The following is a 57671-nucleotide window of genomic DNA, read 5'->3' on the forward strand; positions in this document are numbered from 1 at the left end:
CAGGGTGTGTAAGTGTTGTAAGGCATTGAGCTAACCTGTACTAATGACCCGTGAGGCTTAACCATACAACACCTAAGCGGTGTTGTTGCCAGATTAGGTGCGAAAGTGCCAACAAGAATACTTGTGAACAAAGTAAAAGAGATTTGCTAGAGAACGAAAATAAGCTTTCCAGATTACAATTTATGCTTGGCGGCAATAGCGCTGTGGAACCACCTGAATCCATGCCGAACTCAGAAGTGAAACGCAGCAGCGCCGATGGTAGTGTGGGGTTTCCCCATGTGAGAGTAGGACACCGCCAAGCGCCAAATAAGCTCATAGTGAGCAGTAGAAAGCCCGATTCGAAAGAGTCGGGCTTTTTTACGTCTGCAAAAAATATTTTCCCTTCAATTCATTATGTATTTATTAACTACCGTCCTATCTTTGTACGACCGTCTAGAAAGTGTGTGGTTGGTTCGAGCAATTTATGCCACCTCCTTTATACTCAAGATGTTATTCAGGGAAATTGAGATAATTCTTAAGTCATAAAGATCCGCTAAAATTTAGGGATATTGAGCTTTCTGGATTGTTTTTACTGCGAATTATTAGGTACTCATACAATAGCTTGTTGCCGGTAATACTTGGGAGATGTAGCTTGCAACACTAACAGCTGCTCGACTGGGTTGGCTTAAGCCCTGAGGGCATAAACGTCTTTATTATGTTGAGCTGTAGTTGCATAGAGTGAATAACTGGAACAGAGCTCGTCCTGATAAAAAGGCGTTTAACTTGGGCTAAATTTAGCCACTAAAAACAATAGCCCTTAATTAATGCTTCACACTGACTTTGTTATTTGGATAAGGACGTTAAACTTATGATATTTAGTACTGCAGCTGGTTGGTCTGAAAAACTGGGTGTTACATTAACAGCTGAAGGTGCCAATTTTTGTGTTTATGCCCGATTAGCTTATGAAGTGGAATTGCTTCTTTTCGATCATGAAGATGATGCCGAAGCATCCCACATTTTTCGTCTTTCCAGTGAAGATAACCGTACGGCTTACTATTGGCATATCTTTATCTCTGGAATTAAGCCTGGGCAACTATATGCCTATCGAGTCCATGGTCCATACCGACCATTTGAAGGTACCTCATTCGATAAACAAAAGGTCTTGATCGATCCTTATGGCATCTTAGTCTCGAAAGGAAAAAACTATGATCGCCATCGTGCGGCTAAACCAGGCTGCAATGAAGCACACTGCCTTAAAAGTATTGTTGCAGATGTCAAAGATTATGATTGGGAAGATGATAAGCACCCTAGGCACACCTTTAGCAAAACGGTTATATATGAAATGCATGTGGCTGGTTTTACACGTCACACAAGCTCCGGTGTTGAACCGAATAAAAGAGGAACGTATGCTGGTTTAATCGAGAAAATACCTTATTTAAAAGAGTTAGGCGTCACTGCTGTCGAACTGCTTCCGGTTTATCAATTCGATGAAGACGAACATCACGCGGGTTTATGTAACTACTGGGGTTATAGTCCCATATCATTTTTTGCCCCGCATCGTGGCTATAGCTCCGATAAGTCCATGCTAGGGCCGCTCAATGAATTCCGAGATATGGTTAAAGCGCTACATAAAGCTGATATTGAAGTGATTTTAGACGTGGTATATAACCATACAGCCGAGGGGGGCGTTGGTGGGCCAACCCTTTGTTTTAGAGGGTTTGATAACGATAACTACTATATCCTATCCAATAATAAACAAGATTACATGAACTTCAGTGGGTGTGGTAACACCTTTAACGGTACGCACTCTGTTTGCCGCCGCTTGATCATAGATAGCTTGCACTTTTGGGTAGAGGAAATGCATGTTGATGGGTTTCGTTTCGATTTGGCTTCTATCTTATCTCGAGATGAACAAGGAATGCCAATGGTCAGCCCCCCTACTTTGTACAGTATTGATACCGATCCTGCATTATCGTCAACTAAGCTTATTGCTGAAGCATGGGATGCTGGAGGCTTATACCAAGTTGGCAACTTGGCAGGTCAACGTTGGCGGGAATGGAACGGTCAGTTTCGCGATGATGTAAGAAAGTTCATCCGTGGTGATGAAGGTATGGTCAGTAAATTTGCTGATCGCTTGATCGGTAGCCCTGATATTTATGGTCATCATTTATTAGAGCCAGAAAAAACCATCAACTTTGTGACCTGTCATGACGGTTTTACCCTGTTGGATTTAGTGAGCTATAACGAGAAAAAAAATTGGGCTAATGGTGAAGAAAATCGTGATGGAAGTAATGACAATTATTCATGGAATCATGGTATTGAGGGGGAAACGGATGATATTGAGGTTAATCAGTTACGTATACGTCAGGTAAAGAACATGCTCGCAACTACATTACTTTCATTAGGAACGCCGATGATCCAAATGGGCGATGAAGTTGGCAGAACTCAACATGGTAACAACAACGGTTATTGTCAAAATAATGAAGACTTTTGGTTTGACTGGAGCTTAGTTAAGCAAAATAACAAACTGTTTAATTTTACTAAAGCATTAATACACCAACGTGTAGAGCAAGGGCGCCTTGATTTTGCTGAGACAAAAAGGCTACCACTCAATGAAGTGCTGCAAAAATCGGGTATACGCTGGCATGGTGTGCGCGTTGGCAAGCCAGATTGGAGCTCAAGCTCAAGAACCATAGCTATTGAAACCACACCATACGGCCAAGATTACGGAATGTATGCTATTTTTAATGCATTCTGGGAGCCGTTAGAGTTCGAACTGCCTATTCCAAAGCGTGGTTTTTGGACTCGGTTTATCGACACTTCGCTACCATACCCTGAAGACATTTTAACTATTAACTCCTCTAAAGTGATCGTAAAGAACAAGTATGTCGCTCAACCTCGTAGTGTCGTTATTTTGATTTGTTAGGTTTGTTGATAAGTTTATTCGCTTTCATATTTGAAGAGGGAAAACTTGAATGAAGTTGAAAAGTCGTTTGATTCATTCCTACATGCTCGTTGCATTACTGGCAAGTGCAACAGGGGGGCTGAGTTATTTTTATTTATTACAAGTTAAAATTAACACACAAGCGCTTTTTAATATTGAGCTAGTAGATATTGAACATATTCACTCGATCCGTTTCTTGTTACAGAAAGCGAAATCTAATATTCGAGAAGCCCAAGTCCAACGTAATCGAGATAACCTTCAAGCTGAGAAGTATGCAATAGGAGAAGTGAGATATGCTTTGTCACAATTACATTTTGTTCATCAAGCTTGGTTACAAAATGTAAAGCAAGGCATGATAGAAGGTGGGGTCACTGATGAAGAAATGTCTACTAAGTTGGCTACTTTAGTGCAATTAGGTGAGCCTATTTGGCAATTCATTAATAATTCCTTTTCGTTATTATCTTTGTTAGAAAGTGCCGACCCATATCAAATGGATGCTGTTCAAGAATTTAACGGTGTCTATGCGGGCTGGTTAGAGCAATCTAAAACCCTTCAGCAGCTCCTTGACACTAAAAAAGGAATTGCCGAGCAAAAGGTGAATGCCAGTTTAGATAATTTCTACTCCAGTCTTGATAAAGCACAAGGTATATATTTAGGTGTCCTTTGTAGCTTTCTTGTTGTTTCATTGGCTGTTGCCTATTTTGTTACCCGCAGTATTACTTATCCTCTATCACGCGTGAGCAAATATGCTGAAAAACTAGCAAATAGTGACTTTGGCAGGGGACCCAATTTCAGCAGTAAGGATGAATTTAGCCGGTTAGGCCATACCCTAGAATTGCTAGCTGATGAAGTAAAGCAGCAAAAGTCTTTAATGGTTACTGAAATTGAGCAGCGGAAAATATCGGAGGCAGATGTTCGACATTTATGCGAGTTCAATCAAACGCTATTAAACAGTGTGGCAGATGGTATTTTTGGTATCGGGCCAGATGGGTATGTTCGCTTTATTAATCCTTCAGCTCAATTGTTACTGGAAGATAAATCAAACCAATTGCTTGGTAACCCTTACAATGAACATTTATCTTTTATTGATATGGACGGGCATGCATCTCACCTCAAAGCGAATAGTCTCATTGATGATGTTTTGTATAATAAGTCTACATCATCTAAGCGCTCTATTGCCAAGCTTGATACCCTCTCAGGTCGTGTTATTTATGTTGAATATCAAGCTACTGCACTACAACAAGATAATCATTCGGCGGGTGTAGTCGTTGTTTTACGTGATTACAGCCTAAAATTTGATTATGAGCAAGAGCTTCGTCTTACCGCACAAGTTTTCGATACTTTGTCAGAAGCTATTATAGTGACTGATAGCAAAAATCGATGTATCAAAGTAAATCCTGCTTTTACCATCATTACTGGTTTCACAGAGGGTGATGTAATACTACAGGAGCCTAATTTTATTTTTACAGATCATCATACCCACCTGTTTTATAAAACCTTATGGCATAACCTTTACGCGGAAGGTGAGTGGCAAGGAGAAATTTGGTCGAAACGTGAAAATGGTGAAATGTTTCCAGCTTGGGTAAAGATCAGCGTGATTAAGCATAATGCTGCTATCACCCACCATGTGATCACCTTCTTTGACATTTCTGAACAAAAAGAAGCTCAAAAACAAGTTAAGTTCTTATCTATGAGAGATTTGTTAACTGGGATCCCAAATCGTTCGCTGTTTCAAAGTCGACTTAAAAATAGGATATTAAGTGCTGAAAAGTCCCAGCAGCACGTCGCTCTAATAGTTCTAGATCTAAATAACTTTAAAGAAATCAACAATCAATATGGGCTGGTTGCTGGTGATAGTTTATTAAAAGACATTGCGGCGGCACTTGGGCAGGTTTTATCACCGCAAGATACTTTAGCTCGACTGGGTGGAGATGAGTTTGCTTTAGTTGTCCCCAATATTGATCAAATGAATGCTCTTGAAGACAAAGTCGCCCAAATTTTAGATGTTTTTAAGCAACGCTTAACGTGGGCTGAAGAAGCAGTCAATCTGAGTGCTTCATTAGGAATAGCTGTTTACCCACGTGATGGTGATTCTTTAGAGAGCCTTAACAGCGCAGCACATTTTGCATTGCAGCAGGCCAAGATGTTAGGTGAGCCTGTTAGTTATTTTCATCAAGATATGAACTTGGCTATTGAACATAAAAAACAGCTTACTAAAGCGCTAAATCTAGCAGTGGCGCAAAACCAGCTTAAGTTGTTCTATCAAGCTAAAGTTTTACCTAGCACAGGCAGCATTGTAGGTTTTGAAGCTTTGATTCGTTGGCAACATGAGGAGTTAGGCTTTATTTCACCCGCTGAATTTATCCCTTTAGCTGAAGAGACTGGATTAATAGAGCCTCTTGGAGAGTGGATTATTTTAGAGGCGGCGAGGCAAGTGGGAGAGTGGGTTAAGTTGGGACACACCGAGTTAAAAGTAGCAGTCAATTTATCGCCAAAGCAGTTTATTTCTGCTCGCTTAGCCCAAGTGATAGCCGAAAGTATTGAGAACTCTGGGATCAAGCCTTCAAATTTAGAGCTGGAGATTACAGAAAGTATGCTAATGGAAAATGTCGAATCAGCTATTCAGGTGATGGAGCAATTTAGTCGCCAAGGCATTAGTATTTCATTAGATGACTTTGGTACGGGGTACTCATCATTGAGTTATTTGAAACGATTCCCTATTCACACCTTAAAGATCGATCGTAGTTTTGTTGCTCAGCTATCTTCTGACAACGATGATGCCAAAATTGTCGCTACAATTATTACAATGGCTCATACTCTAGGCTTGGAAGTAGTTGCTGAAGGTGTTGAAACAAAAGAGCAAATGCGTTTCTTACAGGGGCATCAGTGTGACCAACTACAAGGTTACTATTTTTCTCGACCAGTGAGCGCATTAGAAGCAACAGAGTTACTTAATCGCAACTTTTTAACTTTAATATAAATTCTAAAAAAGTGAATAAAAATTCCATTTTGTAACTGAACTCTAGCTAAGCTTCGGTTACAATGTAGTTAGCCGCAATTCATTGGAGTAATTATTTTTGGCACAAGATACGGATGTAATCGTTAGCAGTTTTCGTCAATCAGCCCCATATATAAATGCCCATCGGAATAAGACCTTTGTGTTGATGGTGGGAGGGGAGGCCCTTGAGCATGAGAATTTCCCTGAAATTGTTAGCGATATAGCTTTGCTTAATAGTTTAGGTGTGAAGCTAGTGCTAGTGTTTGGTTTTCGTCCGCAAATTGATGCGGCACTGGAAACGCAGCAAGTGCAGAGTCGTTTTGTTGATAACTTACGCATCACTGATGATGTTGCATTAACAGCCGTGAAACAGGTTGTTGGTAAATTACTTATTGATATTCAGGCCACTTTTTCAATGGGTGTGGTGAATTCACCAATGCAGGGCGCGCGCATTAACGTGATGTCTGGTAACTTTGTTGTCGCTCAGCCAATTGGAGTGAAAGAAGGAATCGATTTTTGCCACACTGGTAATATTCGCCGCGTTGACACTGAAAGTATCCGTTGGCAATTGGGGCAAGGTGCCATAGTGGTAGTCCCCCCGATAGGCTATTCGGTGACTGGTGAAGCATTTAACTTGTCAGCGGAAGAGGTGGCAACACAAGTAGCCATAGGCCTGCAGGCAGATAAAATCATCGGCTTCTGCTCCAATCAAGGCGTATTGGATGATAAAGACAGAGTTATTAATGAAATGTTGCCTTCTGAAGCAGAAGCACGTTTGCAATTATTACAGGCCAACGAAACAGACACGGGAACAGTACGTTATTTAAGGGCTGCGGTAGCTTCTTGTTATGCAGGCGTTAAGCGTAGCCATCTTGTCAGTTATCAAGAAAGTGGTGCCCTATTAAAAGAGTTATTCACTCGTGATGGTGTCGGAACCCAAATAGTCACTGAGAGTTATGAAAAAGTACGCAATGCTAACATTGATGATATTGGTGGCATTCTAGAATTGATTCAGCCTTTAGAAGAACGCGGTATTTTGGTTAAGCGTTCTCGCGAACTGCTTGAATCAGAAATTGAGCGTTTCACAATTGTTGAACGAGATGGCATGGTGATTGGTTGTGCTGCATTGTACCCCTTTGTGGAAGAGTCAATGGCAGAGTTAGCTTGTGTCGTCAGTCACCCTAAATATCGCCGTAGTAGCCGTGGTGATAGCTTAGTTCGCCATATTGAAGCTCAAGCGATAAAGCTGGGGCTCACAAAATTGTTTGTACTCACTACACAGAGTATCCACTGGTTTCGAGAGCGTGGCTTTATGCCTGCGGATGTAAACGACTTACCGAATAAAAAGAAATCTATGTACAATTTTCAGCGTAACTCTAAGATCTTGATTAAACAGATACGAACCTAAATAGAGAAGCTGGAAGTTTGCCTTATCAAATTGGGCCCTTAGATTAATAAGGGCTCGACATTCACCACACATGACGCGTTTGATTGGGGTAAGTTTTGGTTTAGCATATTCTGCAATAAGGCCTCATTGCCAATGCAGACTTGCTCATCAAACACACATAAGTCAGTTGCTGAGTCCCGACAAATGTAATAGGGGGTTTCTAATGTCACTTGTTCTTTACAGCCATCTTGATCGAAATAAGTTACTTTATAGCGTTTATTGCTCATAGATATTCCTCGATGCCCAAGGCGTGGTATTCCAGTATAGGAAAGTTTTGTGAAAATAATGTTAAAAAATATAGATGGACATTTAAAAAAAATCATACTCCTTATCATCATACTGCTAACTTCTTACACTTTTTTTGCTTTAACTAATTTTTATAATGCCTCAAGTGGTGGTGTGTACTCACTAACTTATTCGCGCTTTTACTCTAGTGTTAGCTGTCCTCAGTGGCAAACGTTACCATTAAGCAATATTAGCTTTGCTAGAGAGGCGCTTCCTAGCCGATTTAAATTGATTGTTTGGAATATATACAAATACCAAGCGCCACAATGGCAGGCAACACTTGATAAATTGAGTAAGAATGCGGATTTATTATTGTTGCAAGAGGCGAAAGGGAATAAAGAAATCAATCAATACTGGTTAACCCGAGGGTGGTATGGCGAACTGGCTAATGCGTTCCAAATCGGGGATAGCACATTTGGAGTGCAAACTCTTGCTAAAGTGATGGCTCAGAAGGTATGTGTAAACTTAACTGCTGAGCCTTATATTCGGTTCCCTAAATCGACACTCGCTGTAACATACCCTTGGCAAGGCTCCGATTTGCCTTTGCTAGTAATAAATATCCATGGTATCAACTTCACCTTAGGCACTGAGACATTAAAAGCACAATTATCACCGCTATTACGAGCTGTTGATGCTCATAAAGGCCCCGTGATTGTTGCTGGCGATCTCAATACCTGGAGTCAAGATCGCATCGACCTTGTAGAGCGTTCATTTATAGCGCTTGGACTTAGATCTGTGAATCTTGAACCCGATCATCGTTTACGAGTCATGGGGATGCCTTTGGATCATGTTTATTTTCGAGGGCTCAACGTCGAGCGCGCGTTTAGCTCACTCGACCCTGGATCTGATCACCAACCATTAATAATGATGTTTTCACCACTCTGAGAGGAAGTTAGCCCATTTAGCGAGCATCAGCGACACGGATCTCCAAAGTTTGGCCAGGCTTTAGCCCTCTAGGGTTGTCGATGTTGTTCCAGCGTTGTAAGTCTTCAATACTAACCTTATGTGCTTGCGCTATTTCTCCCAGCGAATCACCGCTTTTTATTGTGTAAAGCATCGGTTTAGCTACCTGAGAAACGACAGAGTTTATTCTTATGGTGTTGGTTGAATAGATTTTTAGTTTCTGGCCAATTTTTAAGGTCGAGCTTTTCGCTAAGCCATTCCATTTAGTTAAGTCTTGTTGTTTTACATTGTATTTTTTTGCAAGGTCCCACAAGGTATCGCCTGATTTCACGATATGGATAGTCGCTGCTTGGTTGGGCTTAATAGCTTGGCCCTTAGCCGGAGCAGCGTTTTTTGCGGTTGCCATTTCAGCAGAAGCGGGGATCAGTAAAAACTTACCAGCTCGAATTTTGTTGTTTTTAATATTATTGGCAGAGCGAATAACAGAAGATTCTGTATTGAACTTTTGCGCGATACCACCAATGGTGTCGCCCTTTTTAATTTGATAGCGTTGCCACTGAACTCGACTTGATTTAGGGACGCCAGACAGGGCTATTTCAAACTGCTCGGCATTTTCTATTGGAAGCAGCAGCTCATGAGGTCCGAGTGGTGATGTCGCCCAGCGATTAAAGCCTGGGTTGAGTTGGGCCAGCTCTTCGGCATTCATACCCGCCAAGCGCGCAGCGTAGGCTAAATCAATTTGTGAACCTGTATTGACCGTTCTTAGTCTTGGTTCATTTTTTAAAGGCGGCAACGGCATATGATACTGTTCGTTATTACGGATGAGTTCAGCTAGCGCCAGTAATTTGGGAACATAAGCGCTGGTTTCTTTGGGTAAATCAAGGTTCCAATAATCAGTCGGCTTACCTGCTTTTCGATTTTTCTTGATTGCTCGTAAAACCCTGCCTTCACCAGCATTATACGATGCGATGGCATGTAACCAATCTCCATCCATCATCTCATTCAAGTAAGTCAGATAGTCAAGGGCTGCATTCGTTGAGGCCACGACGTCTCTGCGTCCGTCATACCACCAGTCTTGCTGTAAACCAAATCGTTTTCCGGTTGCAGACAAAAATTGCCACATGCCAGAAGCGTGTCCATGAGAATAGGCAAAAGGGTCAAAAGCGCTTTCTACCACAGGTAATAACGCCAGCTCTAGCGGCATATTACGTTTATTGATTTCATCAACAATCAGATACAGAAAAGGTTCAGCACGTTTGGAAATACGGCGCATATAATCAGGATGCTTCAGGTACCAATCGCGATAATGTTGCACCCGTTCATTATCAACCTCCTCAAACTGAAAGCCTTGTTCTATCACTTGCCATAAGTCTGATTCGGGCGGGGGGGTTAATTTTACAACACGCTTTGGCTTGGCTGCTGGCTTAGGTAAGACTTGGTAGGTGTCTTCTTGTTTTGCTGACGGCTTAGTGACGGCCAGCTCTGGCGCATCCTGTTGCTCCGTAGTTGTTTGACAACCAACGAGTAATAAGGTGAATGAAAGAGCCAGAGGTAGTTTCATAATAATCCGCTTCGTAAAAAATTGGTCACATGTTAGTGAAGCGGCGCATGCTAATCAAGGAACTAACTCTCATCTTTCCATATTCGCAGCCCACTAAACACGGTTAGGGCATCGTTATTTGGCGTTGCTTGTTGAATTTGAACGGCTTGCTGCACTTCGGGCTGATCCCAACGTAAGAAAGGATTTATTTTTTTTTCACTTTCTAATTGCACCGGAAGAGAAGGGATACCTTGTTGGCGTAATTTGGCAACCTGCTTGATGGCATGTTGGATGTTTTGATTATCAGGCTCGACTTGATAAGCAAAAGCGAGGTTATTTTGGGTATATTCATGGGCAGGATAAAGCCAAGTATCGTTGGGAAGCGAGCGGTAGTGTTTCATCGAATTTAGCATTTGTAACATGGAGCCTTCAAATACACGACCGCACCCAGCGGAAAATAAGCTATCACCACAAAAAACGTGTTGCAGCCCATTAATCTCACACTGATAGTTAATATGCTCTAAGGTGTGTCCTGGTACGTCATGTATGGTGAATGCTAAGTTAATAGTGGGGATATTGATAACAGAGCCCTCTTCAACTTGGATAAAATTATCGATAATAGGGAGTTTGGTAGGGGCTTTTTTTCCTAATGGTGTGTCTTGCCATTCGGGGCCATACACGGGAATTATCTTGTCATGTTGTTGCCGCAAAAAAGCGACGCCGCCCATATGGTCTTGATGATAATGTGTCAGCAATATGGCTGTGATAGTCAGACCTTGAGCTTGTGTTTGTTGCCATGCTGCCTCACCATCACCAGGATCAACCAATACGCAATGATGATTGTCTTGATTCGCTATTAGCCAGATATAGTTATTGCTAAAGGCGGAAATGGGCATAATCTGGATCATGGTTTCTTACTCGTATGTTTACCTATATGCCCAAGCTTATACTGAAACTGAGTGTTAATGCGAGTCATCTAGCACCATTTCATCTGTTTTGGTTGATTGCAGCTAATAAGTGATGTGTTAATCTTAACGTACTCTAATCATATGAGAATTTCATGCGCCCAGCGAAGACAAGTCGAAAGATAAACCACCCACTAAACTGGTCTGAATTGCCAGCAGGTGATTGGTTGTATCAGCAATTACAGCACCGCCTAGACACTTGGTGCCCGCAACTTTTTGGCTATCATCTAATTAAGTTAGGACCTTTGAGTGCCCAGTTAAATACGGGCGCTTGCACGATCAGACATCAGGTGAGCATCACTGCTGGAGAAGGAGTCGTAGGGCTGGTTGCGAAATACCATGCCTTACCGCTGCAAGAGTCTTGTATCGATGTGTGTTTATTAGCTCATGGAATTAACTTTTCTCGTGATCCTCATCAGCTATTACGAGAGGTGGAGCGGGTATTAACAGCAGATGGATTTTTAATCCTGAGTGGCTTTAACCCCATTAGTTGGCATGGCGTTAGTCAATATATTCCCATTAGCCGAAATAATTTAGCAGTTAATAGCCAAATGTTTACACCTGCGCGGATCAAAGACTGGCTAAACTTACTGGGTTTTGAAGTACTACTTGATGACAAGTTTGGCTTTGGTTTTTCTTTTACTCGAGGTCATAGCATGGACTGGTGCGAGAGGATGGGGCAAAAGTGCTTCCCGTTACTTTGCGATAATTATTTTATAGTCGCGAAAAAATGCACTCGGCCAATCACACCAGTGAAAGAAAAATGGCGGCTTAAACGGCCGATATTATCCGCTAGCCCATTTGCGAATTATAAAAGTCCAAGTCACCGCTCCAGCAAACTTAAATAATTTAAAGGGAATCTAGGTAGCCTGTATCTGGCTGCAGATCACTAGATTCAGCCGCTTGTCTCGCTAAATCATCGCAACGTTCATTTTCTGGGTGACCAGAATGGCCTTTAACCCAACGCCAATCAATTTGGTGTTTTTGGCTTGCTAAGTCTAGCTTTTGCCAAAGATCGACATTTTTGACTGGCGTTTTACTGGCTGTTTTCCAGTTACGTTTTTTCCAACCGTGGATCCAAGTTGTGATCCCTTGTCTAACATATTGACTATCGGTGGTTAGTACTACTTGGCAAGGACGGGTTAGTACGTTAAGTCCTTCGATACACGCCAATAGCTCCATTCTATTGTTGGTTGTTAATTCAAATCCTTGCGCTAGCTCTTTTTCATGCCCTTGATATTTAAGTACTACACCGTAGCCCCCTGGACCTGGATTACCAAGGCAAGATCCATCAGTATAAAGTTCAACCTGTTTATTCATTTTTGTTAGACTAAGACTATTAAAATACAAGATGAGACAAATATGAACACAGAGCAGACTCTGAGACAAGTGGTTCTTGATACCGAAACAACCGGTATGAACTTTGATGCGGGCCCACACTACCTGAATCACAGCATCATCGAGATAGGTTGTGTTGAACTTGTTAATCGACGTTTAACGGGTCGCCATTATCATGTTTATATTAAACCTGATCGTAAAATTGATGCTGAAGCGATCGGCGTTCACGGCATAACTGACGCTTTCTTACGTGATAAGCCCAGCTTTAGCCAAATAGCGCCAGAATTCATTGAATTTATTAAGGGCGCAGAAATTATCGCGCACAATGCGCCGTTTGACGTCGGCTTTATGAACTATGAGTTTGATAAACTCAAAACAGGCGTAGGTAAGACTGAGGATTTCTGTAAGGTGACTGATACCTTACAAATGGCAAAAGAAATTTTTCCAGGTAAACGAAATAATCTTGATGTTTTATGTGATAGATACGGTATTGATAACTCACATCGAACCTTACATGGTGCGTTACTTGATGCCGAGATTTTGGCTGATGTTTATCTATTAATGACGGGCGGGCAAACCGCATTGAATTTGTCACAAGAGTCAGACAGCCAGCAACAAAGCAATCAGCAGGGGATTAAACGGCTGGCTGCGAATCGAGCGCCTCTGAAAGTATTATCAGCGGATGCTGATGAATTAGTTGCCCATCAAGAGCGGCTACAGTTGATAGCGAAAAAAGGGACATGCTTATGGCTAGATTGATTGGCTTTGGTTGCCTATTACTGGTGCTAATGAGTGCCATGCCTAATCAGACGTGGGCGGTCAAGTTTTACGAAAAGAATGACAATAGCCTGCTTGATAATCGCTTTCGCATTGATCCTAAAGCTGAAAAGGTCACCTTTGTGATTAAGCGTATGCCGGGCGCTGCTGCAACTATCTTAGTGCAGCCTGATGGCAGTAAACTTTATTCTAGTCGCCATGGTGACAATGTTAAGTGGCATGAAGGCATAGAGTTTGACATGATCACTATTATTAAGCCGATGCCAGGTCCTTGGCAAGCGATAGGCAAATTAAGTCCTGATAATGCTATTCGAATCGTTAGTGATTTACAGCTACACATGGATAAATTACCTAGTACCCTATATTCCCATGAACAGGTTAAGCTAACCACCGCATTACTTAATAATAGTGGCGCGCCAGTTAACGAAGACTATATCCAAGACTTAATTATTACCATGACGTTAACCAGCTTGAATGACGAAGCTGATGACAATTTTGCTTATGGCCATAAAATTCGCTTCCAATTTTTAGATGATGGTAAGGGTTATGATGAATACCCGCGCGATGGCATATTGACAGCGCATCCGAGTATTAATGCACCTGCGGGAAAATATCGAGTTGAGGTATCGACTCGTAATGAAGTGTTTACTCGTGCTTTTCGTCAAGATCTCTTGGTTTATCCAAGGCCGATTGAGCTCACCACCACAGAGTCGTTCGATCAACCAGGGCCGATGCTCCATTACAAAATTGATTTAGACGAAATTTTGCCAGAAACAGTGGTGGTGAAGGGGTTTTATGAAGGGGTACTAGATAAGCCATTGGAATTTATTGGCTACGGGAAAGCTGGCGAAGAGGTCCTCACTATTACCTTGCCGCGTCCCGAGGAGCCAGGCAAGTACACTGTCTCAACTACTGCTTATGCAACGACTAGAACCGGTAGAGAGTTAGTACTTGTACTTGATGATGGGATATTTAGAGTCGTCCCCGAGCCTGTAACACCTGAGCCAACTCCAGAGGTCGTGATTGTTGAAGTAGAGCCGGAGCCAGAAAAAAGCGCATTACCTTTCTACTTAATGATCGCGGGTGGTGTTCTACTTTTACTGGCAGCGGTGATTGTATTTATTATTTGGTGGAAGCGGCGTAGCATTAAACGAATTGCGCAAAAATTGGCAGAGGAAAGTGCAGTAACAGCGGCTCCAACTCAAATAAAAGATGGCGTAGAAGAGCTAAACCTTGAAGAAGAAAGTAAGAAATAGCCAAGTCAGACAGCTTTATTGACCAGCTTACTAACGATTGCATGCTTCATTAGTGCTTTTGTTAGTAGGCTTACAAGCTCGGAAACCATTCCTTTCAATACCTTTGCTGCAATAATCGACAGCTTGTACGCATTTTCAACAAACTTTGTTCGTTATGAAATCAAACAGTCATTTTTCCAATTTTTTTACACATTCTTTGTTGACTCGATAGGGGCATGTACGTATTATCTGCGCCGCACACAACGAAGCGGTAACGCAAAGTTGAATTGCGGAGCGGTAGTTCAGTTGGTTAGAATACCGGCCTGTCACGCCGGGGGTCGCGGGTTCGAGTCCCGTCCGCTCCGCCAATATCTTCTCGATAGCGCCTAATAGCGGAGTGGTAGTTCAGTTGGTTAGAATACCGGCCTGTCACGCCGGGGGTCGCGGGTTCGAGTCCCGTCCACTCCGCCAATAAGCGTAATAGCAACAATCCCCATCTTTTTCAGTCTACGTACTTTTGCTTTATCTCTAAAAATAAGTCTAAATTATCATTAAGTATCTTTACCAAGTTTGGGTCAAAGTGCTTGCCAGATTCGCTATTGATCAATTCCATAATACTATCGATTCCCCAAGGCTCTTTATAACAACGCCTTGATCCAAGTGCATCAAACACATCAGCTAATGCAGTTAGTCGCCCCTCAATCGGAATATCTTCGCCTCTCAAGCCATTAGGGTAACCTGAGCCATCCCATTTTTCGTGATGATACATGGCAATAGCCGCGCCAGTTTGCAGTAAAGGGATGTCCGAATCGTAGAGCATATCGTAGCCCAGCTTGGCATGAGTTTGCATGATTGCCCACTCATCTGAATCGAGTTTAGCTGGCTTGTTGAGGATCGCATCGGGGATCCCTACTTTACCAATATCGTGTAATGGTGATGCTTGTTTCAAGGTTTCTACTTGTTCATTGTCCATGCCCGTTAAACTTGCCAGTAGCGCGGTGTAATTCGCCACTCGTTTAACATGGCTACCTGATTCTTTCGAACGACTTTCTACGACTTCGCCCAAGCGATACATAATTTCTTTTTGATTATCTTCAATCACTTCATTCAAGCGAATATTTTCAAGGGCAACCACTATATTTTCGGTAAACAAATTGAGTAGATGAGTATCTACCTCCGACAGCTGTTGCGTTCCTTCAATATGAAAAATTAAATTGTGACGTGGGTTTTTGCAATAAATAACAACTTCACTTTCTTGATAAATATTGGTTTTATCTTTTATCGCTAGCTGTAAGATGGGGTGTTGCTGCATGTCATCGGCTTGAGTTTTATCTGATGAAGTAGAATGGATCATTTCCAGTTCAGTATTTTTTAGCTCATAGGCATGCTTGATACTGTAAATAGTTGTTTCTTCTAACTCTAATAGAGCTGTTAATTGCTCAAGAGCGCCTTCAACAAAGGTATCGAGGGCCGTTTTTTCGAAAATACCTTTCGACGCTTGAATCACTTTCTCTAGTCCACGTTTATTACGTTGCAGGCTACAGATATCGCGATAAGAACGCAGGCTTGCACGAATTAAGGTGCGTAGTTTCTGTGAGGTTAACTCGGTTTTGTCTTTGTAATCATTAATGTCGTAACTTTCTACAACATCATCTTCAGGCGCCTGACCAGGCTGACCGGTTCGCAGCACTATTCGCACACTGTGGTTGTCTAATTGCTCACGAATATAGCGTACAACTTGCAAGCCTGCATCGTCGGTTTCCATCACCACATCGAGTAAAACCAATGCAATATCAGTTTCTTGCTTCAAAATATCTCGTGCTTCGCTGGCAGAATAAGCATGTAAAAAAGTAATACTTTTACCATCAAAGCGAAACTGGCTTAATGTTACTTTTGTAATGCGATGTACTTCAGATTCATCATCAACGATCAGCACCTTCCAGCTTTGTATTGCGCTATCATGCACTTGCTCATCATCGTCAATAATTAGAATATCATCATCCATGGTTCCAGCCTGAGATAGGAAAAATAGTTATACTTAAGAAATAGACTATCTTATTGAGTTTTCAACTATATGAATGAAAGAGTTGGTGTGTCATCACGGCTTAACTTGGCTTTATATATTTCAGTGCATATAATCGAGCCCTTAAATTTTTTTATAAAATAGATAGGATAGTTTACATGGCTGTAGAAACCACTTTTTCGATTATTAAACCGGATGCTGTCAAGCGTAATTTAATTGGTAGTATATATCAGCGCTTTGAAGCAGCTGGTTTGCATATTGTTGCGGCGAAAATGATCCAACTAGATCAGGAGAAAGCAGCTGGTTTTTATGCTGAGCACCTTGGCCGTCCTTTTTATGAGCCGCTGATTGATTTTATGACTTCTGGCCCTATCGTGGTACAGGTTTTACAAGGTGAAAACGCGATAGCCAAAAACCGTGAAATTATGGGTAAGACTAATTTTGAGGAAGCAGATCCTGGAACCATCCGTGCTGATTTTGCTACTTCGGTGCGAGAAAATTGTGTTCATGGCTCAGACAGTACTGAATCTGCCCAGCGTGAAATAGCTTACTTTTTCAATTCTGATGAAATATTCGCCGACAAATCATAACGATAACAAAAAGCATTGGGCTAACCAGTGCTTTTATCTCAATCTGCGCTAGTAACCTCCTCGTAAACTTTGTACAATTCGCGACCGATTTTTCGCTGTATTCCACCGCTGTGAGAGCTTATGACTGACCAAAAAATTAACTTACTTGATTTAAACCGTGAAGGCTTACGTCAATTTTTCGCTGAAATGGATGAAAAGCCGTTTCGGGCAGATCAAGTCATGAAGTGGATTTATCATTATTGTGTTGATGATTTTGATGAAATGACCAACATTAATAAAAAACTACGTGAAAAACTGAAGCAAACGGCAGAAATTAAAGCGCCAGAAGTGTCAGTTGAGCAACGCAGTGCTGATGGGACCATCAAGTGGGCAATGAAGGTTGGTAATCAAGATGTTGAAACTGTCTACATTCCTGAAGGTGATCGCGCGACTTTGTGTGTTTCATCTCAAGTTGGCTGTGCCCTTGAATGTAAGTTTTGCTCAACCGCTCAGCAAGGCTTTAACCGCAATTTGTCGGTATCTGAAATTATCGGTCAAGTATGGCGCGCCGCTCAAATTATCGGTCCTGTGAAGGCAAATGGCACCGGACAGCGCCCGATCACCAATGTTGTGATGATGGGAATGGGCGAGCCTTTACTCAACATGAAGAACTTAGTACCGGCATTAGAATTAATGCTCGATGATCTTGGTTTTGCTTTATCCAAGCGCCGTGTAACCGTATCGACATCGGGTGTGGTGCCAGCATTAGATATCTTAGGTGATAAAATAGATGTGGCGTTAGCTATCTCACTTCATGCGCCAAATGATGAACTTCGTTCAGACATGATGCCGATTAATGATAAGTACAATATTCAAAACTTTTTGGATGGCGTACGACGCTATATTGCTAAGTCCAAAGCGAATCGTGGTAAAGTTACCATCGAGTATGTGTTACTCGACCATTACAATGATTCAACGGATTTGGCTCACGAGCTTGCCCATCTTGTTAAAGATTTACCATGTAAAATTAACTTGATCCCTTTCAATCCATTCCCTAATTCCGGCTATGCTAAGCCAAGTAATAGTCGTGTTGATCGCTTTAATAAAGTGTTGCAAGAATACGGCTATACCGTAACCGTTCGTAAGACTCGTGGCGACGATATTGATGCCGCATGTGGACAATTAGTTGGTGATGTTATTGATAGAACTAAGCGAACTGCTAAAAAACGGATGCAAGGCGAGTCGATTTCCGTCACAATGACAGAATAATTTGTTAGATACTTGTGGTGTATGAAAAAACTTATCCTAGGTGCGAGTGTTTTATTGAGTCTACTCGGCTGTGTCAGTGAAACTACGGTGGCAGGAAAAAGTGTTAGCCAAAACATGGATAGCAATGGTGCGGCTAAAGCAAGAATGCAGTTAGGTATTCAGTACTTACAGCAAGGTAATACTGAGCAAGCAAAATTTAATCTTGAAAGAGCGCTCGCCTACAACTCAAAAGATCCAGAAATTCATCGTGCCCTGGCTTATTACTACGAAGTAGTCAATGAGCCAAGGCAGGCTGAAAAGGCCTATCGTCAAGCGTTATCAATAAACCGCAATGATGCGGATACCATGAATAATTACGGCACTTTTCTCTGCCGAGAAAAAAAGTATGCGGAAGCTGAAGAGCAATTTCTTCGTGCGGTAAAAGAAACCACTTATGTTCGAGTGGGTGATACTTACGAAAATGCTGGCTTATGCGCCAGAGAATCAGGACAGTTGGATAAGGCTCTAGAGTATTTTGATAGCGCACTTTCTCATAGCCCTCGCAGGCCTTTATCCTTACTTGAAATGGCCGGCATACATGTTACTCAAGAAAATTATGATGTAGCGCGTAACTACCTACTACAATATCAAAAAGTAGCCAGTGATACGCCACAGAGCTTATGGACTTGGATCCGTCTTGAGTCTGCACAAAATCGCGAAACGGCGGTCAAGTCTTTTGGTCGTCGTTTAGTCAATAAATTTCCTCAGTCTACTGAGTCTCAACATTATTTAAAAAATGAATACTGAAAATAATTCCCCAGAAGAAATTACGACTGAAGTCGCTCCTCAGGGGCCGGGTCTCCTGCTACGAAATGAGCGAGAGAAGCAAGGCTTAAGTGTTGAAGAGATAGCGGCACGTTTAAATTTACGCGCACATAATATTAATGATATCGAAAATGAGACTTTTGACCCTAAAGTGTCGACCACTTTTATTAAAGGTTATCTAAAGGCTTACGCTCGAATATTGGGTATTACCGAAGAGCAAATATTGAGTGCTTATTATCGATTGGGCATTGCTGAATCTAAATATGCACAAATGCAAAGTTTTTCTCAGCGCACTCAGCAAGAAGCACACAACAACCGTCTTACTTGGATCAGCTATGCCATTGGTGCTGGTTTAGTTGGGATGTTGGTATGGTGGTGGTTACAAAAAGCCAGCTTGGAGCCTGCCACATCAGAACAATTGGTCAACGAAAGTGTTATCGTATCGGATGAGGCAGAGGTTCCGACTCGCTCATTGCCAATAGCTGAGCAGGTGTCAGAAGATAGCGAAGCAGTGCTCCCTGAGGAAGTCCCAGCACAAGAGCCAGAGAGCGTTGAAGGCGAAACAGAGCTCAACAGTGATGAAGCTCTCGAGACAGAAACAACAGCAACGCCAGTGGCAACAACGCCTGAACCCAGCAACGAAGCTGATCCCAGCGCACTTGAAGTCGGTTTCACATTTAGTAACGATTGTTGGATCAAAGTAACCGATGCTGACGATAAAACCTTGGCAATTGGTGTTAAAGAAAAAGGGTCTACTTTGTCTTTAACGGGTAAGGCGCCTTTTAAACTCACCATCGGTGCACCAAAAGCAGTTGAGATAACTTATAACAATCGAACCTTTGATATGACTCAATTCAAAGCGGGTAAAATAGCGCGTTTTGAATTACCGGAAAAAGAATAAGAATCATGCATCAAACTTCTCCTATTATTCGCCGTAACAGCACTCAAATAATGGTTGGTAATGTGCCTGTGGGGGGAGATGCCCCTATTGCTGTGCAATCGATGACTAACACTCGTACCACAGACGTCGATGCCACAGTGAAGCAGATTAAAGCCCTTGAAGATGTCGGGGCTGACATTGTCCGTGTATCTGTTCCCACAATGGATGCTGCAGAAGCGTTCAAGCTCATTAAACAACAAGTGAATGTACCGCTGGTGGCGGATATCCATTTTGATTACCGCATCGCGCTTAAGGTTGCCGAGTATGGCGTTGATTGTTTGCGGATCAATCCTGGTAATATTGGTCGCGAAGACAGAATTCGTGCGGTAGTTGATTGTGCCCGAGACAAAAATATCCCTATCCGCATTGGTGTGAATGGCGGCTCTTTAGAACGAGATATTCAAGAAAAATACGGTGAGCCTACGGCTGAAGCGTTGCTTGAATCAGCCATGCGCCATGTTGATATACTGGATCGCCTTAACTTTGACCAATTTAAAGTCAGTGTAAAGGCATCGGATGTTTTTTTAGCGGTCGGCGCATACCGTTTACTGGCTAAGCAAATTGTACAGCCGTTACATCTAGGCATTACCGAAGCGGGTGGACTGCGTAGTGGCTCGGTTAAGTCTGCCGTAGGTCTTGGTATGTTACTGGCTGAAGGTATTGGTGATACGCTGCGCGTTTCATTAGCTGCCGACCCTATCGAAGAAATAAAAGTGGCTTACGACATTCTAAAGTCTTTGCGCATTCGTAGTCGCGGCATTAACTTTATTGCTTGCCCTAGCTGCTCTCGTCAAGAATTTGATGTTATTAATACCGTTAATGCACTTGAGCAGCGTTTAGAAGATGTTTCTACCGCGCTAGATGTGTCAATCATAGGCTGTGTGGTCAACGGCCCAGGTGAAGCATTAATCTCTGATTTAGGGATCACAGGCAGTAGCAACCGCAGTGGTTATTATGAAGATGGCGTAAGACAAAAAGAACGCTTTGATAACGATAATCTAGTGGATTTGTTAGAAGCAAAAATCCGTGCACGTATTTCAACGATGGATCCGAGTAAAAAAATCGATATTCTTAACCGCTAAACTGCGATTCTGGCAAAGCCAGGTTTTACCTGGCTTTCAAAAATCCCTATAATGCCCTTAATTTCAAGCCCATCATCATTTAATAACGGATTCTCTAGTGGCCAAATCGATCCAAGCTATTCGCGGGATGAACGATTGTTTACCCGAACAAACGCCAGTATGGCAAAAAGTAGAAAATACGCTTAAGCAAGTTGTCAGCAGCTATGGTTATTCTGAAATTAGAATGCCGATTGTTGAAAGTACGCATTTATTCAAGCGTTCAATCGGTGAAGTAACTGACATTGTTGAAAAAGAGATGTACACCTTTGATGATCGCAATGGTGACAGCTTAACACTACGACCAGAGGGCACCGCCTCTTGTGTTCGTGCTGGTAATGAACATGGCTTGTTATATAACCAAGAGCGTCGCTTATGGTATATCGGTCCAATGTTCCGCCATGAACGGCCACAAAAAGGTCGCTATCGTCAGTTTCACCAGTTTGGTGTTGAAGTATTTGGCATGGCCAGTGCCGATATCGATGCTGAAGTGATTCTAATGACTGCGCAGTTTTGGCAAAAACTGGGTTTAACGGAGCATGTTGAACTGCAACTAAACTCGTTAGGCTCAAACGAAGCTCGCGCGGTTTATCGTGATGCACTGGTGGCGTTTTTAACCGAACATGAAGCGGTGCTAGATGAAGACAGCAAACGTCGCATGCATACTAATCCATTACGTGTGTTAGATTCTAAAAATCCTGATGTTCAAAGGATTTTAGTTGATGCGCCTAAGCTATCTGAGTACCTCGACCAAGAGTCCAAAGAACACTTTGCCAAGTTGTGCCAAATTCTTGATGCTGCAGGCGTCAAATACGTGGTGAATGAGAAGATAGTGCGAGGTTTAGATTACTACAATCGCACGGTTTTTGAATGGGTAACAGAAAGCCTTGGCTCACAAGGCACGGTTTGTGCGGGCGGTCGTTATGATGGTCTAGTTGAACAAATTGGTGGTAAAGCCACACCTGCTGTTGGTTTTGCTATGGGCCTTGAACGTTTAGTGTTAATGCTAGATACATTAGATTTAAACCAAGATATAGCCCCTGAAGTGGATGTTTATTCCGTATTAGTGGGCGAGGGCACAGATATTCAAGGTATGCTGCTCACTCAGCAATTGCGCCAAACGTTGCCAAGTATTAAAGTGATGAACCATTGCGGCGGCGGAAATTTTAAAAAGCAGATGAAGCGCGCTGACAAATCCGGTGCCCGTATTGCACTGATCTTGGGTGAATCTGAAATGGAAACCAATCAGGTCACTGTAAAAGATCTTACAGGGAAGAACGAACAACAAACCGTTGCACAATCAGCATTGGCTGATGTCGTTGCAACGATGCTTGAGAATTAAGGGGTATTAAAGTGGTAGGTTACGAAACCGAAGAACAACAAGTTGACGCGATCAAAAACTGGTGGAAAGAAAACGGCACCGCCGTTATTTTTGGCACCGTGATTGGCTTAGGTTCGCTATGGGGTTGGCGTTTTTATAACGAGCAAAAAATTGCCAGCCAAGAACAAGCGTCGCAAGCTTATACTCAAGCGATCACTACCCTAGAAACAGGCTCGGAAGATGCTATCAGCAGTACGCAAGCATTTATTGACAGTAATGCTGATAATAACTACGGCACATTAGCTGCGCTGATGTTGGCTAAAGTGGCTGTTGATAAAGGTGACTTTGAACTAGCCTTATCACAATTAGAGTGGGCTAAGAAAAATAAAGTTAGTGAAGTATTACTCCCAACAGTCAACTTACGCTTAGCAAGAGTGCAAACCGAGTTAAAGCAATTTGATGCTGCGCTGGCCACATTAGCTGAAGTCAAAGATGATGCCTTCAAAGCGAAAGCAGAGGAAGCTAAGGGTGATATTTTATTACTTCAAGGCCAAGCGCAAAAAGCGCGAGCGGCATACCAATCGGCAGTGCTAGCGGGTGGCAATACAGGTAATCCAGCGCTGCAAATCAAACTTGACGACTTAGCTGAAGCAACGCTAACGGATGAGGTTGTTAATGGATAATTGGTTGAAAAAGATCACTTTTGGTTGCGCCGCAGTGGCGTTATTACAAGGGTGTTCTTTGTTCGATTCAGAAGAAGATACAGTGGTAATGGCAGAGCTGCCAGTGATCACACAATCTTATGAACCACAACAGCAGTGGCAAACCTCAGTCGGTGATGGGGTTGAGCATTATTATTCTCAACTTAGACCCGCTTTCATCGACAGCAGCGTTTATGTGGCTGATCGTGAAGGTATCGTCAAGGCGCTAGATATCAATACCGGTCAGCAACTTTGGCAGATTGACCTGAGTGAGCATGAAGCCAACGCGTTGAAAAGAGGCGCGCGCATATCAGGGGCCATTAGTGCGAGTTATGACGCGATTTACTTAGGCACTGAGAATGCTCAATTGTTTGCGATTGATGCCGAAACCGGAGAAGTACGTTGGGTTGCCAACACCGGAGGCGAAGTGATTGCTAAACCACTATTAGAAGGTGGTAAAGTTATTGTTCATAATAGTCGTGGCGATCTCTATGCTTTCCAAGAATATAATGGCGAAAAGCTGTGGCAGTTAACATTAGATCAGCCTGCTTTAACTTTACGTAGTTCATCTGAGCCTATCGAGGCCGGTGGTGCAGTGCTTTATGGCCGGGCAGATGGTAAATTTGCTGCTGTTTTTACCGAAAATGGCATGCCTATTTGGGAGCGTAGAGTCGCAGTGCCAAAAGGCGCAACCGAGTTAGACCGGATTGTTGATGTGGATGCCAAGCCATTAGTGGTTGGTACTACCGCGTACGTGATAGCTTACAATGGTGAACTACTTGCCATTGACTTACAAAGCGGTGAAACGTTATGGAAACGTAGCTATTCCGCTTACAACTCAATGGATATTTCTGGATTTACCCTTTATTTAACCGATGATAAAGGCCACATTTATGCCGTTGACCGTCGTAATGGCGCGCAAATATGGAGTAACACTCAGTTAGAGTACCGTAATCTTACTGCACCTTTGGTTGCTGGTGAGTATATTTTAGTGGGCGACGCTGAAGGTTATTTACATTGGCTAGACAGTGACGGAAGGTTTGTTGCGCAGCAAGAATTAGATAGCGATGGTTTATACACAGTACCAGTGCTTTATCAAGATAAAGTAATAGTGCAAACACGCAGCGGTAAAGTTATTGCGTTAAGTAAACCGTAAAAACTAAAGCGTTATCATATTGTTAAATGGCTCCTTACTGTAAGGGGCCTTTGTTATTTATAGGATTATATAGATGTTACCTGTGCTCGCACTTGTAGGACGCCCTAATGTAGGCAAATCCACCTTGTTCAACCGATTAACCCGTACTCGAGATGCGTTAGTAGCTGATTTTCCAGGCTTAACTCGAGATCGCAAATATGGCCAGGCTAACGTTGCAGACCACCAGTTTATTGTTGTCGATACCGGCGGTATCACTGGTGATGAAGAGGGCATTGATGCCTTGATGGCAGGCCAATCCTTACAAGCAATCGAAGAAGCCGATGCAGTATTTTTCTTAGTTGACGCTCGCGCAGGCCTCACCGTAGCGGATGAAGCGATTGCAATGCACTTACGTAAGCAAGATAAAAAGGTATTTTTGGTTGCCAATAAAACGGATGGCATCGATGCGGACTCAGCTGTGGGTGAGTTTTACAAAATGGCCCTTGGTGAAGTTTACCAAATTGCTGCAGCCCACGGTAAAGGGGTGCGCTCTTTAATTGAAAAGGCGTTCGATGACTTTGACATTGTTCAACCTGAGCCCGAACCAGAAGAGCATGATTTTAGTGAATTGGATCTCGCGCAACTTGATGCCATTGAAGAAGCTGAAATTGCCGAGCAAGAGCAAGCCTTTGCTGACATGCCGATTAAACTGGCTATTATTGGCCGTCCTAATGTGGGTAAATCAACACTAACCAACCGCATTTTAGGCGAAGAGCGCGTGATTGTTTACGATGCGCCAGGTACCACTCGTGACAGTATCTACATTCCTATGCAACGTGATGATCAAGAATATGTATTGATTGATACTGCGGGTGTGCGCCGTCGTAAAAAGGTCTATGAAACAGTAGAAAAATTTTCGGTGATCAAAACCTTAAAAGCGATCGAAGATGCCAACGTAGTGATGCTGATCATTGATGCGCGTGAGAATATCTCTGACCAAGATTTAAGCTTATTAGGTTATACCCTAAATGCTGGCCGCTCGCTGATTGTGGTGGTGAATAAATGGGACGGCATTGACTCTGAAGTGAAAGACCGGGTTAAAAGTGAACTTGATCGCCGTCTAGGCTTTATTGACTTTGCTCGAGTACACTTTATCTCTGCGCTACACGGCACTGGTGTGGGTCACTTATTTGAATCGGTACAAGAAGCTTATACGTCTGCGACTAAGCGTGTTTCAACGTCGATGTTGACGCGAATTATGCAAATGGCAGCGGAAGACCATCAGCCGCCAATGGTGAAAGGCAGACGCGTTAAACTACGTTACGCTCATGCGGGTGGCTACAATCCACCACGATTAATAGTGCATGGTAACCAAGTATCGGCATTACCTGACTCATACAAACGTTACCTAATGAACTACTTTAGGAAGTCACTGAATTTAATGGGAACCCCAATCCGCGTTGAATTTAAAGAAGGTGAAAACCCATTTGCAGGCAAAGTGAATAAATTGACCGCTTCACAAGAGCGCAAGCGTAAACGTATGATGAAGTTTCATAAGAAATAGTAAGGTTTTGTTATGAAAGAATTAAATTGTCCCCAATGTAATCAAGTGATGACTTACTTAGGTAAATTTGTCTACCAATGTCAAACTTGTGAGCAAGACTATCAAGCGCAAGCTCATTGTGCTGCTTGTGGTGTGCGCCTTGAAATACTTAAGGCATGTGGGGCGGTGGACTTTTTTTGTAATAGCTGTAACGAAATGAAATCGAAATCGAGCGCGGACTATCGTCTCAATAAAATAATATAGCTGACTGTTATCCCCAAAGATGCACTTGCCTGGCGGGGCAAGTGCACTTTATCCCTACAAATCTCTTTCTAGGTCAATAATAGCTTGTTCATGTAGTGCGCTTTCCAATTCATGCTCAGCTTCATGCAGCATGTGCTCAGCTTGATGAATATGCTCTTCAGCAAGGTGGATTTTTCGCTCTACTTTCTCTTCTTCAGTCAGATAACTTGCGGTTTTAGTGTTCATTTAATACCTCCAATTTTAGAGAATGGAGGAGAACATAGCCCCTCATGCTCTCCACTCTTTAATATTAGTGGATTTATCAAACTTTTCGCATTGTTTTATATCTAGCTGAGCAGTATTTATTGTTGTGATGAGAAATACATTATTGATATTGAGCTTGCTATTTCACAACAGACTGAATCACCCCGTTAGCAACACGTGTACTTAAGAGTTCACCGCTTTTTACCTGTTCAATTTGCTGTATGACATCGCCAGCTTGATTACTGGTAATCGAGTACCCCCGCGCCAAAGTGGCTAATGGGCTAACTGCTTGCAGTTGTCCCACCACACTTTGCTGCTGTTGCTGATGTTTATCCAATAGTGTGCGCATACCACGAGATAGCCTAGCTGCTAATTGTTGCTGCTGTTGTTGCAGCTGCGTTACTTGAAATCCAGGTTGAAACTGAAATAGCTGCTGGCTTAACCGTTCAGAGTGATACTTTTGTTGGGTTAAACGGCCTTGCATAGCCCTTCTTAGGCGAGCGTCAAGCTCATCTAATCGCTGTGCCTGAAGTTGCAGCTTTTTTCTTGGCTCATGATATTGCAATTGTTGATGCAATAGTTGAAAACGATTTTGTTGTTGGCGTAATTGTTGATTGATCGCGCGAACCAAACGCGCATTGAGTTGTTGCAACTGATGCTGCCAATGCTCACTGTTGCCACTGAGTAACTCGGCGGCGGCTGAAGGGGTCGCTGCGCGCAAATCAGCGACAAAGTCACAAATAGTGACATCTACTTCATGGCCAACTGCGCTGATCACCGGAATAGTGGAGTCAAATACCGCGCGAGCCAACGCTTCTTCATTAAAACACCACAAGTCTTCTAACGAGCCACCACCACGACCCAATACAATCACATCAACCTCATTGCGTTGATTGGCCGTTTGCAGCGCCTTAACTAATTGCGCCGTCGCCGCTTTACCTTGAACCGCACTGGGGTAAACAATGATCTGGAGCAGTGGATTACGGCGCTTAAGTACCGATAATAAATCGTGAATAGCCGCGCCAGTGGCGGAAGTGATTAAGCCGACCTTAGTAGGTGTGGTTGGCAGCGGTTGCTTATGCTGGCTGGCGAACAGTCCCTCTGCAGCCAGTTTAAATTTGAGCGCATCAAAGGCTTGTTGCAGTAGGCCTTCGCCTTCCGGTGCCATCGACTCTAATATCAGCTGGTAATCACCTCTTGGTTCATACAAGCTTAATTTGGCACGCACCAACACTTGCATACCGTTTTTAGGCTGTAGCCTTACTCTGCTATTGCTCCCTTTAAACATGGCGCATTTAACTTGCGCACTGTGATCTTTGAGGGTGAGATACCAGTGCCCAGAAGCGGCAATTGTAAGGTTCGATATCTCGCCACTGAGCCACACGGTACCTAAGCCTGATTCTAACAATTTTTTAACTTCACCATTGAGGCGGCTAACCGTGTAAATGGATTGCAAACTTCAGTTCCAGGTTAATAAATGTGTTGGAGAGAGGGATTTTAGCAGTAAAAGGTTTGCCGTGGCGACAGCCGTATAAAAAGATGAAAATTTGTTGAAATTGTATTTGTTAAAAGTGTGACAAAGCCCTATAATCCGAACGCAATATTCTACTCCCAACCGCTGTTGAGATATTGCAATGCTAAGAATCGCAAAAGAAGCTTTAACCTTTGATGACGTACTCCTTGTACCAGGTCATTCTACTGTTTTACCTAATACAGCTAGTCTAAAAACTCGCCTAACACGTAAAATTTCACTTAATATTCCAGTTGTATCGGCTGCGATGGATACCGTCACTGAAGCACGTCTCGCTATTTCTTTAGCGCAAGAAGGCGGCATTGGTTTTATCCATAAAAACATGTCGATTGAAGCGCAAGCAGAGCAAGTTCGCTTAGTAAAAATCTACGAAAGTGGTGTGGTTTCTTCACCTGTAACGGTTACGCCGCAAATGACCCTTCGTGAAATTAAAGCGTTAACTGAACTACACGGTTTTGCGGGCTACCCAGTTGTTGAAAATGGCGATGAAGTGGTCGGCATTGTCACAGGTCGTGACGTGGTATTTGAAGAAGACTTGGCCAAGCCAGTTTCTGCGGTAATGACGACTAAAGAACGGTTAGTGACGGTTAAACCGGATGCAACACGCGAAGAAGTTATCAAAGTGATGCATGAAAACCGTATCGAAAAAGTTATCTTAGTGGATGATGCTTTCAAGCTTAAAGGCTTGATCACAGTAAAAGACTTTAAGAAAGCTGAGCGTAAACCTAATGCTTGTAAAGATGAGCTAGGTCGCTTACGCGTTGGTGCTGCAGTAGGCTCTGGCGAAGGTAACGAAGAGCGTATTAAAGCCTTAGTTGATGCAGGCGTTGACGTACTGCTTATTGACTCTTCACATGGTCATTCTCAAGGCGTACTTGATCGCATTAAAGCGACACGTGCCGCATACCCTAATTTACAAATTATCGGCGGTAACGTCGCAACAGCTGAAGGTGCTAAAGCCTTGGTTGCTGCGGGTGTTGACGCGGTTAAAGTGGGGATTGGCCCAGGCTCAATTTGTACTACACGTATCGTAACGGGTTGTGGTGTACCACAAATTACTGCCATTTCTGACGCTGTAGAAGCGTTAGCGGGTACTGATGTTCCAGTTATTGCTGATGGCGGCATTCGCTTCTCGGGTGATATTGCCAAAGCTATTGTTGCTGGCGCATCGTGTGTAATGATGGGCAGCATGTTTGCTGGTACTGAAGAATCGCCAGGTGAAGTGGTCTTATTCCAAGGTCGTTCATTCAAACTATACCGCGGTATGGGCTCACTGGGTGCAATGTCTAAAGGCTCTTCTGATCGTTATTTCCAATCGGATAACGCAGCAGACAAGTTAGTACCAGAAGGCATTGAAGGACGCGTTCCTTACAAAGGCCGCCTAAAAGAAATCATTCATCAACAAATGGGTGGTCTACGCTCATCAATGGGTCTGACTGGCTCAGCGACCATTGATGAAATGCGTACTAAACCGCAGTTTGTTAAAATTACCAGCGCAGGTATGGGTGAAAGCCACGTTCATGATGTGACCATCACGAAAGAAGCGCCAAACTATCGTTTAGGGTAATCGCTAAAACAGTTTTATGTTAAATAAGACGGCTTTTCGGCCGTCTTTGTTATTTTTGCCTGGAGCAATTGCAAATTATGAGCAAAAACATTCACGAACATCGCATTTTAATCTTAGATTTTGGATCTCAATACACGCAACTGATTGCACGTCGTATTCGTGAAATTGGGGTCTACTGTGAGCTTTGGAGCTGGGATGTTAGCGAAGAAGACATCAAAGAATTTAATCCAAATGGTATCGTGCTTGCTGGTGGCCCAGAAAGTGTTACCGCACCTAATTCGCCTCGTGCCCCTGAATACGTATTTACCGCAGGTGTACCGGTATTAGGTATTTGTTATGGCATGCAAACCATGTCTAAGCAATTGGGTGGCGAAGTCATCAAGGGTGAAGGCGAGGGTGAATTTGGTTATGCACAAATTGAAGTGCAAAACCCATCAGAGTTGTTTAAATCGATCGAAGATGCGGTTTCTGCTGATGGTAAAGCGCTACTTGATGTGTGGATGAGCCATGGCGATAAAGTGTCTCAAATTCCAGAAGGCTTTGTTACAGTTGCTAAGACCGCAACCTGTCAATTTGCGGCAATGGCGAACGAAGAAAAGAAATTTTACGGCGTGCAGTTCCATCCTGAAGTGACACACACTCGTCAAGGCGAGCGTATGTTATCGCACTTTGTAAAAGACATTTGTGGCTGTGATTCATTATGGACTCCGGCTTCAATTATTGAAGATGCGGTTGCGCGTATTAAAGAGCAAGTGGGTGATGATGAAGTTATCCTTGGTCTTTCTGGCGGGGTTGACTCATCAGTGGTAGCCATGCTTATTCAACGAGCTATAGGTGACAAGCTGACCTGTGTATTCGTTGATAACGGTCTACTGCGCTTAAATGAAGGCCAACAAGTAATGGAAATGTTTGGTGACCATTTTGGTCTCAACATTATTCATGTGGATGCTGAAAATCGCTTCTTGGATGCCATGGCAGGCCAAAGCGACCCAGAGCAAAAACGTAAAACCATTGGTCATGTGTTTGTTGATATCTTTGATGAAGAGTCAAAGAAACTAACCAATGCAAAATGGCTAGCTCAAGGTACTATCTACCCAGACGTAATTGAATCGGCAGCGTCTAAAACAGGCAAAGCTCACGTTATTAAATCGCACCATAATGTGGGCGGTTTACCAGATGATATGGAAATGGGCTTAGTTGAGCCATTGCGTGAACTGTTTAAAGATGAAGTACGTAAAATTGGCCTAGAGCTAGGCTTGCCTTACGACATGCTTTATCGCCACCCATTCCCAGGGCCAGGCCTAGGTGTGCGCGTATTAGGTGAAGTGAAAAAAGAATACTGTGACCTGCTGCGCCGTGCAGACGCTATCTTTATCGAAGAGCTGCGCAAAGCCGACTTATACCACAAAGTAAGCCAAGCATTTGTGGTGTTCCTGCCTGTTCGCTCCGTTGGAGTAATGGGTGACTGTCGTAAGTATGATTGGGTTGTTTCACTTCGCTGTGTTGAAACCATCGACTTCATGACCGCACGTTGGTCGCATTTACCTTATGAACTCATTGGTCATGTGTCTAACCGCATTATCAATGAAATTGACGGCATCTCACGTGTAGTATATGACGTATCAGGCAAGCCGCCAGCAACCATTGAGTGGGAATAATCCTCCGTCTAGCAAGTACTGGCACTAACAAGCAATAAACTAGACTTAAGTCCGCGTAACTGCGGACTTTTTTTGTTTTTAACTTAGGCAAATCTAGCACTGCCTAGCAACACCAAGCACGGTTTGACAGGGGTATTTCGCGGGGTATTATCAAACTCAATACCATTAAAGAATACCCGATACCATGTAATAAGCCGTTTAACTAACATGGTATCGAAAATGATTAAGTGATTGTATTTAAATGCGATTCATATTAATTCATGGTCAGTTTTCAGCATGGTATTAAATCCGAACTAAAACACGACAATGGCTTACGCCGATGGAGCGCGCCCATGCTTACCGATACCAAACTACGCAGCCTCAAACCCCGCGATAAACTTTACAAAGTTAACGACCGTGACGGCCTTTATGTGGCCGTGACCAAAGCAGGCACCGCCTCGTTTCGGTACAACTATTCCATCAGCGGCAGACAAGAAACCATCACCTTTGGTCGCTATCCTACAATAACGCTAGCAGAAGCCAGAGAGCGATTAATCGAAGCAAAGAAGGTGATTGCATTGGGCAAGTCACCAGCCAAAGAAAAAGCCCGCAGTAAATCGCGGATAAAGGATACTGAGACGTTTGCAGCCTGGGCTGACAAATGGCTTAGGGGTTATCAAATGGCCGACTCAACGCGCGATATGCGCCGCTCTGTGTATGAGCGAGAGCTAAAATCTAAGTTTGGTAATCACAAGCTGACGGAAATCACCCATGAAGACCTAAGGGCACTCACCGATACCATAGTAGAGCGCGGCGCACCGGCCACTGCCGTTCATGCCCGTGATATTGTGTTACAAGTATTTCGCTGGGCCATCGAGCGTGGCCAAAAAGTTGAAAATCCCGCTGATCGGGTTCGCCCTGCTAGTATCGCCAAATTTGAGCCAAGGGATCGCACCTTAACCCCGCGTGAAATCGGCCTAATGTATCGTTACCTTGAGCAAGTAGGCACCACGCCGACTATCCGAGTAGCGGTAAAACTGCTATTGCTCACTATGGTTCGAAAAAGTGAGCTAACCAATGCCACTTGGGACGAGATTAATTTCAGTGAAGCCCTTTGGACTATCCCAAAAGAGCGGATGAAACGGCGCAACCCGCACTTGGTGTTTCTGTCTCGCCAAGTCATCGATTTTCTAATCGCCCTTAAAACCTTTTCCGGCGGTTCAGATTACATCCTGCCATCACGCTATGACTCCGATGCCCCGATGAGCAGTGCAACTCTCAACAAAGTGCTAACGCTGACTTATAAAGCGGCGCAAAAAGATGGCCAAGACTTAGCCAAGTTTGGCCCCCATGATCTACGCCGTACCGCCAGCACCTTACTGCATGAGGCAGGTTACAACAGCGACTGGATTGAAAAATGCCTCGCCCATGAACAAAAGGGCGTTAGGGCTGTATATAACAAGGCCGAATACCGCGAGCAGCGCACCGCCATGCTACAAGACTGGGCGGATATGATTGATGAGTGGGCGGGATATCAATAAGTAGCTCTTACCTTGCAGAGAGCCTTCGGTTTTCAGGATTGCATAACTGATTTTGGGTAAAAATAAGCTACATGTTGTACCAAACGCAGATTAGTAGATAAGCTATTTATAGTCTCGCATATTTCTACTAATCATTGCACTTCGGTTACAAGAAAGCCTTAAAATTCATTTTTTTATAGTTGCTCAGATGCTGTAATCCAGTCCTCAAGATAATGAAGAGGTACTGGGTATCGGTAGCTTCGACAAGCCGTCAGTATCAAAGGCGCCTTACCTGTCGTAACAGCTGACATATTCCTGAATGAATCAGCATTGCCACATTCTTGTTTTATGTGCTCTAGAGTTGCGCTTCTATCCATTGGAAAGTCGGTTGATGCAGAACCATGCGTCTCTGAGTTAGAGTACATATATTGTTCACTGCTTTGGTTTGGATACCAGTATTGTAACGTGCTATGTGCTAGTTTATCAGTGGCAAACCTTTCCAAATCTTGGCTTACTGAATCTAGTTTATAAAGAGAGCAAAATACCGCTAATAGCGGGTATAAGATACTCGCTTCTGTAACTTTATTTTTGTAGTTACTATTGGCTTTATCTTTATTTCTATGATCAAGCAACTTCTCATAAGAATTATGAACAATTGGATACATGCCATTACTCTCGAAAGAGAAAATGCAAATATTGACCATTTCCGTTAGCCAGCTCTGCACAAACTCATCAAGCTCTGAGTTATTTGAAAGCAAGGTTAAAGTTAAACCAAGATCAATTGCTTGTGAGTCTTTGTATGGAGACAATAATATTGGATTGTTCACAACCAAGAGGTTAATTGACTTTGTAATATCTCTGAGGCGTAAGCGGATTTTTTCCTGCTCTTCACTTTCTTCGTCTGCGGGTGGACTATCGGTACAACTTTTTGAGAGTAAGTCCAAAATCCAATGGCCTTTGACCGCCAAACGTCCCAGAACATCGAATAATTTGAGGTTTACATCAATAGAGCATGGCGAAAGGACAGCATGAGAAAGTGCATATTTATATTTAACATACGGTATTAGGCATTGGTCTACATAACAATCAGTAATTTGTTGATAAGTATCTAAAATGCGGTCGAATGATTTTGAAGGCTTGTTCCTTCCTGTGTAATGGACTTTGACTTTGTCCCAAGCTAGCAGTAATGCACGCTCCGAAGAAAGATATGCTGCTTCCAAATTTCCACCGTCTCGACACCATGAAAATAGTACCCACAAACAAACGTTAATCCGGGTTATGGACGATGCAGCAGAATCTGCATCGGTAACATTTGATAAAATTTCGTCAATCAAAAACGAAAAGTGTTTGCTTGAACTCTCGGGCTCTTCAAGTAAGGCTAAGGATTTTCTTAACAAGGCCTGACTGGAGCTGGGCAGTAGCTCCTCCTTCAATAAGTATTGCTGAATAAACTCAGCAAGTTTATCCCCATTCCACTCTTCAAAAGAAATATTGCCTCTTGTATTCCGCTGCTCATAGCCTGAGACCTCCTGCCTAATCCCTGAGTTAACATCCCCCCCAAAGCATAAGCAGATGACTATTTTTTTATCCCCATGTTCAGGCGGTAGGCGACTAAGGATAAATGAGTCTTGAATCTCATCTAATGAGGGTCTCAGAGCTTGGTCTGCACTACCATTCCAAGTCTCACGAGTAAGGTTTCCAGACTTAACAGAGAACAAATAAACTTTTTCTTCCTGACCATTTACTTGCCCAACAGCCGCTATATCAACACCGTATTCTTTAACCCCACGAGTAGGTGAAATGAACACATTCATCCCCATACTGCTTAATAGATCAGGTAATACCGCATCCAACTCCTGACGCTCTCTCAACGAGGCTAAATACTGCTTAAGAATTAGCTTCATTTTTCATTCTCTCACAACGGTAAACTCGTAAAATGTAATCTAGTGACTCTGGATCTAAGACATTTAACCTTGGCATTTCAGTCGAATGGGAAAAAGAATGCATTTGCATCTCTTGTCGTATGTGCTCTCCATCTCCCCTATGTACGTAGTAAATTGAGCTATTGCCATACAATAGTGTCTGCTTGGTTGTTATTAGGTCAAAAAGCGCTCCTCTTGAGTTATCTTCGTAAGCAGCCTGCATATCTTTGTTAAATTTTTTCCAATAAGCGCTTACATTTTCTCTGGGAGCCATCAACTCTTTAAGTTCCGAGACTTTACCAATATCAGAATGATAAGCTTGAAGCTTAGCAAGCAACCGCTTACATGGGGGAGCTTGAAAGCCTTTATCAATGCACGATTGGAAGAATCGCTTTAGTTCCCCTGGATAACTTAAAAGCAAGGGTTCATACAAAACCTGTTCAAGCTCTTTACGAGTAGTTTCCGAAGCTGTTTCGTAAATCGATAGAATGAAGCTTGCCGCTGTAACAGGCTGCATAAACAGCCAGCCGACCGCTTTGTGGCTAACAAACACTTGTGTTGCTTCATCACCTAGCAATCCCATCTCCGCCTCTAGCTCGACATCTCTGACCGTAACGTCATAAAGTAAATCTGAAACACCATGATAAAGTGAGGAATTACCAGACAAAAACCACTTTGTGACAATATGATTAAGTAGCTCGCGATGCTTGCTCAGTAGTTCTCTAGAAAAGTAATCCAGTTGGGGGAACTTCACACCCACAGTCAAAATCGATTCCAATAACCTCAAGGCAAGGGAGGAGGCCCCCTTCTCGACTAGATTGACCAATAAGTAATCAATATTGTCTATGATGTCTTTGTGCTCAGGAGAGATATTGGCGAACTGCTTTAGAAGAATATTTAGAACACTATCCGGCAAATCAACTCTTTGAAAGGCGACAATATCTGATATTTCATAGATAACCTTTGGAGTTGGTGTCTCAACAAATGTAGGTAGAAATTCCGCAATCTGCGACCAGTAGGATGGATACGTATTCCCAAAGTGAAGTGATGCCCGTAGTATTGAAGTGCGACAACTATCTTCTCGTTCGCTACTGGCACTACCGCGAAGTAATTCCCAAATGAGATTGGCCTGAGTTTTACCCACATCAAGCTTCCCCAAGCTAAAATAGGCTTGGTTTCTTACCATCTCATTTTTGTTACTGAGCAGTTTTTGGGTCGTTTGTATAGCATCGGTCATATGGTCTGAGTCGTATGCGAGAATTGAGCTGGAGAGAAAATTAGCATATGCACCAAGCTCATTTTGTTTCAGAATGAATAAGATGCTATTTCTGGAGCGCTCTGCTTCAACACTACAGAAATGCTCAAATGCTCGATAGAGTCCACCGATGGCTGAATTTCTACCAGCTTGTTTACTAAGGTGAACTAGGCAGTCTAGAACATCTTCAACATTTGCATTTAGTGAAGGTAGCACGTTCTCAAAAGCATGTAGAACTGTAAATAAATCGTGCTCGCGGGAGCTTTTATCAATTCCTCTAATTATCTTGATAAGGTCAATTTTTCCAGCGTTATGAAGCTCAGATAGTGAATCATTTAATACCTTCTCTTCCGATCTTATTTCCTCTACATACAACTTATTAACCTGAGCAAGAAATTCCTCAGCCCTTTTACTAGCAGCTAGTATCCTAGTTTTTGTTTCTTTTAATGACACTCTACCCCCTGATTCGGCAGCCCATGTTCCCCCGAAACACTTTGCTTGATAAGGGAAACTAGGTCAAATAAAAGGTATTTGAATTGAAGGTTGGAGAGTATTTAAAGAGTATTAGAGAGAGCACAAGCTATCCTGAGCAACAGGAAAATTTTTGCTTGTCTCTTCGTCCAAACGAAGCGCTTTACTTACCGCAGCTAAGGATCGCGAAACGCCTTGGTGAGTGGAGTTTTTGCCAAATATCACCGTTAGTTTTTCGGCTATTTCTCGCTGGGTTAGCCCTCGTTTACGCAGCACTAGCATTCTTTTTGTAGTCTGTTGGCGGGGGTCAACCATGTCACGGGCTGGTGTGGCTAGTTCACTAACAAAACTGCCATGAGTGGCTCAAAAATTTTAGCCGCTAAAATTTTTTGCTCTTCCTAACATCCAACCGAAACGCTTTGCTTACCGCTGCTAAGGATCGCGAAACGCCTTGGTGAGTGTAGTTTTTGCCAAAAATCATCGTTAGTTTTTCGGCTATTTCTCGCTGGGTTAGCCCTCGTTTACAAAGCACTAGCATTTTTTGGTCGTCTGTTAGGCGTTGGCCAAGCATGTTGCTGGCTAGGTTGGCTAGTTCACTAACAAAACTGTCTTTCGCGACTCAAAAATTTTAGCGGCTAAAATTTTAGCTCGCCCTAGTCGTCCAACCGAAACGCTTTACTTACCGCAGCCAAGGATCGCGAAACGCCTTGGTGAGTGTAGTTTTTGCTAAATATCACCGTTAGTTTCTCGGCTATTTCTCGCTGAGTTAGCCCTCGTTTACGCAGCACTAGCATTTTTTTTTTGTCGTCTGTTAGGCGTTGGTCAACCATGTCTCGGGCTAGGTTGCGTAGCTCACGAATGTTAGTTGGCCCTAGCGCCGTGTCTGCATCAGTCATTTCATCAATGATGGCGTCAATACGTTCACTGGTTGCGTTATCTGCAATAATCGGATTGGCAAAGAGCTGTCGGAGGTAGTTAAAACATGCGGTTGCTTTTTCTGGCGGGATAGCTTTGTTCTTCAGGTAGTAATAGAAGTATTCATCGATGAGCACATCACCAGAGCGTGCATTGTATTTGTCGGGGTGTGCTATTTGTCGGCGCAACCTAAGTAATTCAATTTCAAATTGCTCGGCTGTGCGTTTGGCTTTTTTGTATTGCGGGTTCCACGTGCCATCATGAAACTTTGCTTTATGTTCGTGGCAGTACTTGTGACTAAGATCAGGCCGCTTTTTTTTATTGCGTAGTGTATCTCGTTGATCATTCGTTAAATCATCTTCAAGATATGGATTTTGTTTCCACTCGGCCATAAATGCCGCAAATTCGGTTTGATTACCACAAAACTTACAATGCTTGATTGGCCTTTGGGTGTTGATGGCGGCATCTGGTGTTAAGCGGGGTCTATGTGGCCTTTTATCTTCGCAATAGCCGAAAAAGGTAATCAGCGCCTCTTGTGTGGCAATAAAACATTGTTTCTCTTGCTCGGTATAGTGATGCAGCTCCATGAACCAGCAAAGCCAATTTTTTATTGAGTCAACGGTTTCGCGAAATCCGACTGATTTAACAAGATCACTGTAGTTTACGCTGGGTGGGCGAACTGGCATGTAATTTATGTAGCCTTCAGGGTGTTTGGCCAAAAAATTAACAATGGCGGGGTCAATAGTCTCTTTAATCAGTCTGATTAAGTTGTTTGATTTTGATGCTAATGAATAGGTTCGCCATCTTTCTCTAAACGCAGCTATTGCATCCGCTACAGTAGTATCACAATCGGGCCATATCGGTATGTAAAAATCACCCAATCGCTCTTCTACTTGTTCCTCTGTCTCAATGTTTTTCATATTCTCGAATTTTGTCCAACTACTAAGACTAATGTACAGGCAATTGCTGGCATTATCAAGCATATACCTATGATGAGGAGGCGCTATGAAATCAGTCATTTCAAGCAAAACATTGATTAACAGAAGAACATTGCTCGCTATGATCCCTTTGTCTGATCGAACCATCTACAACCTAGAGCTGCGCGGTGAGTTTCCTCGCCGTATTGTGCTGACCTGCCGAAATGTGGCTTGGGATTTAGCCGAAGTAGAGCAGTGGATTGAAAAGCGAAAATCAGCCTCAATCCAAGCGATCCGCCCAGGCAATATGATTTCTGGGAAGTGGTAATTATGGCCCTTGATTTGTTGATGGCGTTTCAGCAACGGCCGCCTGAGATTGATTATGTGTTGCCAAATATGGTGGCGGGTACGGTGGGGGCAATTGTGTCGCCAGGTGGCGCGGGTAAGTCTATGTTTGCATTGCAACTTGCTGCGCAAATTGCCGGAGGGCCAGATCTGCTTGGTTTGGGGGAGCTAACCAAGGGGCCTACGGTTTTTCTGCCCGCTGAAGACCCGCCCGTTGCCATTTATCATCGCTTGCATGCGCTTGGTGCCATGCTTACTCGCGATCAACATCATAGGGTTGCCGCAGGGTTATTGATTGAGCCTTTGATTGGTCGGTGCCCAGATATTATGTCGATGGCTTGGTTTGATGGCATTAAGCAAGTTGCTGAGGGTAAGCGCTTGATGTTCTTAGATACATTACGGCGTTTTCATATTGAAGACGAAAATGCCAGCGGCCCGATGGCGCAAGTGATTGGCCGGATGGAAACCATAGCAGCGGAGACGGGCTGCTCGATTGTATTTTTGCATCACTCGAATAAAGGGGCCGTGTCGATGGGGGCTGGCGATCAGCAGCAAGCGAGTCGGGGGAGCAGTGTGTTGGTGGATAACATTCGTTGGCAAGCTTACTTATCGAGTATGACCTTAGCTGAATCTGAGCAATGGGGCGTCTGTGAGGCTCGTAGAGGCTTTTTCGTGCGCTTTGGTATAAGCAAGGCTAACTATGGTGCCCCGTTCCCTGAGCGTTGGCTGAGGCGTCATGAGGGCGGGGTGTTAAAACCTGCCGTACTAGAACGAAAGATACAAAAACCACCCGTTAAGCTAAAAGCTGCGGCTTGGGGGGACGATGACTGGTAATAAAGTGGCACCAACCAGCACGGCATTACAAGCGCGCTTAAGGCTTTATCAACCTACGCAGCGGCCTTGTGAGCGCCAAGGTCATTGGATGGAAACCAGCTTTGGTCGCTGCAAAGTAACGGGCAGGCTTGGCCAGCGCCATGCCGATGTGATTGAGGGGATGCTTTACGTTGCAGAAAAAAAGCGTGATGTATCCGATGGCGGGGTTGAGCTTTTGGTTGATCCAGCTAAATTGCGCCGAGTACTTTCTGATAACCAATACAGCATGGCACAGCTTGAGAAGCTGTTAACCGAACTAAGGGCTGCAACCATTAGCATCGAAGTCGCCCAGTTTGATTTTCCAATCATCGGGGGCTTGATTGATCATGTTATTCCATCGCCTATGACGCGCTATGACCCTTTGAAGCAGGGTGAGCGCAATCTGTGGCGGGTGAGGCTAGGAAAAGCTCTTGTAATGCTGCTGGAGCACGATTTTTCGTTACATTACCCGCCCACCGCAATTGCTCGTCTGAATTACGGCATCAGTCAGGCGGTGGCTCGCCATGTGTTAAGCCATAAGAATGCGCCATTGGGAGGCTGGTATTTAGATACGCTGATTGTTGCCGTCTGTGGCGAGGGATTAAGTAGCCAAACTTTGCGAGATAGACGAAGACGGCTAAAAAAAGATGCGAGTGGATTGCAGATACTTGGTATCGAAATAACCCCTGATAATAAAGTAAAGCGTGGCACACCCGCCCGATAGCGTGGCACACCCGCCCGATGGCGTGGCACACCCGCCCGGTAGCGTGGCACACCCGCCCGATATTTTGCCCTTTTAGCAGGATATTCAGGATCTATCAGGATCTTCAGGCGGCGTTACCGCCTGCTTTATACTTTGAGGTATAAAGCTTTTGGTTTTGTATTGGCCTGCGGCCAATGGTTTAACGCCATGATTTAGGATGCGCGTTACATTGGCTCTATTCGCATCATCATTGGCCCGAGATTTCAAAACAGATCATCGCTGTTTGGGTTTGGATTGAAGCTAAAGTTTTTTGGTTTTCCGGTGGCTAAAGCCTTGTTATCACTTGAAGCATCTGACTTGTTCTGGCGTGTTGCTTTAGTGGCTTTATCTTGGTGTTTTATATGATCGTTCACATATTTGCAGAAGGTTTGATAGGTGCATTGGATGAGATCCGTTGCCGTTAAATGGCTATGTATGTCTTTGCAGGAGAAGCCATTGTCGAGTGCATTGGCAATATCGTCCTTGAGGGTTAAGAAAATCCTTTTATGATCACCTTTTTGATGACCGGTATCTTTACGTTTTTGTTCAAGCCATTCATTTAGCCGCTCAGTAAACTTAGACATGCTTTTCACCTTACTTTTGTTTATCGATACGAGACTTTTACTGATTTCAGCAATGCTCTTACGCAGTTATGTTATTGCTGTGTCATAACTTAGGTTACTTTTGCAGTATTTTAGTTTATTTCTTTAAAATCAATATGGTGAGATATCGATTTACGCTTTAATTACGCGAGAATTACGCTTGATGTATGGTGAAAATACGGTTGGATTCTACGCCAAATGGCTGGCAGGATAGGTGAAGTAGGCCCACAAATAAATTTGTTGTACCTCTTCACATTTTTGCTTATTCGCACCAAGGTGCTCAACGAAATCCTGCTCTGCGAGGCTAAATATCGCTACCGCGATCCTCAACCACTATGCCACTGCAACCAATGCTAAATGGTACATGAAGGGGGGTATGTACAGCCGAATAGGGGAGGGGGGAGATAGATTTTCTTTATGGCGTTAAAACGCTTTTAGGCTTTTAAACATGCTTTTTGCATAGTATGGACTTCACATTCTAGTGTAAGTTTGCTGTGTAAATGATTGTTTACTTTAGATAAAAATCATGTGAACATGATGGTGTATATAAATCTTTGTTTGAGATGTTTAAAAGCTGTGGCAGGGAGCAGAACTAAATTATGTAGCAAATTTAGTCATTTTGTGTAACTAAAAGCAAGGAGCTAATAACTATGAACTCATCACTAAACGTTCCAACGGACAACCCTTATAAGCTAATGGCAATTGTTGGGGCGATAACTTTTGTATTCGGGATCTATTTTCTTCTAAGTCAAACATACAAATACAATGATGCGATTTTTCAAGCTCTAGAAAAAATATCAATTATCCAGGCACAAGATGAACTACCTGAGAAGGTAAAAAATGATAGAGTGGCAATTGAAAACAGAAAAATTGAAATTGTAACCACCGATAGTAAATATTTCCCCTTTTTGTGTAGTGTGATATCCGCTATTGGGCTCATACTCTGTGGTATAGGTTTTTATCACTGGATATATAATGTTTACCCAGACGAAGAATCGATACGTAAAGAACAACTAAAAAGTTTACGCATAGCTAATCAATCAGCATCAAGAACTAGGTTAACTAGGCGTGCATAATCATAATTAAGCTCAATTTCGTGCAAATGACTCCTTTAAAGGCTGCTGTGTTTAGCTTTGTCGTAATGGCCATACCAGATTCATACTGAATTCTAAAGAATGGAAATCTAATTCATGGGAAGAAGACATCGCAGGAGACGCAGCACTAGCATTGCTTCTGTCATTCCAGATATTGTGCATGTTGCGTCGCGATTGCCGTGGTGGGGGGCATTTTTAACCGGAATTATTGCTTACTTCCTGATTGCCATCCTTCTTGGTGGTTACATCGAAGGGCATATTGCTAGTCAAGCCGAATCAAAATTCTACGTTATTATCGAGGCTCGCTTTGGCCGTTTGGTACACGTATGCAATTGGGTTGGTATAGCTGGTTTTCTAGTAGGGGTATTTTTCGCAATCCGTAACTACTTTGTACTCAGTCGCGCTACCAGCAATGAAAAAGGTATTGTTACTTTTCTTTCTAAACTAGTCAGCAGAAGCGTCGATTAGCAACAAGTTCACTTGTTTATGTTGTTCGCCTTGAGTTTAGTTACCTTGTTCACTTTTTAATGCTGTTCATTATTTTTGAACATTATTTTTTATTGAACAGCTGCCATAGTAGCTATTTCTGACGCTCCTTAAACTCTCCCAAAACACTCGCATCAAGCTCTGTTAATGCTTGAGCATTCAGGTGAGAAATGGCTTCTAAGCGAGCGCTCATCGGCCTAAATGATGAAACAGAATCAGCATTCTTGCTTTCTAAAACTTTCATAAGGCCTTCAAAATAAGCGGCGCTCATCATGTAACCAGCTGGCTCATTGTTCGATAAAACCACCACAGGCTCCCCTGATAAGCAATCTTTAAAGTGCTTTCTAGCCTCGCTTGATGACACAGCTTTTTCTGCATAGATTGTACTTGTTTTCATGATACACCTGAGTACTTAATTGTGTACTCAACATTGTATATTGGCATTGCATGCTTTTACAGAATCAAACTGTTTGAAGTGTTTTTGAACAGGTTGATTCATTGAGCAGAGGTTGTCTCCATGTTTTTTGCATCTAGCAAAATTATGAGGCCGAACTTCACCGGCAATTGCATACACTAGCTTGACGCACAACTAGGTTGTGCATAAAATGAAGTAAAAATAGGTAAGATTTCTATGGCAATTGAGTTTAGAGATACTTGGTTAGAAGCTTTTTACGAAGAAGATAAAGGCTACAAAAAGATACCCAGTAACATTGAAAGCGCGCTATTTAGAAAGCTTCAGATCTTGGATGCAGCGACTCAAGAGTCGGATTTAAGAATTCCTCCTGGCAATCGTTTTGAGCACCTACAGGGGAATTTGTCAGGGTGGTGCTCTATCCGTGTAAATAAGCAATATCGACTTATTTTTCGCTGGGAAGATGGTGTTGCTTTGGATGCTTACTTAGATCCGCACGTTTATAAAGGCTAGTGGAGGTAAGATATGAGAAATACAAAACGTCGTCCGGTGACTGTTGGACAAATGCTAACACTAGAGTTTCTTGAGCCGATGAACATTGAAATCAATGAACTAGCCCAAGCGATGGGCGTTCACAGAAATACACTGAGCCGAATTGTGCATGATAAAGGCACGTTAACCGCACCTATGGCAATTAAATTGGCGGCAGCCTTGGGTAACACACCTGAGTTTTGGCTGAATATCCAACATGCGGTAGAAATTTGGGATGTAAGGCACAGAGCTTATGAGCAAGAAGCTAAGAATGTGCGCCGAGTGAAGCCACATTTAGATGATGCAAGCTTAGCGAGTTAACCCTTTACCAAGTTGGAACGAAAAAATGTGTGATTAAGTTAAAAATAATCACCAAATTTTCTAAGCATGGTACAAATCATGGTTTTAGATTTCAGGTGTTATTTAAGTGTCTGAACTAAAAGGTTTTTAAGTGTTAGTTGATAATAGAGTGGGAATAATCCTCCGTTTAGCAAGTACTGGCACTAACAAGCAATAAACTTAAGTCCGCGTAACTGCGGACTTTTTTTGTTTTTAACCTAGGCAAATCTAGCACGGTTTGACAGAGGAATGACCAAGCAACCTCAAATCACATGACAAACTCTATAAGGTAAATGATAGAGATGCCCTGTATGTTGCCGTTATCAAAGCAGGCACCGCTTCATTTCGTTACAACTATTCCATCAGCGGCAGACAAGAAACCATCACCTTTGGTCGCTATCCTACAATCACGCTAGCAGAAGCCAGAGAACGATTAATCGAGGCAAAGAAGTTGATTGCATTGGGCAAGTCACCAGCCAAAGAAAAAGCCCGCAGTAAATCGCGGATAAAGGATACTGAGACGTTTGCAGCCTGGGCTGACAAATGGCTTAGGGATTATCAAATGGCCGACTCAACGCGCGATATGCGCCGCTCTGTGTATGAGCGAGAGCTAAAACCTAAGTTTGGTAATCAAAAGCTGACAGAAATCACCCATGAAGACCTACGGGTACTCACCGATACCATAGTAGAGCGCGGCGCACCGGCCACTGCCGTTCATGCCCGTGATATTGTGTTACAAGTATTTCGCTGGGCCATCAGCTGCCTTGCCCATTTATCGACGGTTGACTTGCCTAACTCTAGTGACTCAGCAACCTCGCGAACTGAGCGCCCTTGTCGACGATTTCTTGGGCAACTTCTAGTCGGAATTCTGGTGAATAAGTTAGTCTTGTACGTTTTGACACATTGATACCTGCTTAGTTACGGTGATCTTATCACCTCTAATCAGGTGGCCAAAATAGTTGTACCACTACACCTCAGTTGCCGGGCTCTATTCGAAAGATGTTCTGGATATTCTAGGGCTAGTGAAGAACTTTGAAACTGCAAAAACACTTATTGGCTGTTATGTTGCCCTTGGTTACGAGTATCGGGGTGAGTATGGGATCGAAAGGCGCCATTATTTTGTAAGGCAAACTCCCTATGTCAGTCACCTGCATATTCATGAGTATGGCGATATCAATGCATTAAACCATTTAAATTTTAAAGAGCAACTAAGTTCTAAACCTGAACTGCTCAGAGAGTTAAATGAACTAAAAATTGGCTTGCATGAAAAGTATCCCGACAACAAAGCAGAGTATCAAAAGGAAAAGAAAGTTTTCTATGATCGAGTTCATTCTAAGAGGTCTGAACTCTAACAATAACAGGCAATGGACGCGGAAAAGACCGTGCCCTTGCTGTAAGCGTTAGGTGCTTGATGAAAAAGGTAAGTATGGAAATTACTTATCGTGAACGAGTCTTTGACCGGTTAACCACATCAGGATGGTTCTATATCCATATATTTGTGGATGGTCAGTTTGCAGGGCAGTTAGAGTTTCGTAGCTTTTCACCCGAGCCGGAGACTGGCTATGTGCATCTCATTTACTTAAAGCCGAATTTTCGTGGATCAGGACTCGCCCCAAAAGTGCAGGATTATATTGTAAGTATTTTGAGTAAAGCGGGTTGTTTGCGTGCTGTACTTTCGGTAAGCCGAACTAACCATCGAGCTCTCACATTCTACAAGCGCCATGGTTGGGAGTTCGTGCGTAAGAATCCCAAGCACGATGAAACGGACTTTTACCAACTTTGGCTACGCACCTAATCGGGTAGCCGGAGGTCTCTAACCTCCAGCCCCCAAACCACCCACAATGCTCTCTCGATTGAGAAGATGTGAAATGGGCGGCTCATCTTCCGTAATGAATAGTAATTCAAATGTCCTTTAGTTATGCCAGACCTAGAGCAGCAAGGAAATCATTGCTAATGCCAATATTGATTCCTTTGGTTTTCGAGCTTCTAGCAAGGCCTTTTGCTGGTGATACCACAGGCAACGGCGAGACGTTCACTGACACCCTGCTTGATTGTTTGGCTGATGCCTATAAAGGGCTATTTCTGGTCACCCCAAACTCATTTTGGGGCAAAAGTGTGTTAGGAGCTTGGCAATACACTGCTTGGCATCTCTGTTGCTCAGGGTATGATTATTTGGCGATTGAGGTAAACTGATGGGCCAGCATAGGAGAAACAATGCAGGCTATCGAGTCAGGCTTTTTACTAACGCGCCACAGCCACAATACTCCACAAGGGGTTAAACATGAATTTTGGCTTAAGGGGCAAACGGGTGTATATCGCCTTTTTAGCTCACCTGAGCCCGTGGTGTTTTTTGTTGCCTCTGAGTACCGTACTGCCATTGCAACATTACTCGCAGATTTTCAGTACCAAACAAAGTCACTCGACTTATGCACTTTTAGCCATCAAACCACGTTAGGTTTGTACTTCAGCTCTAGTTATCAGGCCACTCAGGCATCACGTTTATTACAAGCCGCGCAGATAGAAACCTTTGAAGCCGATATTAAGCCTTATGATCGATATTTGATGGAGCGATTTGTTCACGCTGAAATTTGTTTCACCGGTAAATTTGTGCAAAAAGCCGGCTACATTGAGGTGCATAACACCAAGATTAAACCCGCCCCAGTGGCGTGCTCCCTTAACACCGTTTCATTGGACATAGAGTGCTCTGAACAAGGCCATTTGTACTCTATCGGCCTTTATGCCGATTGGGGGCAGTGGGTTTATATGATCGGCGAGGAACAGGCCGATGACTTAGGTTATATCATTTGGTGTCGTAATGAGGCTGAGTTACTGCAGCACTTTATGCAGTGGTTAACGCGTTACGACCCTGACATTATTATCGGCTGGGCGGTGATCGGTTTTGATATGCGACTGCTAGTGCAACGCGCGCAGGCACTTGGCATAGAGCCCAGATATGGAAGGGCGAACACCTTGGCCAAGTGGCGCGATAGTCAGCAGGGCGGGGGATTTTTAGATTTATTTGGCCGAGTTGTGATTGATGGTATTGAAGCCCTCAAGGCGGCCACTTATCAGTTTGATAGTTTCTCCCTTGAGTTTGTTGCGCAAAGTTTACTCGGCGAAGGTAAGAGTATTAACCAAAGCGTAGACAAAATGGCCGAGATAAATTATCAGTTTAATCATGACAAGCTGGCCCTAGCAAAATACAACTTGCAAGACTGTCGCCTCGTTTGGCAAATATTCCAACACACCCAGTTACTTGCCTTTTTACAGCAACGTAGCCGTTTAACCGGTCTTGAACTTGGTCGCAGTGGTGGGTCGGTCGCGGCGTTTACCCATTTATATTTACCTCGGGTGCACCGCGCTGGCTATGTTGCGCCCAACCTTCCGCCCGATGGTGGCCTTGCTAGCCCTGGAGGCTATGTGATGGAAAGCCAGCCGGGTTTGTATAAGCACGTTTTGGTGCTGGATTATAAAAGCCTTTATCCGTCGATTATCCGAACCTTTAAAATCGATCCTGTCGGAATGATAGAAGGGTTAAAACAGCCAGAGCAAGCCATTGAAGGGTTTTTAGGCGCTTACTTTTCCCGTCACACTCATTTTCTACCGGATATTATTAACGAGCTTTGGCAAGCGCGAGATGAAGCGAAACAGCAAAAAAATGCGGCAGCCTCACAAGCCATTAAAATCATTATGAATTCTTTTTATGGTGTGTTGGGCTCTGGGGGATGCCGTTTTTATGATACGCGCTTAGCAAGCTCAATCACCTTGCGTGGCCATCAAATCATGAAGCAAACGCGCAGCTGGATTGAAGCCAAAGGGTATCAAGTGATTTATGGCGATACCGACTCAACGTTTGTATTATTGAACGAGCCTCTTGAAAGTAGCCAAGATCCTGATGCCATTGGGCGTGACTTAGCCGAGCATATTAATCAGTGTTGGCAAGAAAAGTTACAGCAAGAAATGAATTTGTCTTGTCACTTAGAAATGGAATTTGAGACCCACTATCAGCAATTTTTTATGCCCACTATTCGAGGAACAGAAAAAGGCAGCAAAAAGCGTTACGCGGGATTAACAGGCACCGGCGCCGAGCAAAAATTGGTATTTAAAGGGCTCGAAACCGTGCGCTCCGATTGGACCGAGCTGGCGCGCATTTTTCAGACGCGGTTATACCAAATGATTTTTTCAGAGCAAGATCCCAGCGCATTTATTCGTGATTTTGTGGTGCAAACTCGCAGCGGCCAAAAGGATGATTTATTGGTATATAAAAAACGCTTAGGCCAGCCATTAAATAGCTATGTGAAAAACATACCGCCCCATGCTCGGGCGGCGATGTTAGCGGATGCTGAAAACCAGCGACGAGGTTTGCCTTTACGCTACCAAAATAAAGGCGTTATCCGTTACCTGAATACTTTAGCGGGGCCACAGCCCCTTGAATACATTAGCAGTGCGATTGACTATGACCACTATGTTGAAAAACAACTGCAGCCCATTGCCGACGCCATTTTACCTGCCATTGGCCTTAATTTTTCAGCTATAGCAGAGGATCAGCTCGGCCTGTTTTAACGCCCATTTTAAGCCCAAATCAGAGTTGAAATACCCATGATGGCAAACAGCGCACAGGTTATGCCACGGATCCAATTGAGTGGTAATTTATCCGCGCTGAATTGGCCAGCAAAAACCACAGGTACGTTCGCAATTAACATGCCCAGCGTGGTACCCATAATGACCATAAACAGCTGATCATATTTAGCCGCGAGTAGCACCGTTGCCACCTGCGTTTTATCGCCAATCTCGGCAATAAAAAACAGCACTAAGCTCGCCACAAAAGGGCCATATTGATAAAGCTTGTTATCTTCATCATCGGCTTTGTCGGGCACTAATATCCAGATAGCCACGGCAATAAATGACAAGCCGACCACCCAAGTAAGCACTTGTGGTGAGATTAAACTGGCAACCCAATCACCCATCCAAGCGGCTGCCGCGTGGTTGGCGATAGTGGCGATAAAAATGCCCAAAATAATAGGCAACGGTTTTTTAAATCGGGTGGCTAATAGAAAAGCTAATAATTGGGTTTTGTCGCCGATTTCAGCGATGGCTACCGCGAGGGTTGAAGTGAGTAAAGCTTCCACAAAAAATACCTATACAGCTAATCGGCTTACCTTAATGGGTGCAAACCGAATTAGGAAATGAATAATATTGTAATTAGCCGCCAGCCAATTTTACGGTAAACCCTTTTTGTTCTAAAAATGCCTTGGCCAACTCACGTTGGTCTCCTTGCATTTCTATCACATGGTCTTTTACCGTACCGCCGCTGCCACTGCGTTTTTTTAAGGCTTTAGCTAGCTCTTTAAGCTCTTTTTCCGCTAACCCTAAGCCGCTAATACAGGTTGCGCCTTTGCCTTTGCGGCCCTTGGTTTCACGGCGGATCCGCACTATACCATCGGTTTCAGGGATGACTTCGGCTTTTTTAGTGTCATCAATTCGGCCTGTTTCTGTTGAATAGACCAAGCGGCTATTGTCACTCATGTTGTCTTCCTATCATTTTTTGCGCTATTTTACCCATCTTGAGTGCAAAGGTGAATGCCTGTAAGGGTTGAGTCGTCGCTTATTTTTAGGCACTTACTTATCGTTCCTTCTGTCAGTGGCGACAAAAAAGTTGATCTACCGCAAACATTTTTATTTCAGTATTTTTAAAATGCATTAAAATAAAAACAATTCGCATTACTAAAGGTGTTTAGATGAAGTTATCAGAATTAGTAGTTGGCCAACAAGCTAAAATTATTGGTTATGAGGGTATCAGCGTCGGGCACCGTAAAAAACTATTAGCGATGGGATTATTGCCGCAAACGCGGATCCATTTTGTGCGTGTCGCACCTTTTGGCGATCCCCTGCAAATTAAAACTTCAAGTATCAGCTTAGCGCTACGCAAAACGTTAGCAGAAAAAATTACGGTTGAGGTTATTTAATGAGTGCAGCTAAACACCTTATCACCGTAGGTAATCCTAATTGCGGTAAAACGACCCTATTCAACGGTTTAACGGGCGCTCGCCAACAAGTGGGTAACTGGAGCGGTGTAACCGTTGATAAGAAAACAGGGCAGTTTGAAGTAGGCCAGCAGTCTTTTAGTGTGACTGATTTACCCGGTATTTATAGTTTTGATAACGCGGGAGATAGTTACTCACTTGATGAACAAATTGCATTTGATTTTATTCTTAGTCAGCAACCCGATTTGATCATTAATGTATTGGATGCTACCGCGATAGAGCGCAGTTTGTATTTAACATTGCAGCTCAAAGAGCTTGGTTTTCCGATGCTGGTGCTACTCAATAAAATGGACAGCGCCGAGCAGAAAAGCCTGCGTTTTGATTTAGACTTATTTGCGCAAGTTCTAGGCTGCCCTGTGCTAGCGCTTTCTTCGCATCAAGTTGATCAAGTCAGTACCTTTAAGCAGCAGTTACCTGATTTACTTGAGCAACTTAACAATCAGCCGCTCGCTTTAAGTTATGGCGATGATTTTGAAGCCACGCTATCCAGTTTATTGCCTATCGCGGATACCTTAGGGCTTGATTGCCATAGTCGTGGCTTGGCGATGAAACTGATTGAATCTGATGTGCGGTTACAAGGGCAATTATCCACTCAGGATCAACTCGACGTTACGCAGTTAAGGCGCACTTTAGAGCAAAGTCATGATTTGGATTTACACATTGCTGATGCGCGCTATTCGTTTATCTATGAACTCGTGCAGCAAGGCATTAGCACGGCAGGTAAGTTGTCCATTAGCGTATCAGAGAAAATCGATGCTGTGGTGTTACATCGTTGGTTTGGTGTGCCTATTTTCTTGTTAGTGATGTATCTGCTCTTTATGTTCAGCATTAACATAGGTAGCAGTTTTATCGACTTCTTTGATATTAGTTTTGGCGCTGTTTTTGTTGAGGGGGCGGGGTTATTGCTCACTCAGTGGGGGGCTCCGCTTTGGTTAAATGCGATCTTGGCGGATGGTATAGGCTCAGGCATACAAACCGTGGCGACGTTTATTCCGGTTATTGCTTGTCTTTATTTGTTTTTATCTTTGCTTGAAAGCTCGGGTTACTTGGCGCGTGCCGCCTTTGTGGTTGATAAGCTAATGCAAAAACTTGGACTGCCAGGTAAATCGTTTGTGCCGATGATTGTTGGGTTTGGTTGTACGGTGCCAGCAGTCATGGCGGCGCGCACCTTAGATAAAGAGCGAGAGCGACTACTCACTAGTATCATGTCACCTTTTATGTCATGTGGCGCGAGACTGCCGGTATACGCCTTATTTGCGGCGGCTTTTTTTCCTGAAAATGGTCAGAACTTGGTGTTTGTTTTGTACCTTACGGGAATATTAGTGGCAGTATTTACCGGGTTTGTGCTGAGCCGGACATTATTGCCGGGCAACAGTGAAAACATGTTACTTGAGCTGCCTGATTATGAAGTGCCGCGCGCACGCAATATCGCGATTAAAACCTGGCATAAGTTGAAAAGTTTTATTCTCGGGGCCGGTAAAACCATCATTATAGTGGTGGCCGCGCTGAGCTTTTTTAACTCACTCGGGACCGACGGCAGCTTTGGTAACCAAGATAGCGATAAGTCAATTTTGAGTGTGGTGGCGCAGCAAGTGACCCCCATATTTGCCCCGATGGGGCTGACGCAAGATAACTGGCCTGCGACGGTAGGCGTTATTACTGGGGTTTTTGCGAAAGAGGCGCTGGTGGGCACGTTAAATAGTTTATACGCCAGCCAAAATGAGGTCGAGGTAGAAGAGTTTCACTTAGGTCATAAATTAGTTGAAGCGCTAAACACGATTCCTGACAACTTAGCTGGGTTGAGTTTTAGTGATCCCATTGGTGTGAATGTGGGCGACCTTTCTGACGCAGCGTCGGCGGCAGCAGAGCAAGAGGTGGATGTTAGCGTGTTTGCTGATATGCAACAAAGGTTTGACGGTCAAGCGGGGGCATTTGCTTACTTACTGTTTATCCTGCTTTACATTCCATGTGCCGCAGCAATGGGCGCGTTGGTACGTGAAATTGGTCAAAAATGGGCGATATTTACCGCTTGTTGGACCACTGGTATTGCCTATTTAGTGGCGGTATTTGTTTATCAAGCCGCGCGTATCTCAGCGCATCCTGCAAGCTCATTGGCTTGGCTGGGGGGGATTGTGATTAGTTTAGCGAGCGTGATAGCGGTGATGAAATTTAAAGGCGACCTATTAAAGCCTAAGGTGGTGATGGGTGATACTGCAAAGGCTTAAGCAAGAGATACAACAAGCAGGGCGGATCAGTCAGCAGCAGTTATGCCGCCGTTATCGCGTTTCGCCGCAAGGTTTAGATGCCATGCTTGCGCTGCTCATCAAACGGGGCAATGTGCATAAATCCATGTCGGAAAAAGCAGCCAGTGCCTGTGGCTGCGGCAAAGAAAATGAAATTTGGTACAGCTGGCATGATATAGCGCAAATCCCCACAATTGAAATTAGCTAACATTAACTCGCCTCTATTGCAGGGGCGTGATTAGCTTATTTTACTGGGATATTATGAAACTCTTTGTTATTGCAGACATTCACGGCTCGCTCTCGTCTTTAAATCTCGCGCTAAAAGCCTTTACTCGCCAGCAGGCTGACTATCTAGTCATTTTAGGAGATGTGTTAAATCACGGTCCACGCAACGCTTTGCCCAATGGTTATGAGCCAGCGATGGTTGCCTCTAAGCTCAATGAATTTGCTAAGCGCATTATTGCTGTACGCGGTAATTGCGACAGTGAAGTAGACCAAGGCTTGCTCGATTTTCCAATTGACGCAAGTTATAACCAATTGCTTGCGAATGACAGGCGCTTCTTTTTAACCCACGGTCATGTTTACCATCCTGATGCTTTACCCCCTTTGAGCAAAGGCGATATTTTTTGCTTTGCTCATAGCCACCAACCAGTAGCGGAAAAGCGGGGGCATTTGTTTTATTTCAACCCCGGCTCCATCGCATTGCCAAGGGGAGAAGCGCCCGCTAGTTATGGGCTGATTGATCAACAGGGCTTATCAGTAAAGCGGTTGTTTGATGACGAGCTAATGTTGTATCAAGATCTCGCTTAGGCATGATGGTGAACCTTGCTAAGGCAGCGGCAACAAATTAGCAAATCGCCAATGATGTCAATAAGTAGCGGATATGGTGAGCTAGACTGTTGCCTGATAGCGTTGCGCCAATTTATCTAAGAATTCGTGTAGTTTTAGATTCATTTCATGGTAGTCATGATTCAGTAATATGTCTGCCTCATCAACAAAGCGATACTCTGCCGCTCTACTTAAATCGTCATTTTGAATTAACAGCGAAACCAGCTCTTTTGTTAGTTCCATATGGCACTGGAAACCGAATACCTTGTCACTGTAGGCAACAATCTGTCTTGGGCAGCCTTCACTGTAAGCGATAACTTTAGAATCCAAGGTCAATCCGGGCATGTCGTTGTGCCAATGACCGACGTCTAGTGTGCTACCAAAATGAGAAAAAAGTGGGTGTGTTAATCCTTCCTTGGTTAAGTTAATGGGAAATTTGCCAACCTCACGCTCAGGGCTATGTTCATATTGAGCACCTAGCGCTTCACCAATTAGTTGTGAGCCAAGGCAAACCCCAATCACTGCTTTTCCGGCATCAATGGCTGTCAAGATGACATCTTGTTCACCTTTTGTATCAAAGTGAGGACATTGCTCTTTACTCGTTGACGGATCTTGAGGTCCGCCCATTACGATTAAAAAATCGAAATCATCAACATTTTTTGGCAAGGGATCCCCCTGATAAACTTTGGAATAACTAATCGTGAAATCACGGTTTTTTGCCCAGCTTTCATAAGCACCTGGTGCTTCAAAATGTTCATGAATAATAAAATGGATGTGCATTTTTTGGCCTTTAAACTGACGATTAAATGACAATTCTATATTAAATTAATATGGCAAATATTATACTAACTGACATAAAACATAGATAAGTCGCCAAGCATGCAAGCAAATGAACTCATCCTGACATCCTCCAATAGCCAACTAATTACCAAAGCAATCCATATGCCTGCTGGCTATATTGACGAGCTTCATTCACATCCGTGGCACCAAATAGTGTTTCCCTTAACTGGCTTATTGCAGTCAACAATTGACCAAAAATCTGCCATTGTTCCTCATAATGCAATGTTATTCATACCGGAAAGTACAGTGCATAAATCCGTTGCTGTTACGGATACCCAATTTTTGGCAATTTATCTTAATCCAAGTGCATGCGTGCAATATGGTGATTGCCCAAAATCCTGTTTAGTAACCCCATTCATTAAAGAATTAATACTGCTTTTATTCGGTGAAGGTATTAGTAAATTATCGGATGTTAATCTTACAAATTTGCTTGTGGTGTTAAGAGATCAAATTAAAATTGCAGGTAGTTATGATATTCCATTGTTAATCCCAGCGGATAAGCGATTGAAGTCGATCTTTACTCAACTGAGACAGCAACCAAACTTGAAACTCACACTTAAAGAGTGGTCAGTCAAGGTGGGGGCATCAGAGCGAACCCTATCAAGGCTGTGCGCTAAAGAATTTAATCAGTCTTTCTCTTTGTGGCGACAAAGTGTCAGGTTGGTTTTATCTTTACAGTTATTAAGCTCAACGCGAACGATTCAAGACATTGCTTTGGAGTTGGGTTATGCCTCGGATTCAGCCTATATTTATGCGTTCAAAAAAATGTTTAACCAGACTCCAAGCAAATATCGCAGTGATAGTTTAGCTCACGGATTAACCATTAGTGCACTTCTAGGCTAATACTTCGGATTTACCAACCAATTTGAAGATGCATGTTTCAGAGCACCCGAGTTTTCAATACTAGGCTCGTTCATGTAGGAATGTAGGCTCCTTTTAAATTAGCGTAACAGTGCTCTTGACTTTAAATCCTGAAAATAAGGCCCGCAATATTTTCAGGTTTAGACAAAATTATTAGGAGCAGTTGACATCTTTTGCCGATGATGTCATTTTTACCTCATGAATACGCAAACGCTTAGCCAACGAATTATTAGCATCATTTCTTTTGAAGTGGTGGGATAGTTTGCGTAGCTAACAAATTCAAAACCCGCCTAAGAGGCGGGTTTTTTATTACTTCACCTCTTAGGCCATTTTACAGAGGTAAGTATGTTTACAGAGCAAAAACAACATTCGTCATCGACAAATTTTTCTTTCGTTAACGCTGAACATGACGTGCTGACTTTTTGGCAGCAAAATCAGGTTTTTCAGCAATCTCTCGAACAATCGCAACATAAACCCACCTTTGTTTTCTATGATGGGCCTCCTTTTGCAACGGGGCTACCCCATCATGGCCATCTTGTCGCATCGACCATAAAAGACATAGTGCCGCGTTATCAAACGATGCTTGGCTATCATGTTGAACGTCGCTTTGGTTGGGATTGCCACGGTTTGCCCATCGAGCACGAAATAGACAAAGCTCTTGGTATGTCGGCTAAAGAGGCGGTCGAAAAATACGGCATCGCTGCCTACAACGATGAGTGTCGTGCCATTGTTCAGCGCTATAGCCAAGAATGGGAAAAAACCATCACTCGACTAGGTCGTTGGGTCGACTTTGAAAATGACTATCGCACTATGGACCCTAATTTCATGGAGTCGGTCTGGTGGGTATTTAAGCAGTTATGGGATAAAGGGATGGTTTATGAGGGCGAAAAAGTGGTTGCCTATTCTACTGAGCTGGAAACCGTATTGTCTAACTTTGAAGCGTCGTCTAACTATAAAGATGTGCAAGATCCTGCAGTGACGGTGCTATTTAAACTTGAGAATGACGAAGCCTATTTCGCCGCTTGGACCACAACACCTTGGACCTTACCTTCAAACTTAGCCTTATGTGTTAATCCGGAGTTCGATTATGTCAAAGTCTGGGATAAAACGGTTAATAAGGTAATCTGGCTTGCTCAAGGCCTTATGGAGACAGTAGTAAAAAATCATCAAGTAGAAGTCCTTGCAACGGTCAAGGGCACTGAATTGGTTGGTAAGACATATCAGCCTTTGTTCTCATATTTTGCTAGTCAGCGGCAAGAGGGGGCTTTCCAAGTCTTATCGGATGATTATGTCTCCCTTGAAAGCGGGACGGGTATCGTTCATATGGCGCCGGCATTTGGCGAAGATGATCAACGTGTTTGCCGAGCGAATAACGTGAGCGCCAGTGTTTGTCCATTAGATGGTCGAGGCCGTTTTACGCAAGAGGTCGATGATTTTTCCGGAATGTATGTTAAAGATGCGGACAAGCAAATCATCCAAACATTAAAAGACAAGGGACACTTGTATCACCATGAAACCTTGATGCACAGTTACCCCTTTTGTCCTCGCTCTGATACGCCAATCATTTACCGTACTGTGCCTTCTTGGTATGTCAAAGTGACCGCTATCCGCGATAAGTTGGTTGAGAATAATAAACAAATCAGATGGGTACCTGAGCACATACAGCAAGGTCGAATGGGAAAATGGTTAGAAAATGCCATCGATTGGGCTGTGTCCAGGAACCGTTATTGGGGCACTCCGCTACCCATCTGGGTCAATGACATCACTGGTAATCATGTTTGTATTGGTTCAATTGCCGAGCTGACTAAGCTTACGGGTAAAGCAATATCGGATTTACATCGCGACCACGTTGATGGGCTCACATTTACTGTCGCCAATGAAGAAGGTGTGTATCGTCGTATACCTGAAGTATTTGATTGTTGGTTTGAGTCTGGCTCTATGCCTTATGCGCAGGTTCATTATCCGTTTGAAAATAAACAACAGTTTGAGGCTAACTTCCCTGCCTCTTTTATTGCTGAAGGGGTCGATCAAACGCGCGGATGGTTCTATACCCTACAGGTATTGAGTGAGAGTTTGTTTGGCAAACCGCCATTTACCAATGTCATTGTAAATGGCACTGTGATGGCTGAAGACGGTAAAAAGATGTCAAAGCGGTTAAAGAACTATACCGCGCCTGACTCGTTGATGGAACAATATGGTGCTGACGCGCTGCGCTTATACCTGATCAACTCGGGTTTAGTAAAAGCAGAAGAGCAAAAATTTGTCGACAGTGGTGTTCAAGAAATGGTGCGTAAGGTGTTGTTACCTTGGTATAACGCATTTAAATTTTTTAGTACGTATGCTGATATCGATAAATGGCAGGCATCCGGCGAGTTAGCTAAAGAAAACGTTTTAGATCAATGGATTGTATCACGGTTGGAAAGCTTGATAGAGAAAGTAAACAGCGAAATGCAGGCCTATCGTTTGTACGAGGTTGTCCCACCACTGTTTGCGTTTTTAGAAGACTTAACCAATTGGTATATTCGCCTTAATCGTGCCCGTTTTTGGCAAGCTGAAATGAATGCAGACAAAGCAAGTGCTTATGCCTCCCTTTACTATTGCTTAAATACCTTTTCGACTTTGATGGCGCCATTCGCACCATTTTTATCTGAATATCTTTATCAACAACTTAACGGTTATGCTAACGATAAAGAACGGCCTATTTCTGTTCATTTGTGCGACTATCCACAAGCAAAAGCCGAACTTAAATCGCCAGCGTTGGAGCTGAGTGTACAACGTTTGCAGCATTTAGTAGTGATGGGGCGTCAGCAACGCAATGATCTAAAAATAAAGCTAAAAACGCCACTAAGCAGTGCCACTGTTTTGCATCGAGATGCCGCTGAATTACAAGATATAAAGTGCCTGTCGAGTTACATTAAATCTGAGTTGAATATCAAAACACTTAGTTTCAGCACAGATGAGAGCCAATTTATTGATTTGTACGCTAAAGCAAATTTCCCTATGTTGGGTAAACGCCTTGGCAAGCAGATGAAGCATTACGCGAGTTTAATCGCTAATTTGACGGCACAAGATATTGATCAGCTGCAGCAACAAGGCCAGTTCGAAGTCGATGGCCAACGCTTTAATGAAGATGAGATAGTTATCTTTCGCAAGGCCAAAGCTGGTGTAAATGCCGTGTCAAATCGGTTTATTTCGATGGAGTTTGATCCTGAGTTAACTGAAGAGCTGATTGCAGAAGGTATGGTGAGAGAAGTAATCAGTGGGATCCAAAAAAAGCGAAAATCAATGGGGCTCAATGTTACCGATAGAATATGGATTGCAATAAATACTTCAGACAAAGTACGGCAGTGGCTAGAAAAGTATGAAGACTACTTAA

Annotated in this window: 52 protein-coding genes, 2 tRNA genes, 1 rRNA gene and 1 pseudogene (1 of these 56 running past the window's edge); 41 read left to right on the top strand and 15 right to left on the bottom strand. The window is 43.3% G+C overall.

The annotated features are described in order from the left end of the window. Window positions 1-185: 185 nt before the first annotated feature. From rrf to argA, 4 genes are all read left to right on the top strand, one after another. Window positions 186-301: ribosomal RNA gene (rrf, locus tag K1M91_RS06900) — 5S ribosomal RNA — on the top strand. A gap of 546 nt (window positions 302-847) precedes the next feature. Next, window positions 848-2905, top strand: coding sequence for a glycogen debranching protein GlgX (glgX, locus tag K1M91_RS06905; protein WP_232800922.1), 2058 nt, complete (start codon window positions 848-850; stop codon window positions 2903-2905). 49 nt (window positions 2906-2954) lie between these two features. After that, the gene (locus K1M91_RS06910) at window positions 2955-5903 is read left to right on the top strand and encodes an EAL domain-containing protein (RefSeq protein WP_232800924.1); all 2949 of its coding nucleotides are present in this window, start codon (window positions 2955-2957) and stop codon (window positions 5901-5903) included. A 97-nt stretch (window positions 5904-6000) separates the two neighbouring features. Further along, window positions 6001-7329 carry an amino-acid N-acetyltransferase gene (argA, locus tag K1M91_RS06915; protein ID WP_232800926.1) on the top strand — a complete coding sequence of 443 codons (1329 nt, stop codon included), beginning with the start codon at window positions 6001-6003 and terminating at the stop codon, window positions 7327-7329. Between the two features lie 38 nt (window positions 7330-7367). On the opposite strand, the gene K1M91_RS06920 is transcribed toward argA, so the two are convergent. Beyond that, complete coding sequence (locus tag K1M91_RS06920) at window positions 7368-7595, bottom strand: hypothetical protein (RefSeq protein WP_232800927.1); 228 nt, start codon at window positions 7593-7595, stop codon at window positions 7368-7370. Between the two features lie 58 nt (window positions 7596-7653). Here K1M91_RS06920 and K1M91_RS06925 point away from each other — a divergent pair, with 58 nt between their 5' ends. Next, on the top strand, window positions 7654-8538 hold the full coding sequence (locus tag K1M91_RS06925) for an endonuclease/exonuclease/phosphatase family protein (protein ID WP_232801207.1): 885 nt from the start codon (window positions 7654-7656) through the stop codon (window positions 8536-8538). A gap of 16 nt (window positions 8539-8554) precedes the next feature. Here K1M91_RS06925 and K1M91_RS06930 read toward each other — a convergent pair whose 3' ends face one another. Together K1M91_RS06930 and gloB are read right to left on the bottom strand one after the other, a co-directional pair. After that, a complete protein-coding gene (locus tag K1M91_RS06930; protein WP_232800929.1) occupies window positions 8555-10117 on the bottom strand; it encodes a LysM peptidoglycan-binding domain-containing protein in 1563 nt (520 codons plus the stop codon). Between the two features lie 62 nt (window positions 10118-10179). Continuing rightward, on the bottom strand, window positions 10180-11004 hold the full coding sequence (gene gloB, locus K1M91_RS06935) for a hydroxyacylglutathione hydrolase (protein ID WP_232800931.1): 825 nt from the start codon (window positions 11002-11004) through the stop codon (window positions 10180-10182). A gap of 152 nt (window positions 11005-11156) precedes the next feature. Between gloB and K1M91_RS06940 the strand changes: the two genes are divergently transcribed. Beyond that, window positions 11157-11909 (top strand): methyltransferase domain-containing protein, encoded by a 753-nt coding sequence (locus tag K1M91_RS06940; RefSeq protein ID WP_232800933.1) that lies wholly within the window; start codon window positions 11157-11159, stop codon window positions 11907-11909. Between the two features lies 1 nt (window position 11910). Here the strand turns inward: K1M91_RS06940 and rnhA are convergent, their stop codons facing one another. Continuing rightward, window positions 11911-12381 carry a ribonuclease HI gene (gene rnhA / locus K1M91_RS06945; RefSeq protein ID WP_232800935.1) on the bottom strand — a complete coding sequence of 157 codons (471 nt, stop codon included), beginning with the start codon at window positions 12379-12381 and terminating at the stop codon, window positions 11911-11913. A gap of 42 nt (window positions 12382-12423) precedes the next feature. Between rnhA and dnaQ the strand changes: the two genes are divergently transcribed. From dnaQ to K1M91_RS06965, 4 genes are all read left to right on the top strand, one after another. After that, window positions 12424-13158: a DNA polymerase III subunit epsilon gene (gene dnaQ / locus K1M91_RS06950; RefSeq protein ID WP_232800937.1), complete on the top strand. Its 735-nt coding sequence runs from the start codon at window positions 12424-12426 to the stop codon at window positions 13156-13158. Beyond that, window positions 13146-14432, top strand: a complete 1287-nt coding sequence (locus tag K1M91_RS06955) for a TIGR03503 family protein (protein WP_232800939.1) — start codon at window positions 13146-13148, stop codon at window positions 14430-14432. The genes dnaQ and K1M91_RS06955 overlap by 13 nt, the downstream gene beginning before the upstream one ends. A 270-nt stretch (window positions 14433-14702) precedes the next feature. After that, window positions 14703-14779, top strand: a tRNA-Asp gene (locus K1M91_RS06960). Between the two features lie 26 nt (window positions 14780-14805). Beyond that, window positions 14806-14882: transfer RNA gene (locus K1M91_RS06965), tRNA-Asp, on the top strand. Between the two features lie 31 nt (window positions 14883-14913). Here K1M91_RS06965 and K1M91_RS06970 read toward each other — a convergent pair. After that, window positions 14914-16416 carry a DUF3369 domain-containing protein gene (locus K1M91_RS06970; protein ID WP_232800941.1) on the bottom strand — a complete coding sequence of 501 codons (1503 nt, stop codon included), beginning with the start codon at window positions 16414-16416 and terminating at the stop codon, window positions 14914-14916. A gap of 176 nt (window positions 16417-16592) precedes the next feature. Here K1M91_RS06970 and ndk point away from each other — a divergent pair, with 176 nt between their 5' ends. The 10 genes from ndk to K1M91_RS07020 all read left to right on the top strand — a co-directional run bounded on the left by ndk (window position 16593) and on the right by K1M91_RS07020 (window position 26098). Further along, complete coding sequence (gene ndk / locus K1M91_RS06975) at window positions 16593-17024, top strand: nucleoside-diphosphate kinase (RefSeq protein WP_232800943.1); 432 nt, start codon at window positions 16593-16595, stop codon at window positions 17022-17024. Between the two features lie 120 nt (window positions 17025-17144). Beyond that, entirely contained in the window at window positions 17145-18272 is a 1128-nt protein-coding gene (locus K1M91_RS06980) for a bifunctional tRNA (adenosine(37)-C2)-methyltransferase TrmG/ribosomal RNA large subunit methyltransferase RlmN (protein WP_232800945.1), read from the top strand. Between the two features lie 21 nt (window positions 18273-18293). Further along, window positions 18294-19058, top strand: a complete 765-nt coding sequence (gene pilW, locus K1M91_RS06985; protein WP_232800947.1) for a type IV pilus biogenesis/stability protein PilW — start codon at window positions 18294-18296, stop codon at window positions 19056-19058. Next, entirely contained in the window at window positions 19048-19977 is a 930-nt protein-coding gene (locus K1M91_RS06990; protein WP_232800949.1) for a RodZ domain-containing protein, read from the top strand. The genes pilW and K1M91_RS06990 overlap by 11 nt, the downstream gene beginning before the upstream one ends. 5 nt (window positions 19978-19982) lie before the next feature. Beyond that, window positions 19983-21098: a flavodoxin-dependent (E)-4-hydroxy-3-methylbut-2-enyl-diphosphate synthase gene (gene ispG / locus K1M91_RS06995; protein WP_232800951.1), complete on the top strand. Its 1116-nt coding sequence runs from the start codon at window positions 19983-19985 to the stop codon at window positions 21096-21098. A gap of 97 nt (window positions 21099-21195) precedes the next feature. After that, window positions 21196-22476, top strand: a complete 1281-nt coding sequence (gene hisS / locus K1M91_RS07000; RefSeq protein ID WP_232800953.1) for a histidine--tRNA ligase — start codon at window positions 21196-21198, stop codon at window positions 22474-22476. 11 nt (window positions 22477-22487) lie between these two features. Then, on the top strand, window positions 22488-23138 hold the full coding sequence (locus K1M91_RS07005) for a tetratricopeptide repeat protein (protein WP_232800955.1): 651 nt from the start codon (window positions 22488-22490) through the stop codon (window positions 23136-23138). After that, a complete protein-coding gene (bamB, locus tag K1M91_RS07010; RefSeq protein ID WP_232800957.1) occupies window positions 23131-24312 on the top strand; it encodes an outer membrane protein assembly factor BamB in 1182 nt (393 codons plus the stop codon). The genes K1M91_RS07005 and bamB overlap by 8 nt, the downstream gene beginning before the upstream one ends. A gap of 73 nt (window positions 24313-24385) precedes the next feature. Next, window positions 24386-25855 (top strand): ribosome biogenesis GTPase Der, encoded by a 1470-nt coding sequence (gene der / locus K1M91_RS07015; RefSeq protein ID WP_232800959.1) that lies wholly within the window; start codon window positions 24386-24388, stop codon window positions 25853-25855. Window positions 25856-25867: 12 nt separating this feature from the next. Continuing rightward, the gene (locus K1M91_RS07020) at window positions 25868-26098 is read left to right on the top strand and encodes a zinc ribbon domain-containing protein (protein ID WP_232800961.1); all 231 of its coding nucleotides are present in this window, start codon (window positions 25868-25870) and stop codon (window positions 26096-26098) included. A gap of 54 nt (window positions 26099-26152) precedes the next feature. Here the strand turns inward: K1M91_RS07020 and K1M91_RS07025 are convergent, their stop codons facing one another. Then, window positions 26153-26323 (bottom strand): hypothetical protein, encoded by a 171-nt coding sequence (locus tag K1M91_RS07025; RefSeq protein WP_232800963.1) that lies wholly within the window; start codon window positions 26321-26323, stop codon window positions 26153-26155. Window positions 26324-26480: 157 nt separating this feature from the next. Then, on the bottom strand, window positions 26481-27797 hold the full coding sequence (gene xseA, locus K1M91_RS07030) for an exodeoxyribonuclease VII large subunit (RefSeq protein WP_232800965.1): 1317 nt from the start codon (window positions 27795-27797) through the stop codon (window positions 26481-26483). 178 nt (window positions 27798-27975) lie between these two features. Here xseA and guaB point away from each other — a divergent pair, with 178 nt between their 5' ends. The 3 genes from guaB (at window position 27976) to K1M91_RS07045 (ending at window position 32617) form a co-directional block, all read left to right on the top strand. Next, window positions 27976-29439 carry an IMP dehydrogenase gene (guaB, locus tag K1M91_RS07035; protein ID WP_232800967.1) on the top strand — a complete coding sequence of 488 codons (1464 nt, stop codon included), beginning with the start codon at window positions 27976-27978 and terminating at the stop codon, window positions 29437-29439. 77 nt (window positions 29440-29516) lie between these two features. Further along, the gene (gene guaA / locus K1M91_RS07040; RefSeq protein WP_232800969.1) at window positions 29517-31097 is read left to right on the top strand and encodes a glutamine-hydrolyzing GMP synthase; all 1581 of its coding nucleotides are present in this window, start codon (window positions 29517-29519) and stop codon (window positions 31095-31097) included. A gap of 332 nt (window positions 31098-31429) precedes the next feature. Then, window positions 31430-32617 (top strand): site-specific integrase, encoded by a 1188-nt coding sequence (locus K1M91_RS07045; RefSeq protein WP_232800971.1) that lies wholly within the window; start codon window positions 31430-31432, stop codon window positions 32615-32617. Between the two features lie 173 nt (window positions 32618-32790). On the opposite strand, the gene K1M91_RS07050 is transcribed toward K1M91_RS07045, so the two are convergent. The 3 genes from K1M91_RS07050 to K1M91_RS07060 form a co-directional block, all read right to left on the bottom strand. Further along, a complete protein-coding gene (locus K1M91_RS07050; protein ID WP_232800973.1) occupies window positions 32791-34500 on the bottom strand; it encodes a hypothetical protein in 1710 nt (569 codons plus the stop codon). Beyond that, window positions 34484-36226: a hypothetical protein gene (locus K1M91_RS07055; RefSeq protein WP_232800974.1), complete on the bottom strand. Its 1743-nt coding sequence runs from the start codon at window positions 36224-36226 to the stop codon at window positions 34484-34486. The genes K1M91_RS07050 and K1M91_RS07055 overlap by 17 nt, the downstream gene beginning before the upstream one ends. A 671-nt stretch (window positions 36227-36897) precedes the next feature. Next, window positions 36898-38079: a transcriptional regulator gene (locus K1M91_RS07060; RefSeq protein WP_232800977.1), complete on the bottom strand. Its 1182-nt coding sequence runs from the start codon at window positions 38077-38079 to the stop codon at window positions 36898-36900. Window positions 38080-38164: 85 nt separating this feature from the next. Between K1M91_RS07060 and K1M91_RS07065 the strand changes: the two genes are divergently transcribed. The 3 genes from K1M91_RS07065 to K1M91_RS07075 are packed head-to-tail and all read left to right on the top strand — an operon-like array spanning window position 38165 to window position 39997. Further along, window positions 38165-38404, top strand: a complete 240-nt coding sequence (locus K1M91_RS07065) for an AlpA family phage regulatory protein (RefSeq protein ID WP_232800978.1) — start codon at window positions 38165-38167, stop codon at window positions 38402-38404. A 2-nt stretch (window positions 38405-38406) separates the two neighbouring features. Next, entirely contained in the window at window positions 38407-39255 is an 849-nt protein-coding gene (locus K1M91_RS07070; RefSeq protein WP_232800979.1) for a helicase RepA family protein, read from the top strand. Next, entirely contained in the window at window positions 39245-39997 is a 753-nt protein-coding gene (locus tag K1M91_RS07075; protein ID WP_232800980.1) for an ABC transporter ATPase, read from the top strand. Before K1M91_RS07070 ends, K1M91_RS07075 begins: the two co-directional genes overlap by 11 nt. 242 nt (window positions 39998-40239) lie before the next feature. Here K1M91_RS07075 and K1M91_RS07080 read toward each other — a convergent pair whose 3' ends face one another. Continuing rightward, window positions 40240-40599, bottom strand: coding sequence for a TraK family protein (locus K1M91_RS07080; RefSeq protein ID WP_232800981.1), 360 nt, complete (start codon window positions 40597-40599; stop codon window positions 40240-40242). 668 nt (window positions 40600-41267) lie between these two features. Between K1M91_RS07080 and K1M91_RS07085 the strand changes: the two genes are divergently transcribed. Together K1M91_RS07085 and K1M91_RS07090 are read left to right on the top strand one after the other, a co-directional pair. After that, window positions 41268-41693 (top strand): hypothetical protein, encoded by a 426-nt coding sequence (locus K1M91_RS07085; RefSeq protein ID WP_232800983.1) that lies wholly within the window; start codon window positions 41268-41270, stop codon window positions 41691-41693. Window positions 41694-41807: 114 nt separating this feature from the next. Further along, on the top strand, window positions 41808-42179 hold the full coding sequence (locus K1M91_RS07090; protein WP_232800985.1) for a hypothetical protein: 372 nt from the start codon (window positions 41808-41810) through the stop codon (window positions 42177-42179). A 112-nt stretch (window positions 42180-42291) separates the two neighbouring features. Here K1M91_RS07090 and K1M91_RS07095 read toward each other — a convergent pair whose 3' ends face one another. After that, the gene (locus K1M91_RS07095) at window positions 42292-42594 is read right to left on the bottom strand and encodes an antitoxin of toxin-antitoxin stability system (RefSeq protein WP_232800987.1); all 303 of its coding nucleotides are present in this window, start codon (window positions 42592-42594) and stop codon (window positions 42292-42294) included. 234 nt (window positions 42595-42828) lie between these two features. On the opposite strand from K1M91_RS07095, the gene K1M91_RS07100 reads away from it, so the two are divergent. The 7 genes and pseudogenes from K1M91_RS07100 (at window position 42829) to K1M91_RS07130 (ending at window position 48042) form a co-directional block, all read left to right on the top strand. Further along, window positions 42829-43122: a type II toxin-antitoxin system RelE/ParE family toxin gene (locus K1M91_RS07100; RefSeq protein ID WP_232800988.1), complete on the top strand. Its 294-nt coding sequence runs from the start codon at window positions 42829-42831 to the stop codon at window positions 43120-43122. 12 nt (window positions 43123-43134) lie between these two features. Beyond that, a complete protein-coding gene (locus tag K1M91_RS07105; protein ID WP_232800990.1) occupies window positions 43135-43461 on the top strand; it encodes a HigA family addiction module antitoxin in 327 nt (108 codons plus the stop codon). Between the two features lie 277 nt (window positions 43462-43738). Next, window positions 43739-44236 (top strand): annotated as a pseudogene (locus tag K1M91_RS07110) (integrase arm-type DNA-binding domain-containing protein); the annotation flags it as partial. Between the two features lie 202 nt (window positions 44237-44438). Then, complete coding sequence (locus K1M91_RS07115; RefSeq protein WP_232800992.1) at window positions 44439-44831, top strand: GrpB family protein; 393 nt, start codon at window positions 44439-44441, stop codon at window positions 44829-44831. A 59-nt stretch (window positions 44832-44890) separates the two neighbouring features. Then, window positions 44891-45274 (top strand): GNAT family N-acetyltransferase, encoded by a 384-nt coding sequence (locus K1M91_RS07120; protein ID WP_232800994.1) that lies wholly within the window; start codon window positions 44891-44893, stop codon window positions 45272-45274. A 158-nt stretch (window positions 45275-45432) separates the two neighbouring features. Further along, entirely contained in the window at window positions 45433-45672 is a 240-nt protein-coding gene (locus tag K1M91_RS07125) for a hypothetical protein (RefSeq protein WP_232800996.1), read from the top strand. 21 nt (window positions 45673-45693) lie between these two features. Beyond that, a complete protein-coding gene (locus K1M91_RS07130) occupies window positions 45694-48042 on the top strand; it encodes a DNA polymerase II (protein ID WP_232800998.1) in 2349 nt (782 codons plus the stop codon). An 8-nt stretch (window positions 48043-48050) separates the two neighbouring features. On the opposite strand, the gene K1M91_RS07135 is transcribed toward K1M91_RS07130, so the two are convergent. Both K1M91_RS07135 and yciH read right to left on the bottom strand, forming a co-directional pair. Then, window positions 48051-48608: a TMEM165/GDT1 family protein gene (locus K1M91_RS07135; protein ID WP_232801000.1), complete on the bottom strand. Its 558-nt coding sequence runs from the start codon at window positions 48606-48608 to the stop codon at window positions 48051-48053. 73 nt (window positions 48609-48681) lie between these two features. After that, a complete protein-coding gene (gene yciH / locus K1M91_RS07140; protein WP_232801002.1) occupies window positions 48682-49005 on the bottom strand; it encodes a stress response translation initiation inhibitor YciH in 324 nt (107 codons plus the stop codon). 212 nt (window positions 49006-49217) lie between these two features. Here yciH and K1M91_RS07145 point away from each other — a divergent pair, with 212 nt between their 5' ends. From K1M91_RS07145 to yfcE, 4 genes are read left to right on the top strand one after another with little or no spacing between them, the layout of a single operon-like run. After that, window positions 49218-49445, top strand: a complete 228-nt coding sequence (locus tag K1M91_RS07145; protein WP_232801004.1) for a ferrous iron transport protein A — start codon at window positions 49218-49220, stop codon at window positions 49443-49445. After that, window positions 49445-51748, top strand: a complete 2304-nt coding sequence (gene feoB, locus K1M91_RS07150; protein ID WP_232801006.1) for a Fe(2+) transporter permease subunit FeoB — start codon at window positions 49445-49447, stop codon at window positions 51746-51748. The genes K1M91_RS07145 and feoB overlap by 1 nt, the downstream gene beginning before the upstream one ends. Then, the gene (locus K1M91_RS07155; protein WP_232801008.1) at window positions 51729-51974 is read left to right on the top strand and encodes a FeoC-like transcriptional regulator; all 246 of its coding nucleotides are present in this window, start codon (window positions 51729-51731) and stop codon (window positions 51972-51974) included. The genes feoB and K1M91_RS07155 overlap by 20 nt, the downstream gene beginning before the upstream one ends. 53 nt (window positions 51975-52027) lie before the next feature. Further along, the gene (gene yfcE / locus K1M91_RS07160) at window positions 52028-52576 is read left to right on the top strand and encodes a phosphodiesterase (protein WP_232801010.1); all 549 of its coding nucleotides are present in this window, start codon (window positions 52028-52030) and stop codon (window positions 52574-52576) included. 81 nt (window positions 52577-52657) lie between these two features. Here the strand turns inward: yfcE and K1M91_RS07165 are convergent, their stop codons facing one another. After that, a complete protein-coding gene (locus K1M91_RS07165) occupies window positions 52658-53374 on the bottom strand; it encodes a type 1 glutamine amidotransferase (RefSeq protein ID WP_232801011.1) in 717 nt (238 codons plus the stop codon). Between the two features lie 99 nt (window positions 53375-53473). On the opposite strand from K1M91_RS07165, the gene K1M91_RS07170 reads away from it, so the two are divergent. Both K1M91_RS07170 and ileS read left to right on the top strand, forming a co-directional pair. After that, window positions 53474-54277: a helix-turn-helix transcriptional regulator gene (locus K1M91_RS07170; RefSeq protein ID WP_232801013.1), complete on the top strand. Its 804-nt coding sequence runs from the start codon at window positions 53474-53476 to the stop codon at window positions 54275-54277. Between the two features lie 363 nt (window positions 54278-54640). Beyond that, window positions 54641-57671, top strand: the 5' portion of a protein-coding gene (gene ileS / locus K1M91_RS07175; protein WP_232801014.1) for an isoleucine--tRNA ligase. Its footprint extends 104 nt past the window's final position; 3031 of the gene's 3135 nt are visible here — the first part of the coding sequence; its start codon is at window positions 54641-54643; its stop codon lies beyond the right edge, outside the window.

The sequence above is a fragment of the Motilimonas sp. E26 genome, from assembly GCF_021278025.1.
Taxonomy (GTDB): Bacteria; Pseudomonadota; Gammaproteobacteria; order Enterobacterales; family CBDFNC01; genus Motilimonas.

Coding starts and splice junctions, on each gene's coding strand:
- glgX (WP_232800922.1), top strand. CDS start 848: ATGATATTTAGTACTGCAGCTGGTTGGTCTGAAAAACTGGGTGTTACA.
- K1M91_RS06910 (WP_232800924.1), top strand. CDS start 2,955: ATGAAGTTGAAAAGTCGTTTGATTCATTCCTACATGCTCGTTGCATTA.
- K1M91_RS06920 (WP_232800927.1), bottom strand. CDS start 7,595: ATGAGCAATAAACGCTATAAAGTAACTTATTTCGATCAAGATGGCTGT.
- K1M91_RS06925 (WP_232801207.1), top strand. CDS start 7,654: ATGTTAAAAAATATAGATGGACATTTAAAAAAAATCATACTCCTTATC.
- K1M91_RS06930 (WP_232800929.1), bottom strand. CDS start 10,117: ATGAAACTACCTCTGGCTCTTTCATTCACCTTATTACTCGTTGGTTGT.
- gloB (WP_232800931.1), bottom strand. CDS start 11,004: ATGATCCAGATTATGCCCATTTCCGCCTTTAGCAATAACTATATCTGG.
- K1M91_RS06940 (WP_232800933.1), top strand. CDS start 11,157: ATGCGCCCAGCGAAGACAAGTCGAAAGATAAACCACCCACTAAACTGG.
- rnhA (WP_232800935.1), bottom strand. CDS start 12,381: ATGAATAAACAGGTTGAACTTTATACTGATGGATCTTGCCTTGGTAAT.
- dnaQ (WP_232800937.1), top strand. CDS start 12,424: ATGAACACAGAGCAGACTCTGAGACAAGTGGTTCTTGATACCGAAACA.
- K1M91_RS06955 (WP_232800939.1), top strand. CDS start 13,146: ATGGCTAGATTGATTGGCTTTGGTTGCCTATTACTGGTGCTAATGAGT.
- K1M91_RS06970 (WP_232800941.1), bottom strand. CDS start 16,416: ATGGATGATGATATTCTAATTATTGACGATGATGAGCAAGTGCATGAT.
- ndk (WP_232800943.1), top strand. CDS start 16,593: ATGGCTGTAGAAACCACTTTTTCGATTATTAAACCGGATGCTGTCAAG.
- K1M91_RS06980 (WP_232800945.1), top strand. CDS start 17,145: ATGACTGACCAAAAAATTAACTTACTTGATTTAAACCGTGAAGGCTTA.
- pilW (WP_232800947.1), top strand. CDS start 18,294: ATGAAAAAACTTATCCTAGGTGCGAGTGTTTTATTGAGTCTACTCGGC.
- K1M91_RS06990 (WP_232800949.1), top strand. CDS start 19,048: ATGAATACTGAAAATAATTCCCCAGAAGAAATTACGACTGAAGTCGCT.
- ispG (WP_232800951.1), top strand. CDS start 19,983: ATGCATCAAACTTCTCCTATTATTCGCCGTAACAGCACTCAAATAATG.
- bamB (WP_232800957.1), top strand. CDS start 23,131: ATGGATAATTGGTTGAAAAAGATCACTTTTGGTTGCGCCGCAGTGGCG.
- der (WP_232800959.1), top strand. CDS start 24,386: ATGTTACCTGTGCTCGCACTTGTAGGACGCCCTAATGTAGGCAAATCC.
- K1M91_RS07020 (WP_232800961.1), top strand. CDS start 25,868: ATGAAAGAATTAAATTGTCCCCAATGTAATCAAGTGATGACTTACTTA.
- K1M91_RS07025 (WP_232800963.1), bottom strand. CDS start 26,323: ATGAACACTAAAACCGCAAGTTATCTGACTGAAGAAGAGAAAGTAGAG.
- guaB (WP_232800967.1), top strand. CDS start 27,976: ATGCTAAGAATCGCAAAAGAAGCTTTAACCTTTGATGACGTACTCCTT.
- guaA (WP_232800969.1), top strand. CDS start 29,517: ATGAGCAAAAACATTCACGAACATCGCATTTTAATCTTAGATTTTGGA.
- K1M91_RS07045 (WP_232800971.1), top strand. CDS start 31,430: ATGCTTACCGATACCAAACTACGCAGCCTCAAACCCCGCGATAAACTT.
- K1M91_RS07050 (WP_232800973.1), bottom strand. CDS start 34,500: ATGAAGCTAATTCTTAAGCAGTATTTAGCCTCGTTGAGAGAGCGTCAG.
- K1M91_RS07060 (WP_232800977.1), bottom strand. CDS start 38,079: ATGAAAAACATTGAGACAGAGGAACAAGTAGAAGAGCGATTGGGTGAT.
- K1M91_RS07065 (WP_232800978.1), top strand. CDS start 38,165: ATGAAATCAGTCATTTCAAGCAAAACATTGATTAACAGAAGAACATTG.
- K1M91_RS07070 (WP_232800979.1), top strand. CDS start 38,407: ATGGCCCTTGATTTGTTGATGGCGTTTCAGCAACGGCCGCCTGAGATT.
- K1M91_RS07075 (WP_232800980.1), top strand. CDS start 39,245: ATGACTGGTAATAAAGTGGCACCAACCAGCACGGCATTACAAGCGCGC.
- K1M91_RS07080 (WP_232800981.1), bottom strand. CDS start 40,599: ATGTCTAAGTTTACTGAGCGGCTAAATGAATGGCTTGAACAAAAACGT.
- K1M91_RS07085 (WP_232800983.1), top strand. CDS start 41,268: ATGAACTCATCACTAAACGTTCCAACGGACAACCCTTATAAGCTAATG.
- K1M91_RS07090 (WP_232800985.1), top strand. CDS start 41,808: ATGGGAAGAAGACATCGCAGGAGACGCAGCACTAGCATTGCTTCTGTC.
- K1M91_RS07095 (WP_232800987.1), bottom strand. CDS start 42,594: ATGAAAACAAGTACAATCTATGCAGAAAAAGCTGTGTCATCAAGCGAG.
- K1M91_RS07100 (WP_232800988.1), top strand. CDS start 42,829: ATGGCAATTGAGTTTAGAGATACTTGGTTAGAAGCTTTTTACGAAGAA.
- K1M91_RS07105 (WP_232800990.1), top strand. CDS start 43,135: ATGAGAAATACAAAACGTCGTCCGGTGACTGTTGGACAAATGCTAACA.
- K1M91_RS07120 (WP_232800994.1), top strand. CDS start 44,891: ATGAAAAAGGTAAGTATGGAAATTACTTATCGTGAACGAGTCTTTGAC.
- K1M91_RS07125 (WP_232800996.1), top strand. CDS start 45,433: ATGCCAATATTGATTCCTTTGGTTTTCGAGCTTCTAGCAAGGCCTTTT.
- K1M91_RS07130 (WP_232800998.1), top strand. CDS start 45,694: ATGCAGGCTATCGAGTCAGGCTTTTTACTAACGCGCCACAGCCACAAT.
- yciH (WP_232801002.1), bottom strand. CDS start 49,005: ATGAGTGACAATAGCCGCTTGGTCTATTCAACAGAAACAGGCCGAATT.
- K1M91_RS07145 (WP_232801004.1), top strand. CDS start 49,218: ATGAAGTTATCAGAATTAGTAGTTGGCCAACAAGCTAAAATTATTGGT.
- feoB (WP_232801006.1), top strand. CDS start 49,445: ATGAGTGCAGCTAAACACCTTATCACCGTAGGTAATCCTAATTGCGGT.
- yfcE (WP_232801010.1), top strand. CDS start 52,028: ATGAAACTCTTTGTTATTGCAGACATTCACGGCTCGCTCTCGTCTTTA.
- K1M91_RS07165 (WP_232801011.1), bottom strand. CDS start 53,374: ATGCACATCCATTTTATTATTCATGAACATTTTGAAGCACCAGGTGCT.
- K1M91_RS07170 (WP_232801013.1), top strand. CDS start 53,474: ATGCAAGCAAATGAACTCATCCTGACATCCTCCAATAGCCAACTAATT.